The 57,671-nt window shown below is 43.0% G+C and carries 54 protein-coding genes, 1 pseudogene and 2 riboswitches (2 of these 57 only partly in view); of the genes and pseudogenes, 41 read left to right on the plus strand and 14 right to left on the minus strand.

Features of this window, described 5'->3' with window-relative positions:
• A protein-coding gene (locus SALPA_RS17610; protein ID WP_145096903.1) for a bifunctional heptose 7-phosphate kinase/heptose 1-phosphate adenyltransferase crosses the window boundary here: on the plus strand, positions 1 to 851 show its 3' portion. 154 nt of this gene lie to the left of the window's left edge; the window shows 851 of its 1,005 coding nt (coding positions 155-1,005); its start codon lies beyond the left edge, outside the window; the stop codon is at positions 849 to 851.
• 66 nt (positions 852 to 917) lie between these two features.
• On the plus strand, positions 918 to 1,394 hold the full coding sequence (rfaE2, locus tag SALPA_RS17615; protein ID WP_145096906.1) for a D-glycero-beta-D-manno-heptose 1-phosphate adenylyltransferase: 477 nt from the start codon (positions 918 to 920) through the stop codon (positions 1,392 to 1,394).
• A 234-nt stretch (positions 1,395 to 1,628) separates the two neighbouring features.
• Here rfaE2 and SALPA_RS17620 read toward each other — a convergent pair whose 3' ends face one another.
• Entirely contained in the window at positions 1,629 to 2,921 is a 1,293-nt protein-coding gene (locus tag SALPA_RS17620) for an aminotransferase class I/II-fold pyridoxal phosphate-dependent enzyme (RefSeq protein WP_145096909.1), read from the minus strand.
• A 300-nt stretch (positions 2,922 to 3,221) separates the two neighbouring features.
• Here SALPA_RS17620 and SALPA_RS17625 point away from each other — a divergent pair, with 300 nt between their 5' ends.
• The 3 genes from SALPA_RS17625 to SALPA_RS17635 are packed head-to-tail and all read left to right on the plus strand — an operon-like array spanning position 3,222 to position 5,071.
• Positions 3,222 to 3,410, plus strand: coding sequence for a hypothetical protein (locus SALPA_RS17625; RefSeq protein ID WP_145096912.1), 189 nt, complete (start codon positions 3,222 to 3,224; stop codon positions 3,408 to 3,410).
• Positions 3,411 to 3,438: 28 nt separating this feature from the next.
• Entirely contained in the window at positions 3,439 to 3,834 is a 396-nt protein-coding gene (locus SALPA_RS17630; protein WP_145096915.1) for a DUF4418 family protein, read from the plus strand.
• Positions 3,835 to 3,871: 37 nt separating this feature from the next.
• Entirely contained in the window at positions 3,872 to 5,071 is a 1,200-nt protein-coding gene (locus SALPA_RS17635) for an ABC transporter permease (RefSeq protein WP_145096918.1), read from the plus strand.
• Positions 5,072 to 5,140: 69 nt separating this feature from the next.
• Here SALPA_RS17635 and SALPA_RS17640 read toward each other — a convergent pair whose 3' ends face one another.
• Both SALPA_RS17640 and SALPA_RS17645 read right to left on the minus strand, forming a co-directional pair.
• Complete coding sequence (locus SALPA_RS17640) at positions 5,141 to 5,941, minus strand: alpha/beta hydrolase (RefSeq protein WP_186451116.1); 801 nt, start codon at positions 5,939 to 5,941, stop codon at positions 5,141 to 5,143.
• Between the two features lie 163 nt (positions 5,942 to 6,104).
• A complete protein-coding gene (locus SALPA_RS17645) occupies positions 6,105 to 8,090 on the minus strand; it encodes a TonB-dependent copper receptor (RefSeq protein WP_145096923.1) in 1,986 nt (661 codons plus the stop codon).
• A 429-nt stretch (positions 8,091 to 8,519) separates the two neighbouring features.
• Between SALPA_RS17645 and SALPA_RS17650 the strand changes: the two genes are divergently transcribed.
• Positions 8,520 to 9,377, plus strand: a complete 858-nt coding sequence (locus tag SALPA_RS17650; RefSeq protein WP_145096926.1) for a sensor histidine kinase — start codon at positions 8,520 to 8,522, stop codon at positions 9,375 to 9,377.
• Complete coding sequence (locus tag SALPA_RS17655; protein WP_145096929.1) at positions 9,367 to 10,005, plus strand: response regulator transcription factor; 639 nt, start codon at positions 9,367 to 9,369, stop codon at positions 10,003 to 10,005. The genes SALPA_RS17650 and SALPA_RS17655 overlap by 11 nt, the downstream gene beginning before the upstream one ends.
• Positions 10,006 to 10,225: 220 nt before the next feature.
• Here the strand turns inward: SALPA_RS17655 and SALPA_RS17660 are convergent, their stop codons facing one another.
• Positions 10,226 to 10,429, minus strand: coding sequence for a hypothetical protein (locus SALPA_RS17660; protein ID WP_145096932.1), 204 nt, complete (start codon positions 10,427 to 10,429; stop codon positions 10,226 to 10,228).
• Between the two features lie 20 nt (positions 10,430 to 10,449).
• Positions 10,450 to 11,652, minus strand: a complete 1,203-nt coding sequence (locus tag SALPA_RS17665; protein ID WP_255451248.1) for a MalY/PatB family protein — start codon at positions 11,650 to 11,652, stop codon at positions 10,450 to 10,452.
• A 419-nt stretch (positions 11,653 to 12,071) separates the two neighbouring features.
• On the opposite strand from SALPA_RS17665, the gene SALPA_RS17670 reads away from it, so the two are divergent.
• The 4 genes and pseudogenes from SALPA_RS17670 (at position 12,072) to SALPA_RS17680 (ending at position 13,568) form a co-directional block, all read left to right on the plus strand.
• A complete protein-coding gene (locus SALPA_RS17670) occupies positions 12,072 to 12,359 on the plus strand; it encodes a DUF2325 domain-containing protein (protein WP_145096937.1) in 288 nt (95 codons plus the stop codon).
• Between the two features lie 262 nt (positions 12,360 to 12,621).
• On the plus strand, positions 12,622 to 12,750 hold the full coding sequence (locus SALPA_RS31580; RefSeq protein WP_255451249.1) for a hypothetical protein: 129 nt from the start codon (positions 12,622 to 12,624) through the stop codon (positions 12,748 to 12,750).
• Positions 12,751 to 12,768: 18 nt separating this feature from the next.
• Positions 12,769 to 13,104 (plus strand): annotated as a pseudogene (locus SALPA_RS17675) (response regulator); the annotation flags it as partial.
• A 26-nt stretch (positions 13,105 to 13,130) separates the two neighbouring features.
• On the plus strand, positions 13,131 to 13,568 hold the full coding sequence (locus SALPA_RS17680; RefSeq protein WP_145096940.1) for a flavodoxin: 438 nt from the start codon (positions 13,131 to 13,133) through the stop codon (positions 13,566 to 13,568).
• 335 nt (positions 13,569 to 13,903) lie between these two features.
• Here SALPA_RS17680 and SALPA_RS17685 read toward each other — a convergent pair whose 3' ends face one another.
• Entirely contained in the window at positions 13,904 to 14,170 is a 267-nt protein-coding gene (locus SALPA_RS17685) for a hypothetical protein (RefSeq protein WP_222428032.1), read from the minus strand.
• A 234-nt stretch (positions 14,171 to 14,404) separates the two neighbouring features.
• Between SALPA_RS17685 and nifH the strand changes: the two genes are divergently transcribed.
• From nifH to SALPA_RS17720, 7 genes are all read left to right on the plus strand, one after another.
• The gene (nifH, locus tag SALPA_RS17690; protein WP_145096946.1) at positions 14,405 to 15,280 is read left to right on the plus strand and encodes a nitrogenase iron protein; all 876 of its coding nucleotides are present in this window, start codon (positions 14,405 to 14,407) and stop codon (positions 15,278 to 15,280) included.
• A 26-nt stretch (positions 15,281 to 15,306) separates the two neighbouring features.
• Positions 15,307 to 16,593: a nitrogenase cofactor biosynthesis protein NifB gene (nifB, locus tag SALPA_RS17695; protein WP_145096950.1), complete on the plus strand. Its 1,287-nt coding sequence runs from the start codon at positions 15,307 to 15,309 to the stop codon at positions 16,591 to 16,593.
• A gap of 350 nt (positions 16,594 to 16,943) precedes the next feature.
• Positions 16,944 to 18,326: an S-layer homology domain-containing protein gene (locus tag SALPA_RS17700; protein ID WP_145096953.1), complete on the plus strand. Its 1,383-nt coding sequence runs from the start codon at positions 16,944 to 16,946 to the stop codon at positions 18,324 to 18,326.
• 516 nt (positions 18,327 to 18,842) lie between these two features.
• Complete coding sequence (cysK, locus tag SALPA_RS17705; RefSeq protein WP_145096955.1) at positions 18,843 to 19,772, plus strand: cysteine synthase A; 930 nt, start codon at positions 18,843 to 18,845, stop codon at positions 19,770 to 19,772.
• A gap of 42 nt (positions 19,773 to 19,814) precedes the next feature.
• Positions 19,815 to 20,699, plus strand: a complete 885-nt coding sequence (locus tag SALPA_RS17710) for an ABC transporter ATP-binding protein (protein ID WP_145096957.1) — start codon at positions 19,815 to 19,817, stop codon at positions 20,697 to 20,699.
• Positions 20,700 to 20,969: 270 nt separating this feature from the next.
• Positions 20,970 to 21,323, plus strand: a complete 354-nt coding sequence (locus SALPA_RS17715) for a DUF2292 domain-containing protein (protein ID WP_145096960.1) — start codon at positions 20,970 to 20,972, stop codon at positions 21,321 to 21,323.
• Between the two features lie 30 nt (positions 21,324 to 21,353).
• The gene (locus SALPA_RS17720) at positions 21,354 to 21,959 is read left to right on the plus strand and encodes a TatD family nuclease-associated radical SAM protein (RefSeq protein WP_145096963.1); all 606 of its coding nucleotides are present in this window, start codon (positions 21,354 to 21,356) and stop codon (positions 21,957 to 21,959) included.
• Between the two features lie 50 nt (positions 21,960 to 22,009).
• Here SALPA_RS17720 and SALPA_RS17725 read toward each other — a convergent pair whose 3' ends face one another.
• Positions 22,010 to 23,152, minus strand: a complete 1,143-nt coding sequence (locus SALPA_RS17725; protein ID WP_145096966.1) for a PLP-dependent aspartate aminotransferase family protein — start codon at positions 23,150 to 23,152, stop codon at positions 22,010 to 22,012.
• A gap of 71 nt (positions 23,153 to 23,223) precedes the next feature.
• Positions 23,224 to 23,322, minus strand: a riboswitch (SAM riboswitch).
• A gap of 170 nt (positions 23,323 to 23,492) precedes the next feature.
• Here SALPA_RS17725 and hydE point away from each other — a divergent pair.
• The 8 genes from hydE (at position 23,493) to SALPA_RS17765 (ending at position 32,280) form a co-directional block, all read left to right on the plus strand.
• Positions 23,493 to 24,539, plus strand: coding sequence for a [FeFe] hydrogenase H-cluster radical SAM maturase HydE (gene hydE / locus SALPA_RS17730; protein WP_370516711.1), 1,047 nt, complete (start codon positions 23,493 to 23,495; stop codon positions 24,537 to 24,539).
• 23 nt (positions 24,540 to 24,562) lie between these two features.
• Positions 24,563 to 24,892 (plus strand): YezD family protein, encoded by a 330-nt coding sequence (locus SALPA_RS29115; RefSeq protein ID WP_186451117.1) that lies wholly within the window; start codon positions 24,563 to 24,565, stop codon positions 24,890 to 24,892.
• Between the two features lie 317 nt (positions 24,893 to 25,209).
• Positions 25,210 to 26,379: an ABC transporter substrate-binding protein gene (locus tag SALPA_RS17740; RefSeq protein WP_145096968.1), complete on the plus strand. Its 1,170-nt coding sequence runs from the start codon at positions 25,210 to 25,212 to the stop codon at positions 26,377 to 26,379.
• Positions 26,380 to 26,615: 236 nt separating this feature from the next.
• The gene (gene cysK / locus SALPA_RS17745; protein WP_145096971.1) at positions 26,616 to 27,551 is read left to right on the plus strand and encodes a cysteine synthase A; all 936 of its coding nucleotides are present in this window, start codon (positions 26,616 to 26,618) and stop codon (positions 27,549 to 27,551) included.
• A 228-nt stretch (positions 27,552 to 27,779) separates the two neighbouring features.
• Positions 27,780 to 28,580 (plus strand): acyl-CoA dehydratase activase, encoded by an 801-nt coding sequence (locus SALPA_RS17750; protein ID WP_222428033.1) that lies wholly within the window; start codon positions 27,780 to 27,782, stop codon positions 28,578 to 28,580.
• 27 nt (positions 28,581 to 28,607) lie between these two features.
• Entirely contained in the window at positions 28,608 to 29,717 is a 1,110-nt protein-coding gene (locus SALPA_RS17755) for a double-cubane-cluster-containing anaerobic reductase (RefSeq protein WP_222428034.1), read from the plus strand.
• 83 nt (positions 29,718 to 29,800) lie between these two features.
• A riboswitch (SAM riboswitch) is annotated at positions 29,801 to 29,911 on the plus strand.
• A gap of 89 nt (positions 29,912 to 30,000) precedes the next feature.
• Positions 30,001 to 31,230, plus strand: coding sequence for a homoserine O-acetyltransferase (locus tag SALPA_RS17760; protein ID WP_145096976.1), 1,230 nt, complete (start codon positions 30,001 to 30,003; stop codon positions 31,228 to 31,230).
• A 306-nt stretch (positions 31,231 to 31,536) separates the two neighbouring features.
• A complete protein-coding gene (locus SALPA_RS17765; RefSeq protein WP_145096979.1) occupies positions 31,537 to 32,280 on the plus strand; it encodes an ABC transporter permease in 744 nt (247 codons plus the stop codon).
• An 8-nt stretch (positions 32,281 to 32,288) separates the two neighbouring features.
• On the opposite strand, the gene SALPA_RS17770 is transcribed toward SALPA_RS17765, so the two are convergent.
• The 4 genes from SALPA_RS17770 to SALPA_RS17785 all read right to left on the minus strand — a co-directional run bounded on the left by SALPA_RS17770 (position 32,289) and on the right by SALPA_RS17785 (position 36,839).
• A complete protein-coding gene (locus SALPA_RS17770) occupies positions 32,289 to 33,293 on the minus strand; it encodes a methyl-accepting chemotaxis protein (protein WP_145096982.1) in 1,005 nt (334 codons plus the stop codon).
• Between the two features lie 170 nt (positions 33,294 to 33,463).
• On the minus strand, positions 33,464 to 34,714 hold the full coding sequence (locus SALPA_RS17775) for an OFA family MFS transporter (protein ID WP_145096985.1): 1,251 nt from the start codon (positions 34,712 to 34,714) through the stop codon (positions 33,464 to 33,466).
• Positions 34,715 to 34,922: 208 nt separating this feature from the next.
• Entirely contained in the window at positions 34,923 to 35,681 is a 759-nt protein-coding gene (locus SALPA_RS17780; protein ID WP_145096988.1) for an SDR family NAD(P)-dependent oxidoreductase, read from the minus strand.
• 285 nt (positions 35,682 to 35,966) lie between these two features.
• Positions 35,967 to 36,839 carry a MerR family transcriptional regulator gene (locus SALPA_RS17785; protein WP_145096992.1) on the minus strand — a complete coding sequence of 291 codons (873 nt, stop codon included), beginning with the start codon at positions 36,837 to 36,839 and terminating at the stop codon, positions 35,967 to 35,969.
• A 216-nt stretch (positions 36,840 to 37,055) separates the two neighbouring features.
• On the opposite strand from SALPA_RS17785, the gene SALPA_RS17790 reads away from it, so the two are divergent.
• The 3 genes from SALPA_RS17790 to SALPA_RS17800 are packed head-to-tail and all read left to right on the plus strand — an operon-like array spanning position 37,056 to position 40,383.
• Positions 37,056 to 37,595, plus strand: a complete 540-nt coding sequence (locus SALPA_RS17790; protein WP_145096995.1) for a DUF4337 domain-containing protein — start codon at positions 37,056 to 37,058, stop codon at positions 37,593 to 37,595.
• Between the two features lie 49 nt (positions 37,596 to 37,644).
• Complete coding sequence (locus SALPA_RS17795; RefSeq protein WP_186451118.1) at positions 37,645 to 38,739, plus strand: HD-GYP domain-containing protein; 1,095 nt, start codon at positions 37,645 to 37,647, stop codon at positions 38,737 to 38,739.
• A gap of 42 nt (positions 38,740 to 38,781) precedes the next feature.
• Positions 38,782 to 40,383: a sensor domain-containing diguanylate cyclase gene (locus SALPA_RS17800; protein ID WP_145097001.1), complete on the plus strand. Its 1,602-nt coding sequence runs from the start codon at positions 38,782 to 38,784 to the stop codon at positions 40,381 to 40,383.
• A 76-nt stretch (positions 40,384 to 40,459) separates the two neighbouring features.
• Here the strand turns inward: SALPA_RS17800 and pdxK are convergent, their stop codons facing one another.
• The gene (gene pdxK, locus SALPA_RS17805; RefSeq protein ID WP_145097004.1) at positions 40,460 to 41,269 is read right to left on the minus strand and encodes a pyridoxine/pyridoxal/pyridoxamine kinase; all 810 of its coding nucleotides are present in this window, start codon (positions 41,267 to 41,269) and stop codon (positions 40,460 to 40,462) included.
• Between the two features lie 127 nt (positions 41,270 to 41,396).
• On the opposite strand from pdxK, the gene SALPA_RS17810 reads away from it, so the two are divergent.
• Positions 41,397 to 42,800: a PLP-dependent aminotransferase family protein gene (locus SALPA_RS17810; protein WP_145097007.1), complete on the plus strand. Its 1,404-nt coding sequence runs from the start codon at positions 41,397 to 41,399 to the stop codon at positions 42,798 to 42,800.
• A 30-nt stretch (positions 42,801 to 42,830) separates the two neighbouring features.
• Positions 42,831 to 43,670 carry a Cof-type HAD-IIB family hydrolase gene (locus SALPA_RS17815; protein ID WP_145097010.1) on the plus strand — a complete coding sequence of 280 codons (840 nt, stop codon included), beginning with the start codon at positions 42,831 to 42,833 and terminating at the stop codon, positions 43,668 to 43,670.
• Between the two features lie 26 nt (positions 43,671 to 43,696).
• On the opposite strand, the gene SALPA_RS17820 is transcribed toward SALPA_RS17815, so the two are convergent.
• The gene (locus tag SALPA_RS17820) at positions 43,697 to 44,743 is read right to left on the minus strand and encodes an HD-GYP domain-containing protein (protein WP_186451119.1); all 1,047 of its coding nucleotides are present in this window, start codon (positions 44,741 to 44,743) and stop codon (positions 43,697 to 43,699) included.
• Between the two features lie 334 nt (positions 44,744 to 45,077).
• On the opposite strand from SALPA_RS17820, the gene SALPA_RS17825 reads away from it, so the two are divergent.
• From SALPA_RS17825 to SALPA_RS17845, 5 genes are all read left to right on the plus strand, one after another.
• On the plus strand, positions 45,078 to 48,290 hold the full coding sequence (locus SALPA_RS17825; protein WP_145097015.1) for an ATP-binding protein: 3,213 nt from the start codon (positions 45,078 to 45,080) through the stop codon (positions 48,288 to 48,290).
• A gap of 35 nt (positions 48,291 to 48,325) precedes the next feature.
• On the plus strand, positions 48,326 to 48,709 hold the full coding sequence (locus SALPA_RS17830) for a response regulator (protein WP_145097018.1): 384 nt from the start codon (positions 48,326 to 48,328) through the stop codon (positions 48,707 to 48,709).
• Positions 48,710 to 48,736: 27 nt separating this feature from the next.
• Entirely contained in the window at positions 48,737 to 49,588 is an 852-nt protein-coding gene (locus SALPA_RS17835; RefSeq protein ID WP_145097021.1) for a hypothetical protein, read from the plus strand.
• A 478-nt stretch (positions 49,589 to 50,066) separates the two neighbouring features.
• Positions 50,067 to 50,729 carry a hemolysin III family protein gene (locus SALPA_RS17840; RefSeq protein ID WP_145097024.1) on the plus strand — a complete coding sequence of 221 codons (663 nt, stop codon included), beginning with the start codon at positions 50,067 to 50,069 and terminating at the stop codon, positions 50,727 to 50,729.
• 101 nt (positions 50,730 to 50,830) lie between these two features.
• Entirely contained in the window at positions 50,831 to 51,490 is a 660-nt protein-coding gene (locus SALPA_RS17845) for a hypothetical protein (protein WP_145097027.1), read from the plus strand.
• 95 nt (positions 51,491 to 51,585) lie between these two features.
• Here the strand turns inward: SALPA_RS17845 and SALPA_RS30505 are convergent, their stop codons facing one another.
• Positions 51,586 to 51,990: a hypothetical protein gene (locus SALPA_RS30505; protein WP_222428035.1), complete on the minus strand. Its 405-nt coding sequence runs from the start codon at positions 51,988 to 51,990 to the stop codon at positions 51,586 to 51,588.
• Between the two features lie 95 nt (positions 51,991 to 52,085).
• Between SALPA_RS30505 and SALPA_RS17850 the strand changes: the two genes are divergently transcribed.
• The 5 genes from SALPA_RS17850 to SALPA_RS17870 form a co-directional block, all read left to right on the plus strand.
• Positions 52,086 to 53,369, plus strand: a complete 1,284-nt coding sequence (locus SALPA_RS17850) for an NAD(P)/FAD-dependent oxidoreductase (protein WP_222428036.1) — start codon at positions 52,086 to 52,088, stop codon at positions 53,367 to 53,369.
• Positions 53,370 to 53,525: 156 nt separating this feature from the next.
• A complete protein-coding gene (locus tag SALPA_RS17855; protein WP_145097041.1) occupies positions 53,526 to 54,182 on the plus strand; it encodes a carbonic anhydrase in 657 nt (218 codons plus the stop codon).
• Between the two features lie 138 nt (positions 54,183 to 54,320).
• On the plus strand, positions 54,321 to 54,812 hold the full coding sequence (locus SALPA_RS17860) for a spore coat protein (protein WP_145097043.1): 492 nt from the start codon (positions 54,321 to 54,323) through the stop codon (positions 54,810 to 54,812).
• Between the two features lie 234 nt (positions 54,813 to 55,046).
• Positions 55,047 to 56,144 (plus strand): hypothetical protein, encoded by a 1,098-nt coding sequence (locus tag SALPA_RS17865; RefSeq protein ID WP_145097045.1) that lies wholly within the window; start codon positions 55,047 to 55,049, stop codon positions 56,142 to 56,144.
• Positions 56,145 to 56,525: 381 nt separating this feature from the next.
• Positions 56,526 to 57,671 carry the 5' portion of an ABC transporter substrate binding protein gene (locus SALPA_RS17870; protein WP_145097046.1) on the plus strand. It continues 1,395 nt past the right edge of the window, so the window shows 1,146 of its 2,541 coding nt (coding positions 1-1,146); its start codon is at positions 56,526 to 56,528; its stop codon lies beyond the right edge, outside the window.

A 57,671-nucleotide genomic window follows, 5' to 3' on the forward strand; every position in this document is an offset into this window, starting at 1 on the left:
TTGTTCCGGGAGGAGCCGCCAATGCTGTGCATAATACGGCTGCCTTAGGCGGCTGTGTGTACGCCGTAGGCGTAGTTGGCGAAGATTATGCCGGACAACAATTAACGCAGCACTTACAAATGAAGCAAGTTAATACAAATGGAATAATTATTGACCCCTCACGCCCCACAATTACGAAAACCCGGGTTATGGCCGGTGGACAAGCCACTGTACGGCAACAGGTTGTGCGGATTGACCGGGAAAAAAAAGAACCGCTATCAGGAAGCGGGCTGCAGGCTGTGAAAAATTATATCTTATCCCATATTGAAAATATGGCTGGCGTAATCCTCAGCGACTACGGCAGTCAGACTGTACTGCCCGGCATTATACGCAGCGTTATTGACGGCTGCCAGAGGGCCGGAATTCCCTGTATAGTTGACTCGCGGTATAATATTAAGGCCTATACCGGTGTTACGGTAGTTAAACAAAACGAATCCGAGGCCGCCGCAGCGGTGGGGTACGAGATCGTTGATGAAAATACCCTGGTTACAGCCGGCTGGACTATTCTTGAGCGTCTAAATGCCCAAGCCGTGCTGATAACCTGTGGACCGGACGGCATGACGCTGTTCGAGGCTTCCGGGAAAGTTTCGCAGATTCCTGTGACCAATAAAAGCGCAGTCTACGACGTTACCGGCGCCGGCGATACGGTAGTGGCAGCTATGATCCTGGCCTTGGCTGCCGGCGCATCGTATTTGGAGGCGGCGCGATTGGCCAATTTCGCGGCAGGTATTGTCGTCAGAAAGCTCGGCACAGCCACTACTACACCAGACGAACTTGCGGCAGCGATCAGCAGGTATCAATATCAAGTGTAACACTCTGTGCGGCTGAAGCCGTGGGATTCTTAGATGATTAAATTGATTTTTTAGGATGTATATGATATGAAAACGGTGCAGCGTGATCAAATTAAAACGATTGCTGATACGCTTAAAGTGGCCGGCAAGGTTGTCGTATTTACCAACGGCTGTTTTGACCTGCTGCATAGCGGCCATGTCCGGTATTTAGCAGCGGCAAGAAGGCTGGGTGACTGCCTGATTATTGGTCTAAACAGTGATAAATCGATAAGAAGGCTAAAAGGAATGACCCGGCCGATAAACGGGCAAGAGGACAGGGCGGAAGTATTGTCCGCTTTGGCTGCAGTTGATTATGTGGTTATATTTGGTGACAATACTGCCACAGGATTGGTGGCGGCAATAAAGCCGGACATTTATGTCAAAGGGGGCGATTATCGTATTGAGGACATTCCTGAAGCCCAAGCAGTCTCAAGTTACGGCGGTAAAACAGTGTTAATTCCCCCTGTTCCCGGGCGGTCGTCGAGTAATATAATTAACAAAATAGTAAACATAATCCCCACCTAACATGTTAGGTGGGGATTATGTTTACTATTTTGTTCCCGTAACTCCCGTAACCCTTCGGCCTTTGCTGGAAAAAGCGTTTCGCAGGAGAAAAGCCGGGCGGTATTCCGTTAAAAAATCCGTATAAAAAACCCAAAACCCCCGGGTTTCCCGAGGGCTTCCGTGGGTTGGTGATGAGACCATGGCAGTATAAGTATCTCATTCATATACATTCAACGGAACGGAAAAATTAAACGATCAACGAAGGCCCCGCTTTTCTAATTCTTGTTCGGTACTAACCAACTGAATGCAAAGAGCCAGCAATTCCATAGCTTGTTTTAAATCGGCTAATGGCGGGAATGTGGGAGCAAGCCGGATGTTTTTATCTTCCGGGTCTTTCCCGTAAGGAAAGGTGGCGCCGGCAGGGGTAAGTATGACCCCGGCGGCAGCGGTTTTAGCTACTACCTTTCGGGCACACCCGGGCAGTGTGTCAAGACTTATGAAGTAACCACCCTGTGGTTTGCTCCAGGCAGCCAATCCTTTATCTCCCAACCCGGCCTCCAGAGTCTCCAGCACTAAATCAAACTTAGGCTTGAGAATGGCTGCATGGCGGCGCATATGAGCTTGAATTCCAGCCAGGTCTTTAAAAAAGCGGATGTGGCGCAGCTGGTTTATTTTATCAGGTCCGATGGTTTGGATGCTGATTTCTTTTTTTAGCCAGTTGATATTACTCTCACTGCCGGCTACCATGGCAATACCGGCACCGGGAAAGCTGACTTTGGAAGTGGAACCGAATATAAAAACCCTGTCAGGGTGCCCGGCTTTTTTACAGGCAGCAAGAATATTTACTAAGCAGGGCGGGGTAGCGGTCAGGTGGTGGATCGTATACGCGTTATCCCAAAAAATCCGAAAGTCGGGTGCTTTGGCAGGCATGGCTGCCAGTCGTTCCACCACAGCAGCAGAATACGTGATGCCGGAGGGATTGCTGTATTTGGGCACACACCAGATGCCTTTAATTGACGAATCGGCGGCTACCAATTGTTCTACCTGATCCATATCCGGACCGTCGTGCAAATAGTTTATGGGAATCATTTCAATGCCTAAATATTCGCAGACAGCGAAATGCCGGTCATAGCCGGGGCTGGGGCAGAGAAATTTTACTTGCGGCAGTTTCCCCCAGGGAGTGGTACTGTCCGGCAACCCGCGCAACATAGCCCGGGCAATCAGATCATGCATCAGTGTCAAACTGGAATTGCCCCCGATTATGATTTCGCCAGGGCTTACTTCCAGGACCTGGGCGAAAAGTTCTTTGGCTTCCGGGATGCCGTCCACTGCGCCGTAAGTTCGGCAGTCAATACCATTGACCGCTTTATAATCGTTTTCCTTGAGACAATCAAAAAGTCCGGCAGACAGGTCTAATTGTTCAGGACAGGGTACGCCGCGGGACATATTCAGTGTAAGCTTTTGTGCCTGGAATTTTTCATAACTGCTGACCAATGTAGAATAGTGCTCTCGCAGCAGCAGGTCATTCATTTCGTTCAACTTGCTCATTGTGCATCGCTCCTTTGTATTCATTATACAGAATTTTCTAGAGGATGGGAATACATTTGACAATTGCTTTTTCTAGCGATATAATTAATGCAATTAAGATAAAATATAAAAACATCATTGCTGACTGGTAAGAATCAGAGGCTATATTCCGTTATAGGGGATATGGCCTTTTTATTATACACTGGTTTCGGTGTAGATATTGTTAGTGTCAGGCTGATTGGAATAACCAAAGGCCAGGATTGCTTTATAGGCAATCCTGGCCTTTGGTTATTCTTACAAAAAGTTAAGGAGGGGAAAACTATGACAAGGTTTTTAGTGGCAGCGTTTTTGGTATTTGTATTGGGAATTGGCGCTTTATATGCCGGATTCAATCGGGTGCCATTTCGACAGGAGGGGGCTCATGAAATGCACAACTCGTCACAGTCGTCAGTTATTATCACTGGTGGCAACGTGTCTCCATTACCTATAATACCAAATGGTAAAGCCTAAGTTCAAAGTGAAAAAAGGAGTTGGGTTTATGACAAAATATAAGTTATTTTCCTGGAGCGCACTTCTTATTAGTATCGCGCTGCTGATTTTGCCCAGACTTATTCCTATCTGCAATGGGCTTATGAAAAATGGCAGTCCGATGAGCTGCCATTATACTTATCAGGCAGAATTTATTTTTGCATTGCTTGCGGTAATTCTCGCCAGTGCTTTGTTTGTATTGCGCACAGAGGAAGCTCGTTTATTAACCGGGTTTATACTCTTGCTTATAGGAATTATAGTAATTGTCCTGCCGCAGCCATGGGCGAGCGGTATTTGCCAGGCGGGCGGATGCATGAAGACAGCTTTTTTCAGCAATATCGGCGGCGGTTGGCTAGCTCTGTCCGGAGCAGGAATTGTATGGCTGACTGGAAGAAAAGCAGGCTAGTGAATGAAGGCTATGAATTGTTAGGAGAGACTCGATTATGATATTTCTTATCTGGAAAAGCCTGTTGCATCGCCGGCTGCAGAGTATTGCTATTATTGTTTCCATTGCCGTCGGAGCAGCTATTGTCTTTAGTATTGGGGCTATGTATAAGGGAGTTTCATCAGGTATGGAGCTTTCTAAACAGCGTATGGGAGCAGATATTGTTATTGTACCGTACGGGGTGACTCTTGAACCCAGTTTGCTCTTATTTGGCGGGGCAACTGCCAATTCGTATATGCCAAAATCGTATGTAGAGGGTGTGCGAAATGTTCCCGGAGTTCGTACGGTCACACCACAGTTTTATACTCACTCCCTGACTGCTGACTGTCATGATATCGGGACTCAAAACCGAATGATTGGTTATGATTCGACTAATGACTGGATTATCGCGCCCTGGCTGAAGAAGGTACACAAAACAGAGCTCACTGATGACGAGGTTATCTTAGGGGCGAAAGTACCTACTTGGACCCAGAATAAAATATCGATTTTAGGCAAGTGGTACAATATTGTTACTGTAGCCGAAGAAACCGGGACAACGCTGGATTATTCTTTGCTTGTCAGTATGAATGAGGCCAGACGGGTAGTTGCCAGGGATACTTCACTTAAACAGGTTTGGGCTAAACAGGGGCCGCCGTCTGAACTGATTTCAACCATTTTGGTGCAGGTTGATGAGGGCGCAGATATCAATACAGTGGTAACTGATATTCAAAATGTTGGCTTAATGAAGCCGATTGTAGCCGCAGAGGTTAAAAAACGTATTGCTGACCAGTTTACTGTGTTTGTATTCCTCATTGGTGGTGTTGGTTTATTGACAATATTGACATCCTTATTGCAGCTTTTTTCCCGGTTTTATACGTTGACGTGGGAACGGCAGGCGGAATGGGGCCTTTACCTGGCTTTTGGTGCTACCGGGCGGGACATTAGCGCAGTTATTGTTGGCGAAGCGGCGGCAGTATCCCTGACAGGATCAATAGCCGGTCTGCTGCTTGGCGGCGGCTTGTATAAAGGAAGCCTGCAACTACTGGAAGCGTATCAATCTTTTCCTTTTGTTCAGCCATCCTGGGAGGTTATTGCTGCTATGGCCCTAGGTATTACGGTGCTATTCACCGGGTTAGGCGCTGTAGCTGCCTGGCTGCCAGCTTATCGGGGAAGCCGAATTGATCCAAGTGTTATCATGACCAGAGGCGAATTTGACTGAAGGAGATATACAAAGGAGAGCTTCCCTAAGCTTAGTTTAGGAAAGCTCTCCTTTGATTTGCTTTTGCCGTTAATGTGCGTGGCATACAGCAATCCACTGCTTTTTTTGCTTTAGTAACCACTCAGTCACCAACGCTGTAAGTTCATCATGTTTGCCGGTAAAGACATGGTCTGCCTGGATACGGGCAATTTCTTTTTCGCCGTGGTAGCGGTCATATAAGCTTTCTGAACCTGACGCTGGTACAACGATGTCTTGCTGGCCATGGACAATGAATAGGGGGGAACGGTGAGACTCGATTTGTGTTAATGGCTCATAGCGATTTTCCAGCAAATCATTAACAAAGTTGGGACTAAGGCTAAACCCTTTGCCCAAAAAGTTGGCGATAGTTTGGCCTGCAATTGATTGCTGCCATAGCTCAGGTCCTAATATGATATTTTGAAAATTTTTGATAGGCTCTGTTACCGGAGCTAACGCTACCCGGCCAGCAATAGTGTCATCATCATGACTAAGAACAATTAGGCCGCCAAGGCTATGGCCTAGCAAGTACACTGGCAATCCTTCAAATTCCGGGAGGTTTTTCACCCACTGGATGACATTGTGCAAATCTTCCCGCCAGTTTTTTATGGTTGTGTCATTAGCAAAATCCCCTTCGCTTTCACCTGAACCGGTAAAGTCAAAACGTACTGCTATGAGACCAGCTGCTTCAAGGGCATTTGCCACATGGAGCATTAACTGATTGGAACCGACTTTTTCGCTGGTAAAACCATGGCAGCAGATGACAACCGGAGTTTGCGTTACAGTAAAACTATGGGCCTGAATCATGGCGGAAAGCTTGCGGCCTTGGCTGAGTATCCATTCATGTTGTTTCATGGTATATTTCGCTCCTTTAAAATAAGATAAGGCCCAAAAACAATTATCCATTGTTTTTTGGGCCTTTAGTTTATCTAATCAGCTTGAATATTAACTTGTAATTTATTATACCAGTTTTTTTAGCGGTTGTAAAGTTAATCTGTTCGAAAGAAAATGGGGATATCTAAAAGCTGTAACTGGTTTTCAGCCAGATAGTGCGTCCTGGTTCATTTATTCGTACGGTAACAGGCAAACCAAGATTAGCCATAGATGAGCTCACAGACTTGCTGATAAATTCGGCATAGGTTTTATCAAATATATTGTCTATACCAGCACTGATTAGCAGGTTTTTGATAGGTCGGTAGGATAAATTTGAAGATAAAATGCCAAAACCAGCAGAGGGACCAATATCAAACCCTATTTCATTGCCATTGTCTACAGCAACGCGCTTTTGTGCGGCAACACCTCGCCAGAGGAGTCCGGCACCAAACTTATCTTTGGTATAATTCAGGCTTAGGGTAGCTTCCAGTGGTGCTATCTGCGGCAAAGGACCGCCACTGGTATCATTTTTACCGCGTACATAGGCTAATGTGGCGATGGCATTCCAGTTGTCGGACAGCGAATAGGTGACCTGGCCTTCGCCGCCGTATAATGTTGCATTACTATTAGTACCCGATGTTTTATTGGTTGTTTTATTGGTTGTTAACAGAATAAAATCGTCAATTTTGGAATAGAACAGTGACAGGCTGGATTTTAATTTGCCTGATTGATAAACCAGGCCAGTATCAAATTGTGTGTTTTTTTCCGGTTTTAGTGAAAATGTTTTGTTTCTTTCCCACCAGTCGGCTGGTCGTTCGGCATGACCGATGCCAAAATAGGTCGTGAGGGGGGCAGTTGTTGAATCATGCTCGTAGCGTACGAAAGCACCATAGGTTTTATTACTGTCACTGGCAAGGCTACTGGGATTTTCATTTTTAACATCAAGCGAATCAATTCGTAACCCGCCTTTCAGCCGTGATTGTTTGTCAATACTATGGGTAATATCACCGAATATACCAATGTTTTCAAAGGTCATATCCGGTGTGCGGATCTTGGCTTTATAACTTTTTCCGCCGCTGCGGCTGGTATGTTCATTTTTCTGGTAATCAATGCCGACAATTGCAGTTGTGCTTGGGTTCAGCGTCAAATCGGCTGCCAATCGGGCGCCTGTTGTTGTGCGGTCAGGGTTGCTGGCCATGGCCATACCACTAGGCGTCCGGAATGAATAATTGTCCATGACATGATCGATGTAGTTGTGATAGGCATTAAAGGTAATACGGTTTAGGTGAGAGGAGAGATTATTTTTTTCAAATTTGAAACTATAATTGCTGCGGTCAAACTTTGAACCGTCCATTGCCCGGTCGGCATATGCGGCCTTAGCTTTGCTGGTATCTGCTGTAATTTCATAGAGTGTGTTGACATCCGGGGTATAACCGAATATTCCTGTCAGGCTGTTACGGGTGTAAAAGGAATGGACTTTATTACCGCTGCCATCTGAATAATCATCTGCATGAGAACGGGATCTGATGATTCGTACATAACCTTTAGTATCGCCGGAGGTTATATCCAGAAGTTCATCATTTCGGCCATTACTGCCTGTCAACAAGCTGCTGTAGACGCGTGCTCCAGGCTTTTCAAAACGGGGTGTAATCCGTTCAAATAGTACGGTTCCCGCAATATTGCCACCGCCATATAGTACGGTTTCCGGCCCTTTTAACACGGTAATCTTACTGTAGGATTCAGGGAAAATGTATGCAGTGGGGGGATCCATCCGTCCGCCGCAGCCTCCCTGCAGGTAAGTCCCGTCAAGTAAGATATTGAGACGTGTACCGCCCAGGCCTCGGAAGGTGGGGTCAGTACCTGATCCACCTTTACGTACGGCAAAAAATCCGGGAATGTTTTTTAGGTAACCACCGCCGTCATTGGCCGGAACCGGTTGACGGGGCAATTTGGGATCTGTTTCCACAGCCAGTGTATCTGTTTCGGCAGGAGCGGTGACTACAATTTCTTCAAAGGTAAAGGTTTTTTCCGTTTCCCTTTTTTCTTCGTCGGCGGCCAGGACAATTGCATTGTCTACGGGAGTGGATAATAAAAATAAAACAAGAAATATAAAAGTACTCATTTTGTTCATGTAAATAATCCTCCTGTTTGAAATTTTGGTAATAGACTCGCTAAAAAGTGGTATTGATAACCTCCTTGCGTCTGGTAGTTTTGCGGTTGAAAAAGTAAAAGGCCGGATTTGTCAATAGACAAATCCGGCCTTCAGTTAAACTAATCAACCAGAATTAGAAGTAGTATAAAGTTGATAACTTACAAAGTAATATAGTAAATTGTATATTCATAATATCACAAAGACAAGGGGGTGTGTCTACTGTCCAAAAGTACTATTATTTATCGCTGAAAGTACTATTGCTTGCTAAATCACAGATGGCAATGCAGTGGTTAGATAACAATATTTGTAGTATCAGAGTTGACAAATTTTGCATTTGCCAGTACATTCAAAATAACAATGCCACATAATGGGAACTAAAAGCAGTAGACAGTTTATTGGAGGGCTTTTATGGATATACGAAAAATGAAATGGATTTCGGCGTTGATAGCAGCCATATTTATTGGTGCCTTTGAATTCATAAGACATCAGTTTTTGCATGTGATTTCTATGGAGTGGGGCAATGTTTTGGTCGCCGTAGTAACCGGAGTACTGGTCTTTTTATACTTTCATGGTATTTCCGCTATGATAGAGAACCTCTATGGCAAGCTGCAAAAGGAAAAAGAAGAAACGGCAGTTTTGCAGGAACGCTATAGAATTGCCCGTGAAATTCATGACAGTGTGGCACAAGCATTATTTTTTATGAATATCAAAATGGTGGAGATTGAAACAGCTTTGCGTCAGCGACAGGAACCATGGGTTGCGATAGGGGAAGTAAAAGAGGCCATTAGAATGACAGATACCGATATACGGCAGCATATTTTTGTTTTGCAGAAGGTTCCGCAGGAAAAGATAAATTTGCCGGAGGTTGTCCGGCAATACATTGCCGATTTTCAGAAAGATAGCGGCATAAAGGTCGATTTGAGTGTAGCAGAGAATGTTGGTGACAGTCTAAGTTTACAGGTTAAAAATAAATTGTTTCGTATATTGCAGGAACTGCTGCAAAATATCCGCAAACATGCAGGCGCCAGACACGTGAATGTCAGTCTGCAAAGGGAAGATTGTCAGCTTTTCATGATAGTTGGCGATGATGGCCAAGGGTTGCCGATAGATATTATAAAGAAACAAGGTTTGTCTTTTGGCTTGAAACTTTTGGAGGATGATGTTAGGGACATTGGCGGTCGGTTGAAACTGGAGAGTTCCCCAGGTCAGGGGACGACAGCCACGATTCGTTTGGATGTGAAGGGGAAGAAGCTCTATGAGCATTAAAGTATTGGTTGTGGATGATCATCTGTTATCGCGCAAAGGGATTGTCAGTATTCTTTCAACTCACCCGATGTTTGACATTGCCGGCGAGGCGACAGACGGACAGGAAGCTTTGGAAAAGGCTCGGATGCTTATGCCTGATATCATTTTAATGGATATTAATATGCCGGGTATTGGCGGCTTGGAAGCCACAAGGCTGATTAAAGAGGAAATGCCGTATGTAAAAATTGTTATTCTAAGCGTGTCTGACGATGTGCAGGATTTTTTCGAAGCCATCAAAAAGGGTGCCCAAGGGTATCTTTTAAAGAACATGGAACCAGAATACTGGATTGATTATATTATCAGCATTGTACAAGGAGAAGCTCCTATCTCCCGGGCGCTGGCGACTAAAATATTACAGGAATTTTCTATTCCAAAGGCTAATATGTTAAGTAACAAGGTGTCAGAACGGGAACTGGAAGTGCTGCAATTGGTTAGCCAGGGGATGGGCAACAAGGAAATCGGAGAAAAATTGTGTATTAGTGAAAGTACAGTTAAAAACCATCTGCGGAACATTATGGACAAGCTTCATTTGCAGAATCGAATGCAGCTAATTGCATTTGCCTATAAGAATGGATTAATCTCTTTCTAGACAAGTGATGAAATAAAATTCTAAAAACAAGCAAGCATAACGTTCGCCTTTGCGAAGTTATGCTTGCTTGTTTTTCGTAACCAGTATGTTGCTTTCGAACAATTTATTTAGATTGATCTTAGTACGCGAGTCAAGACTCCCGCCTCTACAGGCGGCGTTAATTCAGGTGGAGTAGACTCTCCACCTGAATTCCCAATGTTTCAGCTATGCTGAAACGAGTTTACTCGTTTTCGTCCTTGCAGCAGCATTTCTTTTTTGGTGGTTTAGCTTGGTCAGTATCGGCATCAGTGTTAGCTGCATACGCAGCAATGGTGGGAGAAGGCGGACTGATTGCCGCTGCCGGGGCAGGTGACGCGGTAGTAACAGCACTGGTAAAAGTGAACATAGCAACTAGCAACCCCAGAAAAGTGATTTTTCTAGTCATAAAGCGGTAGCTTCCTTCCTTTATATAGACTGATTGACAGCTAGGGAAATTCGCTTAAGTCCTTCCGCTAACAGCGGGCGCGGGCAGCCAAAATTAAGGCGCATAAAACCAGTACCCTGATGACCAAAGGTTACGCCGTCATTAAGCCCTACCTTTGCCTTTTGCGCAAAGAACTGGACAAGCTCAGGTTGGGAAAGCTTTAAATTGCGGCAATCCAGCCAGGCTAAATAGGTACCTTGTGGTTTGTCAACGTTAATTGATGGGATATTGGCAGCAATATATTCTGTCAGATACTGGGCGTTGCCTTCAAGGTAGACTAACAACTCATCAAGCCACGGCGCCCCATGGCGGTAAGCAGCTTCCAGAGCGGTGATACCAAATACATTGCTTTTGCTGATGCCCAATTGCTGGACAGTTTGAGAAAATTGACTGCGTAATTTGCTATTCGGAATAATAGCAATCGAGGTATATAGGCCAGCGGTGTTAAATGTTTTGCTGGGGGCGGTAAGCGTGATTATTTTGTCGTCACTGTCAGTGTCTAAGGAAGCCAGCGGTATATACTGATGGCCGGTATACACTAAGTCGCCGTGAATTTCGTCTGTCAGCAGCAATACATTGTTTTCCAGGCAGATTTTTACCAGCTTGGTTAGCTCTGAGCGCGACCAAACCCGGCCAACTGGATTATGCGGGTTGCATAAAATTAGCATTTTGGCTTCACGGGCTTTTTCTGCCAAGTCATCAAAATCTATGGTATAATTGCCAGCTTCATAGACTAAGGGGTTTTCCAGCACAATGCGGCCCTGGTTTTGTACACTGGAAAAGAAGGGGGGATAAACCGGGGGTTGGATAATAACTTTATCGCCCGGCTTAGTAAAGGTCTGCACTGCCAAGGTTATAGCAGTTACCACTCCAGGAGTACTTACCATCCATTCCGGATTGGTTTTCCAGTTATGGCGTTTATCCAGCCAGTCAGTTACGGCATCATAGGCATAGGAATGGGGAGACGGGTAACCGAAAACGCCATGCTGAACCCGGGCGGCGAGCGCTTCGTTTACGGCCGGAGGCGAAGGGAAATCCATGTCAGCCACCCAGAAGGGCAGCACGTCCTTGGAACCAAAGAGGGCAGGAGCGTCATCCCATTTGGTACTGCCGCTGTTGTGACGCGCAATCACAGTGTCAAATTTGTCAATGTTGGAGTTAGTCATTATATCACCCTTATTCATAAAAAGTAAGTCAATCGCAAAATGCTGGTATACAAGATACAGAAAAAGGCTAAAGTACGTCTGGTAGAGACGGTACTTTAGCCTTCAGGAACTCTGATCAGCTAAATGAAAAGCTAACAATATATGATTACAGGTTAACATTCATAAAGAAACTTGTCAAGAAATTATATAAAATTCCTTCAATTAGTCTTTTGAAGTATGAAGATAATCTGCTTGACAAGCAAAGTAAATTATATTATTCTTTAAATGAGAATGATTCCTAATCTCGTTTAAGAAATTAATTCTCTTATATCAGAGAAGACTGCAGTTACATACAGAATAGGGACTCCGCATGTCTGTTTTGGGTATGGTGAAAAGTATATTATAAGTTCACGAGGCTGGTTTATAAAAATACACATAGTGAAAGGTTAGGTTATTATATGTCAATTGTAATAGTAGGGGGGGATTATCTAGGCGGTATTGAAAAAAATTTGTATTCCATAGGTGTTACTGAATTGGTACATATTTCTGGACGTAAGGCTTTGGATAGAAACAAAATGAACTTACCCAAGAATACTGCTTTTGTCTTGGTATTTACTGATTACGTAAATCATAGTGCCGCTAAAAATGCCAAACTTGTAGCTAAATCACAATCAATTCCGTTGGTTTTTGCCAAGAGATCATGGCGAGCTATTGAGGGAAAACTTAGAGAAAGCAAGTTTATATAATACTCCAAAAATGACTTGTACTAACATGCTGCTGCGGAATTTAAATATTGCATTTGCTCATTGGAATATATGGTTTTTGCTGTGGATGCTAGGAGATAATTTAGTGGATAACGGGCAGAGTGTTCAAAATACTTCATACGAATCTCATCTTGGCAAGTACAGGAAACTTGGAACAAAACTCGCGGTTATTAAATGATATGTAATATGGTCAGTGAGAGCAAAAATGTCCCTCTGAATTGTTATTTTGAGGAGGGAGAGAGTAATGCAAATGACCGTATTTATTATTGAAGATGCAAAATTTATGAGGGAAGTGCTGAAACAAACGTTAACTAGGTTCGGCTATCGCGTGGTGGGCGAGGCTTCAGACGGCAAAGAAGGTGTAACCCAATAGTTAAGAAAACAGCCAGACGTTGTTATGATGGATATTGGTATGCCTGGAATGGATGGATTAACGGCACTAAAAGAGATAAAAAAGATCGACAGTAATGCCAAAATAATAATGTGTAGTTCTGTCAATAAAGCAGTGGTGATAGTTGAAGCCATAAAAGCGGGAGCAAAAGATTTTGTAATAAAACCAGTAGAGCCGAAGCGATTGTTTTTAGCTATTAATAAAGTAACAGGTAACTACACTACCCATATTTTTAAAAAACTGATGTCCTTACGTAGAGCAGTGAAGCCAGATGGTTGCAAGTTATATATAGATAGAGGCAAGAAGTACAGGAGTCGGTTAAAATTAATTTGCTAAAATGAAACTATTAGGAGGATTAGTGCGTGAAGAAAATTACGGTTATTTATTGGAGTGGAACGGGAAATACGCAAAAGATGGCAGATGCTGTGGCGCAAGGTGTGGCTGAGACAGGCGTCGATGTAAAGGTCTTGCCAGTTGACAAAGCATCCAAAGATGATGTGCTAAACGCCGATGCGGTAGCTTTTGGTTGCCCGGCAATGGGAGATGAAGTTCTGGAAGAAACGGAAATGGAACCGTTTATAAAAGCCTTGGAGGGGGAGGATTTGTCGACAATACCTTTAGTATTGTTTGGCTCTTATGATTGGGGTGACGGTCAGTGGATGAGAGAATGGGTAGCGAGAATGAATGCGCAGGGCGCTAAACTTGTGGAAGAAGGGCTGATTACACAAAATACTCCAGACAAATCAATTCTTGTTAAGTGCAGAGAAATAGGGGTTAAACTCGCATCCGCTACTGTCTAAATGGGTATAATCTAGCTTCCCATCCAAGTAAATATTAAACTGCAAAATACAGTCTGTCCAAATTATGAGCGGCATCAAACATTGTCAAGTAAATGATTATGTAGAGAGCCTCATCATATGGCTGGCTGTTTTTTTGTCACCTTTTTTAGATAGTGGTGATAGCCTTCGATGACGGTTGTCGTGTAAATCATCCTGTGGATTTCATGGGGCGAATTCATCGCTATCATATTTTGCAAGCAATCGGCGCATGACGTTTTCTGAAAAGAGGCCGTTCTCTAAATCCCTTTCTGTGTCCCATACATTCCATCCTAGTTCTGAGAGTAGTTCTGCATCGTTCACAGCGAAAGGAATTTTAGCTTTAGCTTGGCTGTAATTGCTAAGGTCAGAAGGATTTCAAATGGGATTTTTTTATTGTCAGAACGTTTATCTTCCAGACAATCCTCCAAAGGTGCTAGAAGGTTTTTCTGCTTCATGGTCAAAACGATGGTATCAATCAAATTCGGTAAGCTTAAATCAGCAGCATCGATATGTCCGCTTTTTATAGCATTCAGTACACGTTCTTTATCTTTTTGGCAAAGTTGCATCATATCAGGATCACTCAATTGCTATAATGAGCTTTGTTTTTCAAAAGACTGAAGTTGAAGATAAAATCTATAATTAAAAAATTTCAGAAGTACCTTGCATTTTTGGCAAGTCGAGATTATAATAAAGCTCAAGTTAATTTTTTAAAAATAAATAAGACTGATTGGTGGATAAACCGAAGGTCAGAATAACAGTTCTGTGGAGCTGTCATTCTGACCTTTCTTTGTTTTCTAACAATCTGGGAGGAGTAGCACATGAGTAAAAAAATTAAACAAATTGCTATTTATGGTAAAGGAGGGATTGGTAAATCAACCACAACTTCTAACATTAGTGCAGCATTATCAAAATTAGGATATAAGGTAATGCAGTTTGGTTGTGATCCGAAAGCTGATTCTACCAATACACTGCGCGACGGTTCATACATTCCGACAGTACTTGATACGTTGCGTGAAAAAAATAAGGTACAACCAGAAGATGTTATTTATCAGGGTTTTAATGGTGTGTACTGCGTGGAAGCAGGCGGGCCGGCTCCAGGTGTTGGTTGCGCCGGACGGGGAATTATTACAGCCGTACAGCTTTTAAAACAATTAAAAGTATATGAAGAACTGGATCTGGACGTTATTATTTATGATGTTTTGGGCGACGTGGTGTGCGGGGGTTTTGCCGTACCAATTCGCGAGGGCATTGCGGAGCATGTATTTACCGTATCGTCGGCTGACTTTATGGCCATTTATGCGGCGAATAATCTATTCAAAGGTATTAAGAAATACTCCAACTCGGGTGGAGCGCTGTTGGGTGGTTTAATTGCCAATTCGATCAATGCTCCCTATGCAAAAGAGATTGTCGATGATTTTGTGCAACGGACGCAAACGCGGGTGATAGAGTATGTTCCACGCTCAGTAACAGTGACTCAGGCCGAGCTTCAGGGAAAAACAACCATAGAGGCTGCGCCTAATTCAGAGCAGGCTAAAATCTATAGCCGGTTGGCCACGAAAGTAATAGAAACGACGGAATCTAAAGTTCCAGCGCCGCTGGAAACGGCTGAATTACGCGAGTGGGCATCCACATGGGCTGATCAACTGCTGGCTATTGAAACGGGTGAGGTTCGAAGTGTTGCGGCTGGTATCTAAAGGATTTTGAGAACGAGGTGAATAGTATGGGCTGCGTATGCTCTGGCACATTAAGTGCTGATACTCTGGAAAAAACCAATAAGCATCCCTGCTACTCTGCGGATGCTCATCATAAATATGCCCGGATGCATTTGCCGGTAGCTCCCCGGTGCAATGTCCAATGTAATTATTGTAACCGGAAGTTTGACTGCGTAAATGAAAGTCGTCCGGGTGTCACTAGCGAGGTCTTGACACCTGCTCTTGCCAGAGATAAATTTTCCTGGGTGAAAGGCGAAATTGAAAACCTTAGTGTAGTTGGCATTGCCGGACCAGGTGATGCGCTGGCTGACTGGCCGTCTACTAAGCAGACGATTGAAAATATCAAAGCCATTGATCAAACAATTACTTTTTGCTTATCGACTAATGGATTATTGCTGCCAAAATATGCTTCTGAAATTGTGGCCTTAGGCATTAGGCATGTCACTGTGACTGTTAACACCTTAGAGCCGGCTATCGGTGCCAAAATTTATAAGTTTGTGTCTTATCAGGGTAAACACTATGTAGGCTCTCAGGCTGCCGAGTTGTTGTTAGCCAATCAATTGGCAGGTATTGAGTACTTAGTGCAGCATGGGGTATTAGTTAAAATCAATATCGTTATGATTAAGGGAATTAATGACAGGGATATACCGGCGGTAGTCAAAAAGGTAAAGGCGTTAGGGGTATTTGTAACCAATATTATGCCGCTGATTCCTGCGCCTGGCAGCGCCTTCGAACATTTGCCCCAGACCAGCATGAAAGAACTTAATGCGCTAAGGAATGTTTGTCAACTGGATATTCATCAGATGCGGCACTGCCAGCAGTGCCGGGCTGATGCCATCGGGCTGCTGCACGAAGATCGTTCTCAGGAATTCCGGATGTGCAACCATGCGCCTGATAGTAAAACTGAAGCATCTGAGCCTAAGAAGGTATATCAGATTGCCGTGACATCAAAATATGGGAAAATGGTTGACCAGCATTTTGGTCATGCGACTCAATTGCTTATTTTTCAAGGCGATGGGCAGGACTTTCAGCTCCGTGAGACCAGGAACGTAGGTCAGTATTGTGCTGGTATGGCAGAATGTGATGTAGAGGATATGGCTTCTGGGCGAGAACAGATCATTGAGGCATTGCAGGATTGTAATGCGGTGCTAACCATGCGTATTGGTTATCATGCTAAAGAACAGTTAGGGAAAAAGGGTATCTTTATCTCGGAATATTGCGATACAGTAGAAAATGGCCTTCGTTATACCGCAAGTCAAATTGCGGAGTTGGCAAGCAGGCAAGTCAGTGGGTAAAACCAAAGGCATGAAGTTCGCGATTAAACGGTAGGAGGATTGTAGACATAAATCAAAATTTGAAGCTATGAACATCTGGCTGGCTGAAAGCTGGAGGCTGTTTTCCATATGTAACGTGGAAGACAGCCTTTTACTATATATAAAAATAAATAGAAGGAAGCCGCCCTCCCCGACCAAGAGTTGAGCGACTTCCTACCCGGCACACCTCATGGGAGAGGTCTACCTTGCTATAAGTATAGCATTGGTTAACCTCTTCATGCAAGGTGCGGCATGAAGGAGGTTTTTTTTATGCTTATCAAAGTAAGCTAAGTACTTTGATCCGAATTTACTTATAGGAGGAGGAAGAAATTTTGAAAAAGTCAATTTTAATGTTATTCTCGGTTCTATTGATAATGAGTAGTGTTGGTACGGCCTTGGCAGCAGCCGATTTTTCTGATGTACCTGCCAGGCACTGGGCCTATGACGCTGTTAAACAACTACAACAGGATGGTTTATTTGATGGATACGGTGACTCTACATTTGGTGGTGATAAGCCTTTGACACGATATGAGTTTGCCGTAGTGACCGCACGCGGGCTGCAAAATTATACTAAGGCCAGTGCTCAGCAGAAAGTGCTGCTTGATAAGCTTTCAGTAGAATTTGCCGCTGAACTCAACAATATTGGTGTCCGCTTAAATAAGTTAGAGAAAAACCAACCCAATCTTAAATTTAGCGGAATTGCTGAAGTGCGTTATACCTCCCAAGACAACAATGGTACTGTTGCTTCTAGTGTAGGCGGTGCCTACCGGCTCAGGCTAAATGGCGTGGCTAAAGTTGATAATACTACTAGTCTTGGTTTGCGCGTGACCTCAGGGGTTACGAAAGCAGGTACCAAATATAAATATGCTGGTGCAACTTTTACCGGTTTTGGATCGACTTCAGCGGCTGATGATAACAAAAATACCGTTACGCTGGATAGGGTCTTTCTGACTAGTACTATTGGTGCTTTCAAGACTACCATTGGTGCTCAAGAACTGAAACTGGGTACTACGGCTTTCATCGTAGATAATGGCTATACCAGTTTTGATGGTGCAAAGTTTGAAACTAAATTCGGCGACATTAATCTTGTCGGCAATTGGGGCAGGCAGCAAAAGAATGGAGCTGCAGCGGCAGGCTATAAAATCGGCACAAACGGTACCATCGTTGCTACTGCTGCCATTCCTGCTGCAACCATTGACATCGCCTCTTTAGAGGCTTTTGCAACGAATGGCAAACTTACTTACGGAGCTGGCTATGCTGCCCTCAAAGACCGGGGTGACATACATACTACTCTGGCAGAATATCTTTATGGTAGTGCTAACTATGTATTTGAACCTAATTTTTCCCTTGGCGGCGAGTATGTCCAGAACCAGCAATCAGATACAGATAAAAATGCCTGGACTGCTATAGCTACTATTGGTGATCAAGCCATTGTAAAAGGTGGTCAGAAAAACCTGGTTATAAAATATTATAGTGTTGGTAAAAACTCTATTAGCAGACTGACTTCTTATAATCTGCAAAACAAGGCTAAGAGTGGCACGGAAGCATTCTCAGACGTAAGAAATTTAAAAGGCCTGAATATTACCTATAACTATGGTTTTAGTCCAAATCTGTCAGCCTATGTGGCCTATCAAAAACTGACTGATAAAGAGGCTGCTGCTGCCGATGACCGGGGATATCATTTTTACCGCGTTGCGGTCGTTTCCAAATTTTAAGGCACTAAACCAGTTTAGCTGTTAATTTAAAAATATATGAGAATTTAAATAAAAGTATATTGACAAATGTTCACCAGGAAGTATAATTATAACTACTAGATATTCTAAGAATGAATAGCTGATCAGAGAGACTGAAGGCTAGGGTATTATCCGTGAGGATATGCCTTGGCCTTTTTATTTTTCTTTGAAGGTTGGGTGGCAATGAAGTTGTTGCTATTGTCGAATTGGTGTTAAAAGTGAACTTGTTTCAGCATAGCTGAAACATCGGCGGGTTCAGATAGGGTTTACCCCACCTGAACAAACGCCGTCTGCAGAGGCGGGAGTCTTAACTCGCCGCAAAAGATAAAGAGTTGGCTGATCAGTCGAGCATACTGAAGGCAAAGATTATCCTAATCAGGAATGTATCTTTGCCTTTTTACTTACGCAAATTCATGATATTTTTCTGGCAAGGTAAGCGTTCGTTTGCTGAGTACTGCTTAATTTTAGTTAATGACAAAATATAGGGGGATGATTGCTATGTCTAAAATTGCCAACAGTATCACTGCACTAATCGGTGGTACACCATTACTCCGTCTGAATAAAGTAACCGAGGGGACTCAGGCCGAGGTAGTGGTTAAACTAGAGTCATTTAACCCCGGCGGCAGTATTAAAGACCGCATCGGTTTTAGTATGCTCAAAGATGCCGAAGAAAAGGGACTTATCAATAAAGATACGGTAATTATTGAGCCTACTAGCGGTAATACAGGTATTGCCCTGGCTTTTATTGCTGCAGCCAAAGGGTATCGTCTGATTCTGACTATGCCGGAAACCATGAGTGTGGAGCGGCGCAGCCTGCTAAAGGCGTATGGTGCGGAATTGGTTTTGACCCCTGGTGCAGCAGGCATGAAAGGGGCGGTATTAAAGGCAGAGGAGTTGGCTGCTGTAACACCAAATTCATTTATTCCCCAGCAGTTTAACAATCCGGCGAATCCTGAGATTCACCGGGCAATTACCGCCGAAGAAATCTGGCAGGATACAGATGGTAAGGTGGATGTTATTGTTGGTGGTGTCGGTACAGGCGGTACAATTACCGGTGTTGGCGAAGTACTTAAAAAACGTAATCCCAACGTCAAGGTGGTGGCAGTGGAGCCTTTTGATTCCCCTGTTCTTTCCGGTGGTCAGTCTGGCCCTCATAAAATTCAGGGAATTGGGGCTGGTTTTGTTCCTGCTGTGCTGAATTTGGATATTGTTGACGAAATCTTTAAAGTGAAAAATGAGGAAGCAATTACTACTGCGCAACGGTTAGCTAAAGAAGAAGGAATATTGGTCGGAATTTCTTCCGGTGCGGCAGCCTTTGCCGCCTTGCAGCTTGCCAAACGCCAGGGAAATAAGGGAAAGGTGGTAGTGGCAATTTTGCCAGACACAGGCGAGCGATATCTTAGTACGGTTCTTTTTGCGGAAAAGTAATCAGAAATTTTTTCTGGATTAACTATAAAAGGGGGAAACCTTATGTCTACGAGTCAAGGGGCGGCCGCAGTGGTTGCGGGGACTGATGACAAAATCATTGCCCGCAATATCCGGCGTGTATACCAAATTAAGCGAAGCCCAAATGAAGAGGCTACAGAATTCGAAGCAATTAAACAATTAGATCTTACTGTTAAGCAAGGAGAGTTTCTGGCTATTGTTGGACCAAGCGGCTGCGGTAAGTCAACCTTTCTGGATATGATTGCCGGGTTAGCCAAACCTAGTTCAGGAGAAATATTTATGGACGGTAAATTGATTACCGGTCCGGCCCTCGACAGGGGAATTGTAATGCAGGGCTATGCGCTGTTTCCCTGGCGGACAGTGAGAAAAAATGTTGAGTTTGGGCTTGAAATCAAAAAAGTACCGCAAAAAGAGCGCCAGGAAATCAGTCAGCAATATCTTGAATTAGTGGGACTGAAAAACTTTGAAGATCGATATCCCCATGAATTGTCTGGCGGGATGAAACAACGTGTGGCCATTGCCAGGGCATTGGCCTATGATCCGGAGGTTTTGCTCATGGATGAACCCTTTGCGGCAGTTGATGCTCAGACCAGAGAAGTTTTGCAGGAAGAATTGCTGCGCATTTGGGAGAAAACCAGGAAGACGATTGTTTTTGTTACTCATGGTATTGATGAAGCCGTATTTTTGGCAGATCGGGTAGCGGTAATGACTGCCAATCCTGGAACCATTAAGGAAATTGTCGATATTAATCTCCCCAGGCCGCGTGATGGTATTCGTTCGTCAGCTGATTTTGGCTGGGTTCGTCACAAAATATGGGAATTGCTGCAGAATGAACATTTTACAGCAAATAAGACACAAGCGGCTCAACAAAATGTGGCTGATTCCATATCTTCGTCAGCAGCTTTGTAATTGTACTGCAAGTTTATCTTACTAGTGCGGCATTAGCTGATCAGATATACTGAAGGCTAAGAGACTTACTTATATTATTTAGAAAGAATACCCCCTTTCTGATAATAAATAAGAACGACTACGGCCACTGTCATCGTCCTAAAGGACTTTGGCACAAGCCAAGTCTTATCTTATAAGTAGGCTCTTAGCCTTTTTTGTATTTGTTTTTATTTTGCATTGCATCTTGTTAGCTGATGATGTGTATATATAATTTATTCGGAGGTGTAATGTATGGAAAAGGTAAATCCCAAAAGAATTTTGCTACCTCAAGTTATTGAACTGCTGCGGCATTCGCTGCATACTATCCAGTATGGTTATTTGATCTTGACAGTGCAAGACGGGTGTGTAATAAAAATGGAGAGAACAGAAAAATTCATATTTTCATCTAAAAACAAATCAGGCTATATCACACGCGACGTTCCGGTAGAACAACACGCTTTTCAACCTAAAATTCTTGCCCAGCTTCAAGGGCTGATGTATGGCCAATTGATTATCCGGATTGAAGACGGTAAGATAGAACAGATTGAGAAAACGGAAAAACGGCGGATTAATGAATATGAAGGAGTATATGGGGACGGGATATGATTTCCTGCGGCTAAAAGGGGAAGGGTATTAATGACGATTACTTACGAGCTTGAAAATGCACTTTATCTTAATATAACGAACCGTTGTACCAACAATTGTTCGTTTTGCGTAAGAAACAGTCAGGAGGGACTGTCGCAGGGCGTTAACTTATGGCTAAAAAGAGAGCCTACCGTTGAGGAAGTTGTGACAGATATTCAAAAATGGGATATTGATAGATACCAGGAGTTTGTTTTTTGTGGATATGGGGAGCCGATGATACGTACCTATGACATCATTGAGATATGTACGCGGCTCAAAACGGCGTATAGTCTGCCAATTCGCATAAATACAAATGGACACGCCAATTTGATCTGCGGCAGGGATATTACGCCGCAACTAACAGGAGTAGTGGATGCTGTCTCTATAAGTATGAATGCTAAAAACAGCAAAGAATATCAGCAACTATGTCGATCACAATATGGTGAAAGAGCCTATGCTGCTATGTTGGATTTTGCCACTAAATGTAAAAAACATATTCCCAGAGTAAGGTTATCAATTGTTGATGTTATGGCTAAAGATGATATTCAGGCTTGCCGGAAAATCGCCGGAGAAATTGGTGTTGATTTAAAAGTCAGGCATTTTGTTAATCATAATTAAATAAAATGAGTCAGAGCGCAGTCTCTGACTCATTTTTGTTTTACTGTTTACTATTCCAGCGCCTGCGCCAAATCGGCAATGATGTCTTCCACATCTTCAATGCCGACCGACAAGCGCAGCAAACAGTCGCTAATGCCCAGACGTTCTCGAGTGTCAGCTGGGATGTCGGCATGGGTCTGCACTGCCGGGAAGGTAATTAACGATTCAACACCGCCTAAACTCTCGGCAAATTGGAGAACCTTAACCTTGCGCAATACTTGTGCAGGCAGGTGGGGATGGGCTACAACAAAGGATAACATGCCGCCATAACCAGCCGCTTGGGACTCTTGGATTTCCCGGCCAGGGTGGTCTGCCAGGCCGGGGTAATAGACCTTGGTGACGTTGGGGTGAGCGGTAAGCCATTTGGCAATAGCCAAGGCGTTTTCTTCTTGTTGGCGTAATCGAAGTGCAAGTGTTTTTAGGCCGCGTAGGAGCAGCCAGCTATCCTGTGGCCCAAGGATAGCCCCGGTGGCGTTTTGGATAAAGCCGATTTTCTCGCAGAGGGCAGGATCACGGGCCACTGCCAGGCCACAAATCACATCGTTGTGGCCAGATAAGTATTTGCTGCCACTGTGGATGACAATATCAGCGCCGAGCGTCAGGGGGCGCTGAAGGTAGGGCGATAAAAAGGTATTATCAACAATAACATGAATAGGCTGAGCGTTATTGGCACAGGCGATAGACGTTACCGCCCTGATATCGGCAATTTTCATCAGCGGGTTGGTTGGTGTCTCAAGCAAGATGGCTTTGGTTGATGGCTGAAGCGCTTGGCGTACTTGGTGAGTATCGCTAGTGTCTACAAAGGTGACAGATAAGCCCAATTGGGTAAATAATTGCTCCAGAATGCGGTATGTTCCGCCATAACAATCTTCAGTAATGATCAGATGATCGCCAGGGCGGTAAAGCATGAGTATAGCCGTAATGGCTGCCATGCCTGAGGCAAAGGCAAAACTGGCATGGCCTTCTTCAAGAGCAGCTATGGCTTCCTCCACGGCTTTGCGAGTGGGATTTTGGCTGCGGGAATAGTCATAGCCGGTGCTGCAGCCAAGTTCAGGGTGACGGAAAGTGGCTGTCTGATAAACCGGGGTGCTGATGGCACCGGTAGTTTTATCGGTGACCAGTCCTGACTGGGCAATTTTAGTAGAAATTTTCATAAACGTTCATCTCCTGCATTGATAATGAAAAAACGACTCTTCCGGAAGAAGAGTCGCCTAGATACGCAAATAACTCATCTTCCGGATTGCTCCGCTGGATTTAGCACCTTGCATAACATGCCGGTTGCCGGGTGTCATAGGGCCAGTCCCTCGACCACTCTTGATAAGTTTAGTATTCTATTGTGATTTTATGATTTTTATTTTTACACAGTTGAAGAGGGTTTGTCAATAGTATTTTTAAAAGCATTTATATATGTTTTATATTGACGCTAGTAAAAAAACCATATATGATGATTTAAAGAAATAATCTGGGTTATCTATTAGGGAGGAGGCAGTGTCTGTGACTGAGCGCAGCAACATTCAGGCATTAATCGATAAAGCGGAAACAACTCATACCCTTACAAAAGATGAATTGGTCACTCTGTTGCAAGATCGTCAATATGAAGCAGAGGTGTTTGCCGCCGCCGACCGGGTTCGACAAAAGTATGTGGGCGATGAAGTTCATTTGCGTGGTCTTATTGAATTTTCCAACAGATGCAAGCAAAATTGCTTGTATTGTGGTTTACGGCGTGATAACAGTAAGGTCAGTCGTTATCGCCTGGATGTGGATACCATTATTGATTTTGCTGTTAAAGCCAAGTCATACGGTTACCGTACCGTGGTGTTACAGTCAGGTGAAGATGAATGGTTTGATGTCGATAAAATGGTGGATATAATTAAAAAAATCAAAGAACTTGGTTTGGCCATTACGATTAGTGTTGGCGAAAAATCGCGAGAAGTTTATCAGGCCTATCGCAATGCGGGCGCTGACCGGTATCTTCTTAGGATCGAGACGACAGACAAAGAATTATATGAAAAACTAGATCCTGGTATGAGCTGGGATAACCGGATGAGATGCCTGTACGATTTAAAAGAACTGGGTTTTGAGCTTGGTTCAGGCTGTCTTGTAGGTATACCTGGGCAGACTGTAGAATCACTGGCCGATGATATTCTCTTTTTTAAGGAAATTGACGCCGACATGATTGGGGTAGGGCCATTTATTCCCAATCCTGATACACCCTTAGCTGACGAAGCGGGTGGTACGTTTGAATTAAGTACCAAGGTTATGGCGTTGATTCGTCTCTTGCTGCCTGACATTAACATTCCGGCGACAACGGCGATGGAATCCTTAAATCCGCAGGGGCGGGTGCTGGCGCTGCAGCGGGGGGCTAATGTAGTTATGCCTAACGTCACAGAAGGAGAATATCGCCAATTGTATCTTCTTTATCCGGGGAAAATCTGTATTAACGACACGCCGGCCCATTGCCGTTCGTGTATTACCGGTAAAATTACGGGTATTGGCCGGAAAGTTTCGGAGACTCACGGTTACCGGGTTAAACGAGCCTAACAGGTATAGAGGGGATTGTAGGAATGAGTAAAAGTATTACAGAGGAAGTGCTTGTTCTGATTGAACAAGCTGTGAAGGCTATAAGCTTTGGTTCGGTTACTTTGGTACTTCAGGATTCGCGAATTATTCAAATGGAAAAACTAGAGAAAATCCGGCTTGGTGAGCCTCTGGTTAAGGGGGCAAACAAGATAACTGCTGCAAGTAGTCTTAGGACACGGATTTTGCAGTCAGTCAGCGGCATGGAGTATGGGAAGGTGGCTATCCAAATTCAAGCCGGGCAGATTATGCAGATCGAGAGAACAGAGAAATACCGGGTTGGCAAGTTGACTGGCCTCAATGGTGACGGAATTTAAATTTAATTGATAACGGCGATGAACCCGGATAACGGATTATATCGTCGTTTTACATTTGGCTGTCGAAGGCTATTTTTTTACAGAGATATTTTGCCTTGAGATGATGTGTTTTGTCCAGCTTTTGTACGTAAAATAAGGACTCACGTACTTGTAAAAGAGACGCATAATAGTGTGTTGACAATAAACATGTAAAGGTGTATATTCTACTAAAGAATGCAAAAAGTACATTCCTCAACACAGTACACTCCGGACGAACATCTCAGTATTTTAGAGGCAGGATAATGGGTATGAGGAAAAAGAGGGGGACGGGAGAAAATATGCGAAAAAAATTAATAGCAGTGGCGATGAGTACGTTACTTATGGCTGGAGCATTAGCTGGCTGCGGCGGCGGTACTAAACAAGAAGCAACAAACGAAATCAAGATTGGCGGTAACTTTGAATTAACCGGTGGTGTGGCCAACTACGGCAAGCAAGCCGTTAATGGCATTCAGCTGGCTATCAAACAAGCCAATGCGTCTGGCGGTGTTTTAGGCAAACAAATAAAGTTAGTGCTGGCTGATAATAAGTCAGAATCAGCTGAGGCAACTAACGCTATCACTAAGCTTATTACCCAGGATAAGGTTGTAGCTATGTTTGGACCTGCAACCAGTTCGAATACGATAGCTACTGTGCAGGTATCGCAAGATCATAAAATTCCATTAATTACCCCAACTGGGACTAGCGAAAAGATTACTGTCGATAATGGCAAAACTCGTCCTTATGCTTTCCGGTCTTGCTTTATCGATCCTTTACAAGGTACGATTATGGCTAATTTTGCCAGCAACACGCTGAAGGTGAAAACGGCAGTCATTTATATTGACAGCAGTTCGGACTATTCTAAAGGGCTCTCTCAATCCTTTGAGACGGTGTTTACGCAAAATGGCGGGACAGTGATAGGTAAAGAAGCTTTCTTACAAAAAGACCAAGACTTCAAGGCCACTCTTACCAAGATTAAAGCCATGAATCCTGATGTCGTCTTTTTGCCGGCATATTATGAAGAAGTAGGCAAAATCGTCAAACAGGCACGTGAAATGGGGATGAATATGCCGTTTCTTGGAGCCGATGGCTGGGATGATGCCAAGGTAGTAGAAATTGCCGGAGCGGCTCCGCTTAATAATACGTTCTTCTGCAGCCACTTTTCTTCCCAAGATACGGATCCTAATGTTGTGAAATTCATTGAAGCCTACAAGCAAGAATACAACCAAGAACCTGGCGTTTTTTCCGCCCTTGGCTATGATGCTGGTTTATTCTTAATTGACGCAATCAAACGGGCGAACAGCACTGATCCTGAAAAAATCCGCGAAGCATTAGAGCAAACTAAGAATCTGCAACTAAGCACAGGCCTGATGACGATTGATGCCAATCATAATCCAATCAAGAGCGCTGTTGTGCTTGAAATGAAAGATGGCAAACAAACGTTTAAGGAAAAAGTTACCCCAAATCTATAACTGAGTTTTAGATCAAGTTGGTCCCGTGATAATTGTTTAAAATTGGGTTGACAAATAATTGTATTCGTGTTACTATATAAACACGATATAAATATTTTTTGCTGACCGGAAAACCGGAGGCAATCGACGGCTGAGTTAGCTTCGATTGCCTCCTTTTAGTTTTACGGCTTACGCGATATTTATTTGCAGGAAACAAGGGTAAAATAGTAGTAATCAAATCAGAGAGGGTGGATATTATGGCTAAAATTTATGGAAGTTTGACAGAACTTATTGGTAATACACCGTTGTTGGAACTGAAAAATTATGGTGCAAAAAGGGAAATAGCTGCCAAAGTAATTGCCAAATTAGAATACTTTAATCCGCTTGGCAGTGTTAAGGATCGCATTGGTTATGCCATGATTAAGGATGCTGAAGATAAGGGAATCATTAATAAAGATACGGTTATTGTTGAACCTACCAGTGGCAACACCGGGGTTGGCCTGGCCTTTGTTGCTGCCGCCCGTGGATATAAGCTGATTCTTACTATGCCGGAAACCATGAGTATTGAGCGGCGCAAACTGCTCAAAGCGCTAGGTGCACAGCTTGACCTTACGCCAGGTGCCAAAGGCATGAAAGGTGCAATTGAGCGAGCGGAAGAACTTGTGAAAACTACTCCCAATGCCTGGATTCCGCAACAGTTCAAAAATCCGGCAAACCCTGAAATACATCGGAAAACAACAGCAGAGGAAATTTGGCAGGATACTGATGGCAAAGTTGATATCGTTGTAGGCGGTGTAGGCACTGGCGGTACTATTACCGGTATTGCGGAAGCTCTTAAACAACGAAATCCCGGTGTAAAAGCTGTTGCTGTTGAGCCGGCTGATTCTCCCGTATTGTCAGGCGGCAATCCTGGCCCGCATAAGATTCAAGGTATTGGCGCTGGCTTTGTACCTGAGGTATTCAATACGAAGGTGATTGATGAAATCATCACAGTCCAGACTGATGAAGCTTACCAAGCAGCCCGGGAGGTTGCTACCAGCGAAGGCTTGCTTGTTGGCATATCCAGCGGCGCAGCGCTGCATGCGGCGGCTGAGCTGGCAAAACGTCCGGAGAACAAAGGTAAATATATTGTCGTGATCCTGCCAGATACTGGGGAACGTTATCTGTCTACCCCTCTGTTTGGTGAAGAGTAATCCCCCAAAATAGTAATATAAAATAAAAGCATTCCAACGCGATTATCGTGTCTGGAATGCTTTTATTTTATCCAGGGACTAAGTTCGCCTAAGCTTCAGATAGGGTTAAAACCTCACTCGATGCTTAGTTGAATTTTATGTGACAGTATAGGCAGGAATAACAAGTCTGCCAGCGAATAAATACATAGAATATTTATATTGTTATGCTAAAAATAGTCTATTACAATTATGGATGACAGGTGGTTTATGAAGCAAATAGTAGTTGCAGGTATTGATGCGGGCTCTTCAGCAATCAAGTTGAGCTTATATGATGGTGTGCAGATGAAAAATGTAAGTTGTCCTTCCGGCTGGAATCCCAAGGAACAAGCGGCCAGCCTGCTTGCTGCGGCGCTTGCTAAGCAGGAAGTTATCACGCCGGCCTACCTTGTGGGAACAGGTTATGGGCGTTTCAACCTACCGTTTGTAACCAAAGCCATGACAGAAATAACCTGTCATGCCCGTGGGGCATCCTATCTGCTGCCTGAGGCCAAAACGGTGCTTGATATTGGCGGACAAGATGCCAAGGCGATTCGGATAGATGAGCAAGGTAAAGTTCAGGATTTTGTTATGAATGACAAATGTGCTGCCGGGACAGGGCGGTTTCTCCAGGTTATGGCTAACGCATTGGGGCTTGATGTGGCTGAAATTGGCAATATTGAAGCTGGGGCTGATGGTCAGCAATGTACAATCAATTCAATGTGTACCGTATTTGCTGAGTCTGAGGTTATTGGGCTGGTCAACCGGGGCATTACTCGTGAGGCCATCATTGGCGCTTTGTACACTTCAATCGCTAATCGGGTAGCGGCTATGGCGGCGGGAATCCAGCCAACACCGCCGGTAGCCTTTACTGGTGGTGTTGCGCAGAATCAGGCACTTAGGCGTGAGCTTGCAGCTAGGCTGGGGCTGCCGGTTATTACTCATGACCAGGCGATATTTGCTGGGTCTATTGGTGCAGCCCTGTATGCCTGGGATGCACTTCAAGTAAGTTAGAACAAGTGATAAATGGGGGTAAATTATATGGCAGATGCATTTGCTATGCTCAAAAACATTAAAGAAACAGGGAAAAAGGTGGTAGGCTTTTATTGTGTCTATGCGCCGCAAGAGCTTGTATTGGCTGCTGATGCGCTGGGCTTTGCTTTGTGTGCCACTAAAGAGGAAGCGATTCCTGATGGGGAAAAAACTCTGCCGCGAAACTTTTGTCCGCTCATCAAATCTTCATATGGTTTTGCCGTAACCGATAAGTGTCCATACTTTCTCTATTCGGACATTATTATTGGCGAAACAACCTGTGATGGCAAAAAGAAGATGTTTGAGCTCATGAAAGAATTCAAACCAGTACATGTCATGAAGTTGCCACAGACCTATCTTGACGACAATGATAAGGCCTATTGGTTAAATGAAGTGAAAATATTGAAGGACCTGTTGGAAAAAGAACTGGGCACTACGATTACCGAGGAAAAGCTCAGGGAAGCCATAAAGGTGCTCAATGAAGAGCGGCGTTTGATGCAGGAATTGTCCGAATGTATGAAAAATGACCCAGTGCCGATGACTGGGCAAGACTTCTTAAAACTTATGTGGGGCCGGAATTTCGTTACCGACCGGACAGAATTTGCCCAACAAATAAAAGAAATTATCAAGGATATGCAAGAAAGTATTGCCAAAGGCGAAGCCGCCATGCCTCAGGGTGCTAAACGGATTTTGGTTACCGGTGTGCCAACAGGTATCGGCTCGGAAAAAGTTATAAAAATTATCGAGGATTGTGGTGCAGCTGTTGTCTACATTGAGAATTGCTCAGGCATGAAGCAGTTTGTCACCCTTGTCGATGAAACCAAGCCGCCACTGGAGGCTATTGCTGACAAATATCTGTCAACTCCTTGTTCTTGTATGAGTCCGAACCCCATTCGCCTTGAGAATCTGGCTAAACTGATTAAGGACTATCGAATTGATGGTGTGGTTGACATCACCTGGCAGGGTTGTCATACCTATAATGTAGAAAGCCGCGTAGTTAAGGAGTTCTTAAAGAAAAATGGTGATACTCCATTCCTGCAGATCGAGACCGATTACTCGCAGGGTGATGTGGAGCAGATTAAAACCAGAGTACAAGCTTTTCTGGAAATGATGGCTTGAATTGTAATTTGTGAGTAAGATAGACTTGACAAATGTATCCTGGTTGAGTATCATGTATACATTACTAATAACTTAATATCTAGCTCTTATCCAGAGAGGTCGAGGGACTGGCCCGATGACACCCAGCAACCGGCACATTTGTGCAGTGGTGCTAATTCCAGCAGGAATCAGAGATTATTCCTGGGAGATGAGAGGGGATTAGATGTATAGCAAATGCCCCCTCTTTATTTGAGGGGGCATTTATATTGGGGTATTTAGATAATTGCGGAGGGAGGCTATAATAATGGTTATTACCTTTTTTCCGGGTTTTAAATGGCGACCACAGCTTAAGCTGGTCCAGATAGCTAGTGTGGAAAATCCGTTAGTATTAACGTGTGGTTCCTGTTTAACTGATGTCACTGTGGCGTATGAAACCTATGGTAAACTATCAGGTGCCGGTGATAATGCGATTTTAGTTGCTCACGCATTGACTGGCGATACCCATGCGGCTACCCATGATCAACATGACGAGCAGGGGTGGTGGGAACCCTTAATTGGTTCTGGGCGGCCACTGGATACGGACCGGTTTTTTGTTATTTGTGCCAACGTGCTGGGCGGTTGCCAGGGAACAACTGGTCCGGCTTCGCTTGATCCAGCTACCGGTAAGCCTTATGGAATGAATTTCCCGGAGATTACCATTAACGACATAGTACGGGTACAGAAACGTTTAGTAGATATACTTGGTATTCGACAGCTGGCAATGGTAGTTGGTGGTTCTATGGGCGGGATGCAGGCGCTGGAGTGGGCGGTACATTATCCAGGTTTTATCAAGGCCGCTGTTGTAATTGCTGCTCCAGGTTATTCAGCACCACAAGCCATTGCATATAACCGCGTAGGCCGTCAGGCTATTATGCTTGATCCTGACTGGAAAAATGGGGATTACTATGGCGGGGCAGGCCCGGAAAAGGGCTTGGCGGCTGCCCGGGCACTAGGGATGATTACCTATCAAAGTGAAATGTCTATGGCATATAAATTTGGCCGTCGTACACGCAGGGGTCAGTTTGAGGTGGAAAATTACTTAGACTATCAGGGGGCACGCATTGTCAAAAGGTTTGATGCCAACTCCTATCTTTATCTGCTGCGGGCGCTCGACCTTTTCGATGTAAGTGCTGGTTATGAGTCCTATGAAGCGGCTTTATCCCGTATTAATGCTCAGGTGTTGGTAGTGGGCGTGAGTTCAGATATTTTATATCCGCCGCACCAACAGCAAGAATTGGTCGAAACTATGCGCCGCGTAGGTGTGCGAACCGATTATACTGTTATTGACAGCCCACACGGGCATGATGGATTTTTGATCGATTTTCACTTACTGCGACCGATATTAGTTAAGTTTATTAATAAAGCTTTGCCAGTTCCAAGTGCTTTGCCACTTAGGCAGTGGACTAGGTTTCGGGCCTCCAATTTGGCCTATTTGGGTGCCAGGTTAGTCACGGAGATTCAGTATAAGCCCGCCGTAACCGATATTTCGCAGTAAGACCCCTTGTTTTATAGCCATAAGTAATCATGTGTATGCCTTATGTGTATTATACTGCCATGCCATACTTTGCATATAATGAAGGAAGAGTGGTAGCTTGTGGAAGGAGTTCTGGGATAAAGCTGTGCTGCCTTGCGTTGTGAGTGCAACATTGTAAATTATTCTTGACAGAATCATAGTGAGCCAGCCATAGTATAAGGTATATAGTCCTAAAAGGACTATATACCTTATACTATGTTGGCAGGGCGGGATTTTATAAATATTACTAACTTGGATTAAAGCTGAACAAAGAAAGGGTTGGAGAAGTTGCGATTTGATGACATATGTACAGTATTTTGGCGGGATTGGGTGGTATTAAACCGGCGCTTGGCCAAATTTGTTTTATCCCGGATGATTAGTCCAGTGTTATATTTGGTGGCGTTTGGCTGGGGTTTGGGACGTAACCTGCCAATGAATGGCGGTAGTTATCTGGATTTTATTTTACCAGGTATCATGGCGCTAAATGCGATGAATATAAGCTTTACTTCAGTAGGGTCACCACTTAATATGAGTCGTTTGTACCACAAGACACTGGAGGAGTATCTGATTGCACCGATCAGCCCAGGCTCATTCGTGGCCGGTAAGGTATTAGCCGGGGCGCTTCGGGGACTTATTTCCTGTGCAGTAATTTTTATATTAGCCTATATATTTGGCGCTAAGCTTGCAGTTACTGCCGGTTTTATCCTGACGCTGGCATTGACTTGTCTGTTGTTTGCAGCCATGGGGCTGGTGGCCGCGATGCTCATAAATTCGCATGAAGATATGGCTAGTTTCAATACCTATGTGCTTTTGCCGATGTCATTTCTATGTGCAACATTTTTTTCGCCAGAGCGATTGCCGCTTGCGTTCAGGTGGTTTATTGACCTATTGCCGTTAACTCATGCTACTTATGCCCTGAGAGCCATTGGCGGGGGTCTGGAGATGCCCTGGCTATCGGTTGGTGTTTTGGCTATCTACACACTGCTATTGCTTGCTATTGGCGTATGGACGATGATGCGGGTGCGGGATTAGCGAGGCAATTAGATTATCTCGCTAACGATGGCCGACCAGTTTTTTCCTTTATAGGCATTGTAACCGCGGGTGCGGGCATAACCATAAATCTTGGTATTGCCGCGAGCGTCTTCTTCCAGTGTGTACCCGTAGGTTTCGCCGTTCATAGCACATTGAGCCGCTTTGAGACTGCTGAGGTTATCGGTTAAAATGCCTTTGCGGCTGGGGCAGGCAATGACATAGCCATCCTTATTAATAATAGCGATAGTTCCTTTCTTGCCAATGCGGGCTGAATCAAGAATATCATAAATATATTCCCAGTTAAAGCGGGAAGAAAAATAGCCCACAATTTCATTGGCATCATTCCGGATAGGGCAAGAGTAGGCAACAGTATGACGATTTTCGATAGCGGAAAAATACAGATCGGTTACAGTTATGGTATTGGCTGCTTTCACTTCCTGAAACCAACTTTTATCAGCCATGCTTTTTCCAATAAGTTCACGGTGTACACCGGCAGCTACAATGATACCGGCGGTATCAAACACATAGAGATCAAAATAGACTTCATAGATATCAACAAGTGTTTTTAACAGGTTGTTAGCCTCTTCAACACGATTAGTTGCGGTGGAGCATAAGGCATTTTTTACTTGGGTAAAACCTGCCCAAGCCTGGGCATCGCAATTGCGCTCAAATAGGTTGCGGTCAATTTTGTCGATCGTATCATAGGCCACATCCGCTGTGCGTGCGGCCATAACTTCATTGGCCTTTGATTGAATATTTTCGATAATTGCGGTGCTTTCTTTAGTTGTCGAGAAACTGCGGGTGGCCAATTTTTTGATTTCTTCTGCCACTACGCTGAAGCCTCGGCCAGCCTCTCCGGCTCTTGCCGCTTCAATAGCTGAGTTTAGCGAAAGCAGGTTAGTTTGTTGAGCGATCTGCTGGATGGTATGTATTACTTTGCTCATGTCATTATTGGCATGCTTAAGCTCAGCTAGCAGGATGGATGCATCAATAATAGTAGTAGTGCTAGACATAGATAATCCCTCCTAAAAAATAAGCAAAGAGGCATTCTGAATACAGAAGGCCTCTTTGCCATTATATTTTTATATTATAATGGTAATATAGTACGCGAGTCAAGTTGCTTGCATAAAATTGTTTCAGTGATGAAGACAGTTTTGGTCAAACCTTCTCGTAATCTTTTGGATTACCCCTTTATTACAAGCGCTGCACTTTCCTGTCTTTTCTGGGTGAGCATGATAATTCCAACCAGAATAGCGCCCAAGACCGCTAATCCCGCTGCAGAGATATATGCCATAGCAAAGGAACCGGTAGTATCGAAAAAGTAGGAAGAAAGTCTTGGGCCGACAAAACAGCCACCGGAATAACCTAGAAACATGATACCATAGTTGACGCCAAGGTTTTTAGTACCAAAATATTTGCCGGTAATAGGCGGAAAGGCAACCAGCAGCCCGCCAAAGGCAAAGCCCAGGATAATAACGCAAGTGATGAATAGCGGCATACTTTTTGCGCTGCCAATTAGTATCAGAGCAACGCAGGTCATTGCCAAGCTGAGAAGTAGGGACTTAAAGCCACCGATTTTATCATAAATTGCACCGAAGAACAGGCGTCCAATAAAGTTTGTCATGGTACTGATACTGACGGCCAGTGCGCCGACGGTGGCAGCAACGCTAATTTGGGTTTGAGCAATAACAGCAGTGGAGTTGACCATCATGGCTCCCGCGGTACTGGCGCAAATAAAGACAGCGAGTAACATATAAAACAATGGGGTTGACAGCATATCTTTCCACTCATAGTCTTTATTATCATCTTTATTGGGGGTAGTGTTAGCTGTAGACGATACAGGATTCCAACCTTTAGGTTTGTAGTTTGCCGGAGCAGAGTCCATCATCCAGCCAACAGCGATAATAGTAATAAAGAACAAGGAGCCAAGTAGTTCAAATGTTCCGGTAACGCCGGCTTTCTCCAGTGCGATCGAGGCAAGCGGAGCGAGGATAAATGGACCAATTGAAGCACTTGCTAACAGCATTCCTGAGATTTTACCGCGTTTATCAGGAAACCAGCGGAGTGTAGCAGCGATAACCGGGTTATACATTATCCCGCCGCCGCCGCCAGCGATAACGCCATATACGAAGTATAGCTGGGTAAGACTTTCACACATGCCGGTGAAAAACCAGCCGCCGCCGAAGAGAAAGGCTCCGAGATACATACTCTTTTTTGCACCATACAGGTCAACTGCTCTGCCGGAAAAGATGCCACATATTGCAAAACAAAAAGTATAAATAGAATAGGCCAAAGAAAGATCTGTCATCGACCAGCCGCGAAGTGCCACCATTGGTTTTGCGAGTACACTGAAGATAGCTACAGCTCCAAGCATAAACAAAATGAGCCATCCCGAAGCGAAAACGCGCCAACGGTTAGTAGTATGTTCGTTCATAAAAAATAAGCCTCCTTTTAAATAAAATTCATTTATAGCTGATGACTAATTTGCTCTAAACCTCCCGCTTCTGCTTGTCCACTCTAAAGCGCACAAGCAGAGCGGGAGGTAGGAGCAATCTAAGTTCATGGATAAGTTTGCTTAAACTTCAGATGGGGTAAAATCCTCCCTCAAGCTTAATCGAATTTATTAGTGTGCAAACCGTTGCCTAACCTTTAGCGAAGCGTCCACCATCACAAGAAACGACGGTTCCGTGAATCCAGGAAGAGTCATCACTGGCAAGGAAGAGAGTTAATTTAGCGATATCGTCAGGATTGCCCAGTTGTTTTACCGGAATTAGTGACACTCTCTTGGAGTAACCGTCAGGGTCATTTTCCAAGCTCTGTTTGATTAATGGAGTTGCAACTGAACCAGGTGCAATTGCGTTTACGCGAATACCCTGTTCTGCATATTCAAGACATAATTGTTTGGTGTAACCGACGACAGCATGTTTTGAAGCAACATAGGCCGTGCCCCCCGGGCCGGCAGTAATGCCGGCAATGGAAGCGACATTGATGATCGTACCCTTGCCTGCTGCCAACATTCCAGGTAAGACAGCATTGGTGAGTAGGAAAACGCCGTTTACATTGATATCAAACATTTTTTGCCAGTCTTCTTCGGAAGTTTCAAGCGACGTTCTATAGTTATCAAAAATACCGGCTGTATTGCAAAGAATATCAATTTTTCCGAATGCAGCCAACCCGGCTGCAACTAATTCATTAACTTGAGAACTATCATTAACAGCGCACTTACAGCCTAGAGCTTCTCCGCCCTGTTGTTTGATCTCCTCAACTACTGAATCGAGACCAGTTTGATTGATATCAGCTGCAATTATTTGTGCGCCTTCTTTGGCCAACATAAGAGCTTGCGCTTTACCAATGCCAGAAGATGCACCTGTAATTAAAACTGTTTTTCCTGCTAATTTCATGCAATAATACCTCCTAATAAATATTTTTTTTCCGTATTCCCGGTCAAACACAGTTTAAACTATTAAGGAGGTTAAGAGTCAATAGAAGTAATAAAATTATTTGATTTTTTAATTAATATAGATGAGCAGTTTATAGGCACAAAGGCTATCCAAATTACAGTGTTAAAACTAGTGGGTGGTTTTTGCGCTCAAAAAAAGAGCCCGTAGCACTAGTAAAGTGGTACGGACTCTTTTGAGCAACGATGAGTATGGCAATAGTCAATTAATTTGGATGGGTTTCAGAAACTACAGGGAAGCCTGCGGTGGCTGGCTATCAATTGGCAGCCATAGCTGATGCCAATTATAGTATTTATTTTCTATTTTGCACATCATAACAATCTTGCTGATAATATCACCGTGTAGTTTCATGCCCTGGGAATGCATATAATCAATGGCAGGCGCAAGATGCCGGGGTGAGAGGACGATGCCTGAATGCGACTGAAATGCTGTATACAGGCAAAGACGTGACGGAAAGAAGACCACATCCTCAGATGGTTTGATATCAAGAAAATTGGCATATTCCTCGTCCACTGCCAGTCCAAATGAAAACTTAGTGCCTCCCTGCTCAAGCTCACTCTTGGGGAAAAGAGCACCAGGGAATACGAAGGGAATTTTTTCGATCCACGACTGTGTTAGTGCCCGCTTATGGGGACTAGAGTACAGTTTATAGCCGTCCTGAGTTTCAAGGCGATACATAGGCGGGCGATACTCAAGACGGAATTTTCCTAAATTGTTTTTAGTATCTGTAATAATGGTTTGAACTTGACGAATACGTTTGAGCAGATTCATATGCCAAATGATTGCTTTTTCGATATCTGCCTCTTTTTCCGAGAGGATGGATGCAATATCATCAATTTTACAGTGATTAATCAAGTTGGCTGCTTCAGCCAATGAATAGCCATACTGACGGTAGATTCTGGACTGGATGAGCACATGGATATCCCAAACGCCATAATACCGATAACCTGAGCGTTCATCTCTGGTGGACGTAATAATACCCTGATCCTCGTAATAGCGTATGGCTTCCGGTGTGATACTTAAAAGCTTTGCAACGTCCCCAATTTTATATTTAATAGGGATAACACCTCCCGTTTGTAGTGGTATAGTTCTATTTATAATAAACTATAAAGCCGCTTGAGAGTCAACCAGTCATATGATGGTATATTGTTTATGAATAGCAAGGAATTTCCCTGTACAATAGTATTATAGCAGATATATATAATGCAAATCTTTAGGCCAAAACTCTGCATAGTTTCAATTCTTTGCAGGGTTTTGGCATTATTAGTGGGAATATATTTCTTGAACTCATATTTATTAAGCAGGAGGTAATACTACATGGAAAATAGCCAGCAAGGAAGTAAGTCATGGAAAGACAATATAGGTACATTTATTGCTATTACAACTGTAGTTTTGGCAGTGTGCGCAACCTTAGCTGCATTTAAAGCAGCTGGATATGGTAATAAAATGGTGCTAATGCAAAGCCAGGCATCAGACCAATGGGCGTATTATCAAGCGAAAAGTATTAAAGAGACAACCTATCAGGTTCAACGTGATGCAATGGCAGTGGCCGCCCAGGAAGCTGGTAAAATCGAGCTGTATAAAAGCAAGCTGGACGAATACGACAAAGAAATTGCCCGTTATAAACAAGAAAAAAAGGAAATTACAGATGAGGCTAAGCGTTTAGAGAAAGACCGTGATATGGCGCAACAATTTAATGGGAAATTTGGACAAGCCTTGATTTTTTTACAGATCGGCATTTTATTATCTTCGTTAGCATCGATAAATAAGGTATATCTCTATTGGTATATGGGGCTTTTTGCAGGCGGTGTTGGTATCATAATGTTTTTATATACCTTTGCAAGTTCTGTTGTATAGGGAATAAGGCAATACGTATATACGCCTTAGAGGCGGGGGGATGTCTTTCATGTTAAGCAGAAGATTTCGTATTCAGGATGTCGAGCCAGGGATGATGCTTGCAAAACCTGCTGCTACCATTGAAGGTAGGGTTGTTTTGACAGAAGGCACTGTTTTAACAGAGAAACTGATTGCCCGCTTACAGAATTGGCGTATCTATGCTGTAGATATTGCAGAAGAACAAGGAACGTTAGCGCCAAAGACAATACCGGAAATGCTGTCGTTATTTAAGAAACCTGGGCTATCAAAGCTTAAGAAAAAATTTTCTGCTGAGTATGAAGATAGTGTTAAAGAAGTGGAAGCGGCTTTTGAACAAATTCGCTATATGAAAGTAGTTCCCCTGATTAAAATGAGAGAGCTTGCCGACAGATCCCTGCGGGAATTTTCACTTGTCCCTGGTGGCATTAATTTACTATATATGTTGGCAGGGATGGGAGACCACCTAGCCTTGCACTCGTTGAATGTCGCGGTTATTGCTGGGATTTTGGGCCGCTGGCTGGGATTTTCTGCTAAAAACCTACAGGATGTAATATTGTCTGCTCTTTTGCATGATGTGGGAAAAACCAAGCTTTCACCAGAGCTTCTCAACAAAAAAGAAGAGGATTTAACGTCAGCTGAAGTGGAAATGATAAGGCAACATCCGGTCGAGGGGTATCAACTGTTAAAGCGGAGTGCGTATCGTCTGCCTTTTAGTGTTCTTGCCGGAGTGCTGCAACATCACGAATGGGAAGACGGAACAGGGTATCCTTTACAGCTTGTCAGCAATAAGATCCATCTTTTTGCTCAGGTAATTCGCGCTGCTGACATGTATGCGACCATGACAAGTAATGATCAAGAAAATCGAATGACGCCCTTTTTGGCGGTGGAAACTATGGTTAGGCAAGCATTTGAAAAATTGGACCCGGCGATTAGCGGTATATTTTTTGCTAATATTAGAGAGCAATTTATTGGGAATATTGTTCGTCTTAGTGACGGGCGGGAAGCGGTAGTTGTTTATCTGAGTAAGCTTGTTTCAGAGCGCCCTGTCGTTCATACACAGGACGGAGAATTTATTGATTTAGAGCAGGTGCGAAATCTGTATATTACTGAGGTAGTCAATGTGTAATGACTAGGTGGCTGCGTAAGATCTGAGAGGATAAACAAGACGATGAAGATACAGGATATTGGCGGTTTGCTTTTTAAGGATCGTTCAGAAGTACGGCTAACAGGTATTCGGCGCTTGTGGAAGCGGCAGGCTGGCAGACAAAGAAAGCAGTTGCATATGTTAGAACAGGCGTATGCAAACTTCGAGAGTACTATCGCGCAGATCAATAACATGATAAAGGACAAGGGGAAACTGACAGACCTTCTAGATCAGCTTATAAATGAAGCCGGGATGACCTTTGGTTCGGAACATGTTTTTTTGAGTTTGCTTGAGGGACGGCCGCAGGTATTTTGGGTTGTGGCCTATAAGGGCAGTTGTGAACCGCGTGAAACTACGCTGGATCAGAAGCTGATGGGGTCAAGTTATGCAGCGGGTCAAATGGTTTACATTACTAGCAGGGAGAACCTGGAGGAGCATTTGCCGCGAACTCTGTTAGGTATGCCGATTATGATTGACGGAAAGCTGGCCGGGGTTTTTGAGGTATTTTTTGAAAGTGGTAAAGTTCTGACTAAAGAGCAGCTCAAGCTGGCAGAAATATATGCGGCTCAAGCTGGGATTGCTGTAAAAATGGCCAGACTAAATGATACGTTAACAAGAAAATCTGAGGAGATTGCGCTGTTGCATGAAGTAGGGCAGGTTGTGGCGAAGCAGCCTTCACCAAGTATTTTGCTCGAGCAGGTAGGAAAAACCCTGAGTGCTTTTTTTAAGGCCGATGCCTGCGCCGCTTTTGTTGTTCAGCGCCATTCCACACCACCGGTGGTGCGGGCGGCGCATATTCAGAATCTGTTACCAGCGGATGTAGCGAGACTGGAATTTTTGCTTACTAATGGAAAAGAGTCTGAGCTGTGGCAAGATACTAACCGAGTGTTAGTTACCCTGCCTTTGGCAGTTGATAAGACAGCTCAGGTAATGCCTTTGTTCTTTCGGCAGATTCTTCAGGGCGCCATTGTATTCTGTTGGGACTATGTGCGAGAGACTAGTAGTGATTTACCAATAGAAGCTACGTTAGCGACGATTGCCAATCAGACAGCGATGGGGCTGGAACGGGAACATTTATATGGCAGCATCAAAAAATTTGGCTTAACCGATACACTGACGGAAATTGCCAACCGGCGGTACTTCGATTTTGTTTTAAAAAAAGAGCTGAGCCGGGTGCGGCGATATGGCCAGCCACTTAGCTTAGTTATGGTGGATATCGACTTCTTCAAAATGATTAATGATCGCTGGGGGCATCAAACCGGGGATATAATCTTAAAGGAAATGGGCAGTTTGCTAAAAAAACAATTTCGTGCTACCGATTTGCCTGCCCGTTATGGGGGCGAGGAATTTGCCGTAATTTTGCCGGAAACAGATGCTGCAACTGCGTATGCATTGGCAGAAATGATACGCGTGCAAACTGAGAAACAGGTATTTGCACCAAGTACTGATAAGATCTCTGTAACCATTAGTGTTGGGGTAGCTACCGTAGAGTTTAGTGAGTACTTAGATAAACTTACAGAAGCTGACTTAATTTTCGCAGCCGACCAAGCATTATATCGTGCCAAAAGTTTTGGCCGTAACCGGGTAGAGGTTAGCGAGTGGAGAAATGAGGAACTGGCAGATTAAGTGTTACAGGTGAAAATGCCCTGAACGCAGGCCGGACTAGACGGGCAAAGCGGTCAGGGCATTCTTTATTTAGTCATTACTTGTTCAGGCGGTGAGCAGCATGGTAAGTAGGGCCGACAAAGGAATTCAAAGGAAAGGAAGCCTTGATGGCGGCAGTAATGAATTCTTTAGCCTGTTTAACGGCAGCAGGCACAGACAGGCCCTTAGCGAGCCCGGCCGTGATGGCAGATCCGTAGGTGCAGCCTGCGCCATGGGTGTACGTCGTATTGATTTTCGGCGACTGTAAGACGGTAAATTCCTTGCCATCATACAGTACGTCCACAGCGTCGGCGGTATCCAGTTTAGCCCCGCCTTTTATTAATACATTTTTGGGGCCTAGTTTGTAGATTTCAGCTGCGGCGGCTTTCATATCCTCCAATGACCGAATAGAACCAATACCGCTTAACTGGGTGGCTTCAAAAACATTGGGAGTAATGATCGTAGCACGGGGAGCCAGTATTTCGCGAATACCAACTGTTGTTTCCGGGTGTAGTACTTCATCGGTTCCTTTGCAGGCCATAACGGGATCAATTACAACATTCTTAACTGCATATTGATCAAGCTTCTTGGCGACCAGTGAGATTACTTCGGTAGTTGCCAGCATACCAGTTTTCAATGCATCCACACCAATTCCGCCAAGTACGGTCTCCATTTGTGCTTCAAGTACCTCAAGTGGCAGTGGGTATATGTCATGGGACCAGTTATTATGCGGGTTTTGCGTTACGATGACAGTAATGGCTGTCATGCCATATACGCCTAGTTCCTGAAAGGTTTTTAAATCTGCCTGAAGTCCGGCGCCGCCACTAGTATCCGAACCGGCTACTGCCAGTGCTTTGAATATTGTCATAAATAAATCCCCCTTAATTTCCCATAGGTATCTCTTTACCAAAAATATAATTGTATTATAAAATAAAAATGGACCTTTTAAAATATACAGAATCGACAATGTGAATAGGTACAGTTAGGAGGGTGTTATGGAGTTAATCCAACTGGATGCTACTAGCGGAAACCCATTATATATGCAGCTTTATACCTACATTAAGCAGGCTATTGAACAAAACCAGTTAAGTGAAGGCGATAAGCTGCCATCCATCCGGGGGCTTGCAGCAAGTCTCTCTATCAGTAAAATAACTGTTGAAAAGGCCTATCAGCAATTAATGAGTGAGGGCTACATCTTAAATAGCAACAGATCTAGATATCTTGTAAATAAATTTGAAGTGATGACTATTAAACGCAGTGTTGTGCCCAGGCAAATTTGTGATACAAAGCAGCAATCGGAGAAGAACCAAAAAATTCTTTATGATTTTGCTAGCGGTGAGATGGATATTGGCGGTTTTGATTTTTCGCTTTGGAAACGCTATATCAACAAAGTATTGTTGGACAAGGAACGTCTTGTCGGTTATGGACATGTTCAGGGCGAGGCAGAATTACGTGTGGAAATTGCAAAATATATCCGTGATTCAAGAGGCGTCAACGCCCGGCAAGAGCAAATCATTATTGGTCCTGGGATACAGAGCCTGCTAAATACGCTGTGCAGCTTATTAAAATCTGAAGCCAATAGTATTGCCTTTGAAGATCCGGGATTCAAAAATGGCAGACGCATTTTTGCCAATTATGCCTTTACAATCAGGGCCATCCCAATGAAAAAAGATGGTATTGATATCAACCAGCTACTTCACAGCGGGGCAAAGCTTGCCTATGTAAGTCCATCGCATCAATTTCCAACCGGATATATCATGCCTGCGGGCAAAAGAGTGCAACTCTTAAATTGGGCAGAGCGTGTTAATGGCATTATTATTGAAGATGACTATGACAGTGAGTTTCGCTATTTTGGCCGCCCAATTCCGGCGCTGAAAGGGCTTGATAATGGGGAAGCGGTAGTTTATTTAGGGTCTTTATCCAAGGTAATACCACCGTCCATCCGGATTAGCTATATGGTATTGCCGGAAAAACTGCTGGTGGGATTTCAGCAAAACGCTGCTTTATACAATCAGGCTACGTCGACGCTTGAGCAGCTTGCACTGGCCCAATTTATGGCAGATGGCTGTTTGGAACGCCAGATACGCCGTCTGCGTAAATTGTATTATGGGAAAAAGGGTATGCTTGTTGATGCAGTCAAAGGTATTTTAGGCAACCATGTGGAAATTGAGGGAGCTGAATCAGGACTTTATATAATTCTTACTATAAAATCCAAACTGGAAGCTAAGCAACTAGTGACACAGGCGCTAGGCAAAGGCTGCCGTGTAGCCTCTGTCCAAGACTATTATTTGCAGAATACACCGGAAAACACCTCTCGTATTCTCCTATATTTCTCGAAAATTCCTGCCAATGAAATCGAAGCGGCAGTTAGGCGGCTTCGGGATGCGTGGTTTGGATGATGGTTATATATTTACAGAAAGGATGCTAGCATGGCGTATAAACTAGTCTGTATTGATGTTGATGGGACGCTATTGAATAGTAAGCATAAAATTACTAATAGAACTAAGGCGATACTAGGGCAGGCACATCAGCAGGGTATTCATATTGTGATAAGTACCGGGCGGATGTATACAGATGCCCAATATTTTTCTACTCTTATTGGTGTAAAGTCCCCAGTGATTGCATCCAACGGAGCTTTCATAAAAGAAAAAGATAACGACCAGGTTATTTTCAAGGATGTTCTTGGCCTGGAATTGTCGCTGCAACTACTGTCAGTATTTCAAAAACATCGCGTGAAGCCTTATTTTTGTACTCCTGATAAGTTTTATTATGGAAATGTGCTATTTAAGCTTTTTTATATTGCTACGAAACTGCTAGGGAAAAGAAACAATTCCATTGATATGGAATATATTTTTTCCTGGCAGCGGTGGCATGAGGTAGTGCATAAAGAACAGAGTAATATGGTAAAATGTGAGATTATCTACCGGGATATTGCTTTGGTTGATGAACTGCGGCAGGAATTACAGAATATTGAACAGTTAGCAATCGTTAATTCGTCCAAACACAATATTGAAATTAACCGCAAAGGGGTATCAAAGGGCAAAGCAGTAGCCATGTTGGCGGCGCATTATAATCTGAAGCGGGAAGAGATAATTACCATCGGTGATAGTGAAAATGATGTATCTATGATTGAATATGCCGGCTTGGGTATTGCGATGGAAAATGCGCTGGAGAGCGTAAAACAAAAAGCCGATTATATAACAGATTCTAATGATAATGAAGGCGTAGCGAACGCTATAAAGCGATTTGTTTTAGAAGATGGATTTTAGTTAATAAGTATATTTTGGCGAAGGAATCAGAGAATCTCTTTTATAAAAATGGTTAACTCTTTTCCGAGGTCAACTTCTTTAGCTTGGAGATACGGTTTATTAAATTTATTAAAGAATACTCGCACAACGGGGCGCGGACCTTTGTTTTTGCGAACATTAGATACCACACCTACTTCATTAGTAGAAAGCCGAACCAATGATCCCAAGGGATAGACGGCAAGATTATCACACAGGGCATTTACAATATTGGAATCAAAGAAAACGTCGCCAGTTCCATAGATAAACTCTATTGCCTGATAGTTTTGGTAGTTTTCTTGGCGAATGAGTCCATCATAACTTCCACAGACACTAACAATACTAGCTCCGATCGGAATATTCTCCCCGCGTAATTGATTGGGATATCCTGTGCCGTTCCAGTTCTCATGATGATGATGAATTATTTCACATATTTCTTCACGAAAATTTCTTTCTTTGGCAAGATAGTAGCCATAAGCGGGATGTTCTTTCCAGAGAGCTTCTTGTTGTTGATTTCGTTGGTTCATTCCTAGTAGGTGAGGCATTTCAAAACATCCGCAATCGTGGAGTAACGCAGCTGTCCCAATGACTTCCATATTCGCTTTGCCAAAGCCCATAATACCAGCGACTAACAAAGAAAGAGCACATGTACTAATTGCATGATGATAAAGCAGCTTACTGTTTATTATTCGCATTTCCATACTGATTTTTACTATTTCTGGTTGTTTCACAATGTGCAGTGCAACTTCTTTTGCCTTTTTGGCAATCTCAACCATTTTATCTGAAGTGTTAGCATCAGGCGTTCCTGGTGCATAAGTAGAAATCCTTTTCAGCAATATCTTCTTGAGTTCTTCAGCAATTGTTTCTTGGGGATTAATCATAAGAGTATAAGGTTCCGCAATCCATACATCAAAAATACTTCTTGCTTCAAGCGTAGCAATCATTGCATCAGAAAGGATTGTCCCTTCTTTTAACAGCATGGTATTGGATTCCGGACATCTAACTGTTTCTGCGAGAACCATTCCTGATTCAAGTGCTTTTACCTTTTTTTTTATCAAAATGCCAACATCCTTTCTGATTCTATTTAGAGCGCTTTCAGATTTGAGACAACTATAACTATAATCATACACCATAACATTTCAGGTTATGGTGTATTTTTCTAGAATTAACAAGATATTTACAATTGGATAGTTTACGACCAGTCAATTGTAAACTACTACAAAATAGTTATACCTTTAATAAAGGTATAACTATAATAATTGCCGCTACTATGTAAAATTAATAGAAAAATTACATTAACTTTACAACTAACCTGCTATTACTCTCTAAAATAGAGTAAGTACTACAAATTTAACCTACTATGGTAGGGATTGTGTGCAGGTGTTGTGTTGAATGAAATATTTATTTGAACCCGCAGTTCAATTGATGAATCGCTTGAAGTACGCCTATAAATTTAGTGTGATTGGAGTACTAATTGTATTGCAGGCAACTGCCCTAATCTACATGTTGGTATCAGAGCTCAATAAGAATATAGATTTTGCCCTGAGAGAACGAGTGGGTGTGAAATATGTCCAAGCGTTGATGCATGTATTTGATGAGGGGCTGGCGTATCGTAATATCCATTATGCGTATTTGAATGGTGACGGCTTGCTTGAGGGAGAAGTGCTGGCGCAACAGGCTAAAGTGGACGCAGCCTTAGCGGCGGTAGCTAAAATCGATAGCGACACCGCCGATCAAATGGATAGTACATGGAAATTGCAAATGCTGCAACAAAACTGGCTTACTCGTAAGCAGGATGCGCTACTGGTTGAAAGCGGACATGCGCGGGTAGCCTTTGACTTGAATAGTCGGTGGCTCAATGAAGTAACTGATTTGATGCAACATACAGGATATGCGTCGAATTTAGCGATGGATTCTGATTTCGATTCTTCCTACCTTGTGGATTCCGTGCTGCGTAGATTGCCCAGCTTGGAGGATACAGTAGGGGCGGCTCAGGGGTTAGCGATTGAGTTAGCCGATCCGGATCTTTCACCTGAAAGAAGAAATCATTTACTGCAAGTTGCGGGGCTGATGCGTTCCAATTTGCAGCAAGTCGATCATAATGCCAAGCTAGTCTTTCGCCATAATGAGGCTATCAATGGAAAACTAGGCTCATTATCTATTGCTCTTACCGATAGTGTGCCAATTTTTGCCTGGAATTTAGAGCAGAAAACAATAGGTCAGCAGGGGCTGCCTATTCCCCAACAACTATTGATGGCTACAGGCAATCAGTCCATCCAAAATGCAAGGGCTTTTCATAAGGAAGCTTTGCAGGTCATTGACGAGCTGCTTGTTTTGCGCATTGATAAATATTTGCAGTATAGAAATACTGTGATGCTATTTACGGGTGGTATTCTACTCATTGTTTGTTATCTGTTTTTAGGTTTTGATATGTCCGTGCGTAAAGGGGTCTATCAATTAGATCATGTAATGGTATGTGCTGGCAAAGGGGAATTAGATGTGCGGGGGAAGATATATTCTCGTGATGAGATGGGAGCTTTGACTGCCGCCATTAATAGCAATCTGGATGCGTTGCAGAAAATGTATGAAGAAGTGCAGCGCTCCCATGCCCAATTGGAAGTATGGAATCAAGAACTGGAGCAAAAAGTAGCGGAGCGGACGGTGGCGCTGCGTAACTTATTGGATTATGCAGGCCAAGGTTTTCTTTCTTTTGGCGAGGATCTCAAAGTGAGTAAGGAATATAGTGCAGAATGTAGAGCGATATTTGGGCGGAATATTGCTGGTGAATTAATTTCGACTTTACTATATCCGGAAGACCGTGATCAGCAGGTTTTTTTGGAAGCTGTATTTGGAAAAATAGTGAAAGAAAAAAATGAACTGTTGCGACAAACATATTCTTCCCTGCTGCCTGAAGAAATCATAGTAGGTGACAGCTATATTGGGATAGCATATAAAATGATTGAAAATGCCGGTGAATTATGCCAAGGCAACAAGATTATGCTCATTCTTACTGACCGGACGCTGCAGAAGGCCATGGAAGAGCGTGTGCATACGGAACGAGATATTTTGGCTATGATTGTACATGTAGTCACTCATTCCTCTGACTTTTTTGCCACAGTAAATCAGTATATTAGTTTTTGTCAGGAAGGCATGCCCGGGTTATTGCAGGAGAAAAAATCAGCTGGTGAGATATTAGCCGCGCTATTTCGTACGGTGCATACTTTCAAGGGTACATTTGGACAACTGCATATGAGAAATGTTATGGATAAATTGCACCATATGGAAGGCAGGCTCGATACCATTCGCGCCCATGAAATAGCCGATTTGGATGGGCCGCAGTTAGCAGAGAGGCTGAGTGGCTTTACGCCCGACAATATGCTTGCTTGGCTCAACGATGATTTGGAAGTATTGAAAGAAAAGCTGGGCGAGAACTTCTTTCAGCGGGAAAACGTGTTGGTCATTGATAATGCGCGCTTGTTGGAAATTGAAGAAAAAATCCAGAGTATGCTGTCAACCGGAGAACGCAGCTTATTGCTTTCTGATCTGCGACGGTTGCGTTATAAACCAATCAAGGACTTACTGGCGTCCTATCCACAATATGTATGCGGCCTGGCCGAGAGGAATGAAAAAGCCGTTCATCTCTTTGAAATTGAGGGGGGCGAGACGCTGGTTGACCCATTGCAGTATTATGATTTTATAAAATCCCTAGGTCATGTTTTCCGAAATTCCATCGTCCATGGGTTGGAAACTTTCGAGGAGAGACTGGAAGCTGGCAAGGACGAAATCGGCACTATTACTTGTTCGGTCAAAGAAGCCGAGACTGGTTTAACGCTGGTCATTTCTGATGATGGACAGGGGATGAATCCGATGCGTATCCGCGATATTGCGGTACAAAAGGAGATTTGTACTTTAGCAGCGGCGGAGTCTATGCAAGAGACAGACTGGATACAATTTATTTTTGCTGATGGTTTCTCTGGGGCCAAAGAGGTTGATGAGTTGGCGGGACGCGGGGTTGGACTCTCGGCTGTACGAGCCGAATTAGAAAAACTTCGCGGCTCAGTGTATGTGTCTAGCACCTGGGGGAAGGGTACACAATTTCACTTTTTCTTACCTTTTACTGAAATAGAGGAAAACGAACCCTGCACCATTCGGCAGTTAGCAAAACCACTGCTTAATGCGGCTGAGGATTGTCTGCAGAATAAGGCTGGTTTACCAGTAAAGCAGATTACTTATGCAGAAGGTGGCGGCGGTAAACTAAACTTGCGTAAGGTTTCTACCTTTCTCGGTGTGAAGGGCTTTCCGTCCGGGAAAATAGTTTTCAGTGCTGATCAACGGGTGGTACAATATTTGCTGGATAAAGAGTTTGCCCTAGTGGATATGGATGAGCCTCTTGATAGAAGGATGGAAAACGTCTTAGCACTGTATGCACAGGAAATTTTTCAACAGGCTGTGAAAACTCAGTCCAAGTGGCTTGGTATGATCACAGTCGAAACGCTGCTTAGCATTTTGGCTGAAAATGCTTCAGCCAAGTATTCTCAGGCCGAAACGCTGACCTGGGTACTGGATACGGAACTGGGAAAAATTACCTTGAGTTTGATATATTAGCAAATAAATAGTAAAAAAAGGAAGGGAAGAGTAAAATGGCACGAATTATGATTGTGGATGATGCCTTAATGATGAGGACAACATTAAGGCGGATACTTGAAAAAGCAGGACATGAGGTAGTTGGCGAAGTCATGAATGGAGAACAGGCTATTAGTAATTACTCTCAATGTAAGCCTGACATCGTAACAATGGATCTTACTATGCCGGGAATCGGCGGGATGGAAACTATTAAGCGTATTATGACTGATCATCCCAGTGCCAATATTATTGTTGTAAGTGCATTAGGGCAAAAGCATGTAGTTTTTGAGGCTTTGCAAAATGGGGCTCAAAACTACATCATAAAGCCCATCCAGGAAGAGAAAGTGCTGTCTGTGATTAAGTTAGTTTTAGAGCAAAAAGGTTTGGCGACAGCAAACTAATCGTCACTAGAGAAGGGATGGAAATGAATGTCTAATCAATATTTTTGGCAGTATTTGTTGCACAAAGGACTGCTTACCCATGTACAGTTGTGTGAGGTACTGAAGCAAGAACAGCCTGTTAAAGTAAAACTAGGTATTCTTGCTATGAATGCGGGGTTGATGAATGCAGCGCAAGTAGGAGAGATTCATAATTTACAGCGAGTGAAGGATCAAAAATTTGGGGTTCTGGCTGTCAGCCAAGGCTATCTTACCAATGAACAAGTGGAAGAGCTTTTGACTTCGCAAGGAGAAGATCATCTTTCGCTAATGCAGTCCATAGCAGATAAGGGCTACATGACATTTGCTGGCGTTGAAAAAGCCTTAGGGGATTTTCGCGAGGAATACAGCCTTACAGAAGATAACGACGAAGAAAGTAGAGTTATTAGGGATCTGGTAGATTTTTCTGCAGTTGGTGACAGAGCAGATGTTTTATACCTTTATGTAGGTTTGACTTTGCGGAATATTGTCAGATTTCTAAATGACACGCCGTATATTTTAACCCAGGCTGCTGAAAAATCTGCTACATACTTTGTTTCGCAACAGATTTTTGGTGATATAGCATTGGGGACAGGGTTACGAGTGGAGCAGCCAGTACTGTTGGAGTTGGCTGGCCGCTTTTATGGGGAATCATTTACTGCAGTAAATGAACTGGCATTAGACAGTGCAGGGGAATTTTTGAATGTACATAATGGCGTTTTCTGCAGTTCTTTATCTGATATGGGTCTGGTGGTTGATTTGAAGGCTCAATCGGTACAACTAGGCGATAGTTTTGACGGACAAAGCTTTCGTGTAAACATAGGTACTTCTTTCGGACAGATTGAGCTGATATTGTCAATATGAATGTCAAATTAAACAATTATTTATTGGGAAAAAGTACGCTACATTTAAAAGTAGAACCGAAAGAGATTCTAAAAGACTGCGGAAGAAACGAGAACCAGCCTTAGCATAAATAAGGCTAGTTCTCGTTTTGTCAATAGTAACCTCTTTCATTTTTTTCTTTAACTCTTAGATTCAAGCAGTAATTCCGTCCATTTTCTAATAAGCCAAACAAGATGGATTGCGATATAATCAGTTCTTTTGGTACATAATAACTATACTGAATAGTATAAAGAAAAAAACGCTTGCGTAAGAGCAGCAGGGTCTTGCCTTTAGCCAAAAAAATAGGTAAATCGGCCAAATGGATTTGTAGTACATTTTTAAGAATTGAGTGGTCTGAGTGAAGCTGTATGACTGGCTTTTTACTGGAATTAGCGGTATTATAGATATAGGTACTATCTGCAACTATTGCCAATATGCCAATAGTAAAGGGGATGATTGTATGATAAAATCTGCAGCTACTCCGGGTGTTAATTTAGAAGAAATATTGAATGCCGTTACCCATGGTGTGGGAAGTTTGCTGGCGCTTATTGGACTTGGTGCTCTTATGGCGGCAGCGTATATCGACGGCAGCGTTTGGCATGTGGTAAGCTTTAGCATTTATGGTATTTCTTTGGTGCTGTTATATGTTGCATCAACGCTATATCATAGTTTTACTAATGAAAAACTCAAGTGCATTTTCAAATTCCTGGATCACTCGGCTATTTATGTACTTATTGCCGGCAACTATACACCGTTCACATTGATTCCCCTGCATGGCACAATGGGATGGACAATTTTCAGTGTAATCTGGGGATTAGCCATAGCGGGAATTATTTTTCAAGTTTTTTTTGTCAAACGGTTCAAGATCTTTGCAACTTTATGCTATCTTTTTATGGGCTGGCTCGCGGTTGTAATGATAAAACCTTTATTGGCTACAGTGCCGCTGGAAGGTATATACTGGTTAATAGGCGGGGGACTTTTTTATACTGTGGGTGCGATATTTTATTTAGCCCAAAAGATTCCCTACAATCATGCGATTTGGCATTTATTTGTTCTTGCAGGCAGCATTGCCCACTTTGTTGCGGTGTTGAAATACATTTTACCTATTCCGGTGATGGGTTAACAGTTTCTAGCAGTCTTTAATTTGAATAGTCCTGTATTACATTTTTGACAAAAATGACGATATATAGTATAAGGATATTCGGATAAAGGGAGGGCGTTTTTATGGCTATTAACCCTGTTTCAACAGCAGCGCAAGGTGGGATAACTAAAGAAGCAAATGTTGCCAGTGTGGCTACAGATGTGCCTGCTGCTGCCACTAATACAGAACAAACAATAGTAGCAAGTGAAGCCGCAGTGTATGAAAAGTCAGACCAAACAGCTGCCAATACTAAAGCTACCTCTACCTATACTAAGGATACAGTTACCCTGAGTGAGATTACCAAGCAAGTGGAAGCGAAATTGGCTACTCTGCGAGCAACAGTAGAAAGCCTTTTTTCTACGCAGAGTGTAAAAAAAGGTGAAGCACAGGGATTAAGTTATGATCAAATTATGGAAAAATATGATGGAAAGCTGAAAGAGTTTTATCAAAACCTGGAAGTTGATGAAGATACTCGCTTAACTGCACAGCAAGAGGTTTCTGAAGACGGTTTTTGGGGTGTTAAGCAGACGTCGGAACGGGCCATAAAATTTGCAAAAGCCCTTTCGGGTGGCGACCCTTCCAAGCTTGAATTAATTAAGGGCGCCATTGAAGAAGGCTATAAAGCAGCCGAAAAAGCCTGGGGCGGTGAATTGCCGGAAATTTGCCGGCAAACGCAAGCAGCAACCCTGAAAGGCCTTGACGACTGGGCTGCCGAAACAAAGCAATCTGAGCAAACAGCCTAAACCGAACTCTAAGTGGATACAAAATAACAAAGAGAGTCATAATTCGTTGTGCGACGAATTATGACTCTCTTTTTAGTTAGTGTCTTTGGTCACAGCTAGTCTGCCCTTTCTTCCTGCAGTTTTTTCAAGGTTTTTAAGTAGGCTCCATCCTGGGGAGTGGTCCTGGGGACAATCGGGTTGGTGCGGCTTTTATTTAGCTTTTTTCCACGCATAATCACACCTCCTGGTTTAGTATTGTGTTGGAGTGAGATTGCTAATGCATTTATTTTTTTGGTACTATATTTATGAACTTTTAATAAATAGTATAAGAAGCCTAAAATAATCAATGACGAAAACATAAGGGGTGAAGAGAATGGCAGAGCATTCTTTCGCAACGGGGATTTTGTTAGGATTATTGACAGGGTGTGTAGTGGCAGGTTATATATTTTTACATTTTTTTGAGAAAAAGAACTCATAAGAGCCGACAAGGCTCTTTTTTCATCCGGATGAAAGGTTATCATTTAGCAACGCAAAGCAAGCTTGCCAAATGGTATAGGATTTGGCAGGAGTTTTGTATGGTATATGGGAAATAGTATAAAGGAGAAAATAGGGTCAGATGACTTGTAAACAAGAATTACTTAGAAATATTGAGGTAGCAATTATGGTTAAAGAAAAAAAACATGTAATCGTTGTGGGCGGCGGTGCCGCCGGGATGCTGGCGGCTATTTCAGCAAGCAGGCAGGGTGCTGCTGTGACAATTCTGGAGCGAAATCCCCGCATCGGAAAGAAACTATTGACTACTGGAAATGGCCGGTGTAATTTTACTAACATTTATGCCGATAGTACCTATTATCAAGGGACCAACCCCAATTTTTCCTGCAGTCCATTAGCTAAATTTAGCATTCCCGAGACAATTTCTTTTTTTGAAGAATTAGGGATAGCCCACAAAGTTGAGGATGCCGGCAAGGTGTTCCCGATGTCTGATCAGGCTTCAAGTGTCTTAGATGTATTGCGATATGAACTCAATGAAATAGGTGTTACCGTTATCTGTGACGCCTATGTGAAAGCAATAAGGCAGTCAAAGAATATATTTACAGTTGAACTGGAAAATGGCTCAACCTTTCAAACAGACAGAGTTGTCCTCGCTGCCGGGGGAAAGGCTATGCCCGCTACCGGTTCAGATGGTAATGGCTTTGTATTGGCACAGAAGCTGGGGCACACGATCATGGATGTCTTTCCGGGTCTTGTTCAACTAAAACTCGAAGGACCTTTTTTTAAACAAATTGATGGGGTTAAATTTGTCGGGACTGCTGAAATTTTACATAAGGGCAAGTCAGTAGCCAAAGAGCTAGGAGATATTTTATTTGGCAATTATGGGGTTTCGGGTCCGCCTATTTTACAAATTAGCCGAAGCGCCGCACAACTGCTACAGGAGAAAAAAGAGGTTCAATTAAAGCTTACTATTATGGACATGATGTCTAAAGAAAACCTCAGAGCACTTGTGACAAAACGTTTTGCCAAGAGGTCCGGCAAGACGGTTGAGTTTAGTCTGGTCGGTCTGATAAATAAAAGACTCATCCCCGTTTTATTGAAAGAAGCAGGCATTAGGGATATAAAGCAGCCTGCTGCTAATCTGTCTATCCAAGAGCAGGAAAAAATTATTGCGATCTTGACTGATTGGAGATTCAAGATAACCGGAACAAAAAGCTGGCCTAGTGCACAAGTAACAGCAGGTGGTGTTGCTACCAACGAAATCAACCCGTCCACCATGGAATCAAGCCTGGTAAGCGGTCTATTTTTTGCCGGTGAAATGATTGATATCGATGGGCAGTGCGGGGGATTCAATCTTCAATGGGCATGGTCCTCAGGATTTGTTGCCGGACAGAGTGCGGCTTTTTGAGAATGGTAAACAAAACTGGTATTTTCTCCATGGGAACAGGCAGGATTTTTGTATTTTTATGGGAATATAAAATGGTGTTGGCTAGTTCATAGGGTAACTTCAATGCCAATTCATGGAGGTGAATTGGCGGGTAAAAAAAGGAGATGGCACATTCGGATGAAAAAAATTACCTGTTTTCCCTTGTTGATTATGTTTTTGCTTCTGACTCTTGCTGTTCCCGTTTTAGCATCGCCGGCAGTAACTTCAGTGACTGCCGATACGGCCCAGAAAATGCTCATAGACGGTAATAACCGCTTTATCCTGGAGAACTATTCCAAACAGCCAATTGGCAAAGTAAGGCGGGCGGAGTTAACAAAAGGTCAGGTACCCTTTGCTGTAATTGTTAGCTGTTCTGATTCGCGTGTACCGCCAGAACTTATTTTTGATCAAGGTCTTGGTGATATATTTGTCATTCGTGTAGCTGGCAATGTTCTCGGACCTATTGAACTAGGCAGTGTAGAATACGCAGTAGAGCATCTGGGTGCTAAACTCGTAGTTGTCCTTGGTCATGAGCAATGCGGTGCTGTAAAAGCTACTATTGATGGCGGTGATGTACCACCTAACATCCAGGCAATTGCAGCTAAAATTCAACCTGCCGTGACTGCGGCCAGGGATTCACACGCTAAAAATATTTACGAAGCCACTTCCCAAGCGAATATTATCAATATGGTAGCCGTTTTAAAAGCCGATACCATCCTTACTCACATTCACGGAGTAGAAATCATAGGTGCTAAGTATAAGCTTGCTTCTGGCGAGGTGGAATTTCTCCAATAGTCGCAAATTCTGAGCCACAGTTCTTAAAGTAAGAAGATAACAGATGGACTTATAGCCAATTAGTTCAAATTTTTTATTTTAGTTGAATGTTATTATGAACTGCCGGGAATGCTATGGGAAACTAGAGGAGGCAGATATATGACATTACAACTGAGTCCAAAAGAAAAACAGTTACTACAAGATCAACAGGCCCATGAGAAAGTTTGTATTCAAAAGTATCAGAATAATGCGCAGCAGGCCAGCGATCCCCAGTTAAAACAATTATTTCAATCCTACGCCCAGCAGGAACAGCAGCATTTGAATACACTAACCTCAATTTTAAACGGCCAGGTGCCGAGTATGAGTCAGGGACAACAGAGCCAGCAGGCACAGCAATCCCAACTAACTCAGCAAAGTAGCACTCAGGCAACGTCGGCAGCAGCTTCATCATCAGCCAGTCAAGCTGACGCAATGCTTTGTAGCGACATGTTAATGACGGAAAAATTTGTTTCAGGTGCTTATGACTCGGCCATTTTTGAATCCTCGGATTCCAGCGTACGGCAAGCTTTAAACCATATTCAAAAGGAAGAGCAAGAGCACGGCGAGGGAATTTACAATTATATGAGCAGCAACGGTATGTATAGCAGTTAAATAAGCTGACGTAGTATTCAACCAATTAACAATCATATAGTGATACAAAATCCTACCGAATTTATATGAATTTGGTAGGATTTTTGTAATTTTACAGGATTTTTATAGATTTTTATATTTTAAACAATTAGTAAATATTATATGTATATAATTATACTATTCATTGAATATGGATAGCGCCATATCAATTGCTGCGTTTGACGGGATTTAGTTAATAAAGGGAGAATAAAATTTGTGCAATCTGTAATTCAATATATTACTGCAGAAGTGTTACATGTAAAGAAACTATTGAATAATCTCATGGAGTACTCGGATATTATTCGCTGGAACTACTCAAAGATAATAATGTCGGGGGCAGGTGACTATGAATGGGCCGAATTGAATGATAATGGACGAAAGATACAAGAGCAGTTGCTTAATGATTATAAATGCTTTATAAATTTGTTTCGATTTTTGTCAACAGGTTTGCCGGACAGGCAACAAAATGTTTTGGATACATCTGTTCAAAAAGTCTTTAACATCATTGAACAGAACGGCTTTCTTTTTAAGATGAACAAAGAAGAGGAATTTAATAGTGCAATGAAGGCTATTGATCTACAATTACGTTTAATAGCTGCATCATATGAAGTAACAGATGAATACTGTTTACTAATTCCCGATAGTAGTGCTTTGGTTGCTAATCCGGAGATCGAAAAGTGGAATTTCGAGGAGATAGACAGATTTAAAATAGTATTATTGCCAATAGTAGCAAATGAACTCAATAAAGTCACTACAAAGAATGAGCAAATGCAAAACAAGATTAAAAGCAAAATTTTAGATTATGCGAAACTTGGCAATATTTTTGAGGGAGTAAAAATTAATAAGCAAAATATCATTAAATTTGCCGGTAATTTGCAAAAAACAGAGTATCCACTTGCATGGCTCGACATAAATAATAATTATGATCAGGTAATTGTATCATATTTTGAAATGGTAAGGGCAAATCCGCACACACAAGTAATCCTTATAACAGGTAATCCAATTTTACAGGCAAAGGCACTCTTAGCAAATGTAGTCCATATTGAACCACCGGCTCCTACACCGGCTCTTATAATTGATAGAAAACCAGATGTTGAACCACTCAATACTATGCCAGCAAATAGTAAACCAGCAACAAAGGTTATACCCAAAAATAGTGAATTAGATAATAAGCCAGTAAAGGTTACGGTACCGCCTATAATAAACCCGACAGGTATTAGACCAACGCCTAAGCCCAAAGCGCCTAAACCAAAGCCGCCTAAACCAAGAATTAAATCAAAACCTATTTTAGATATTATTAAACCCAAAGGGTAATAGCAGTGGTAAGTACTCGGAAAATCCGGCGGAGAGTGAAACCGGTTTGATTGAGTGAATAAAATTGGTCCTGGCACTGAAAAAGGAGCTACAATTCTTTCAAAGAGTTGTAGCTCCTTTTTCATTTAGAACACATCGCCTGTATCAGGATTGGATATATTGTCCTCATTTGACACAATATTGTATATTTTTTTGAAATCACCCCATGATTTTGCAGGAAATTGGCTTCTGTTATGTTGAAATAAAGGACGGATATCCCTAAGAAGAGCCCCACTTCTTAGGTGGGGGAAGTACGTCACTTCTATTGATTTTAATATATATATTCTTTGTCTATCCAATTATTGGTATTGCAAGTTTATATAGTGAAGGGGAGGTACAAACTTGAGGATAAATATGAAGTTTACATTAGCAGTATGCTTATGTCTTGCTGTGTTTTGTAGTTTGTTTTTTTTAAAGCTTCCCGTAAAAGCAGAAAGGATCAAGAAAAACATTTTAATTATTAATTCATACCATAAAGGGTATAGTTGGACAGATGGGGAGAATGAGGGACTTCGAGAGGCTTTTAGTAATGAAGATCATGTGACATTGTTTGTGGAATATATGGACTGGAAGCGTTATGCTGATCAAAATAATTTAAACCGTCTGTATGATTATTATAAATCTAAATATGCCAATGAAAAAATTGATATAATCATCACAACAGATGACGCGGCATTAAGCTTTGCGTTAACGCACAGAAAAGAAATTTTTTCTGATGCACCTGTCGTGTTTTGTGGTGTGGTCAAAGAATCAGCAGACAAATTAGTAACAGGTGTTAGCAATGTGACGGGGGTTTATGAAGCAACCGACCCAAAAGGTACTATTAGAGCGGCTCAAAGGATCGTACCTGGCATGAAGGATGTATATATCATCCACGATAAAATGGAAACAGGAATCGCTTTTGGCAAATTAGTGCACGAGGCGTGCTCTTCTCTGGATAGCAATATTATACAACATGACTTAAGTGAATATTCATTCGATACTATCTGTAGAATAGTATCTGGCTTAGATACACAACGCAGTATAGTAATTTTAGATGCATATAATGTGGATGCAGCAGGCCGCCGGCTTACTATGGGAGATTATACAAATCTTATTGAAGGTAGCTCAGCGCCTGTTTTTACTACTGCCGAATTATTAATGGGAAAAGGATGTATTGGTGGCAGTTTGCTCAGTCCAAAGTTACATGGTTCAGTGGCGGGTGGGGTAGTAAAAAGAATTTTGAACGGTGAAAATATTAATTTGATACCTATTATTGATGAAAAGTCTGTTTATTTTTCTTTGGATAATAATGTATTGAAAAGGTTTGCTATACCTCTTGACCGTCTACCGCCAGACAGTAAAATTATCAATAAACCATTTTCATTTTACGAAGCATATAAATCTCGGATTTACCTGCTTCTTGCAGTATTCACGACGCTTCTGGTGCTAATTGGGTATCTTGTTATGAATATAAAATTAAGACGGAAAGTGGAAGCAACACTGAGA

The sequence above is a fragment of the Sporomusa sp. KB1 genome (assembly GCF_007830295.1).
In the GTDB taxonomy this organism is placed as follows: domain Bacteria; phylum Bacillota; class Negativicutes; order Sporomusales; family Sporomusaceae; genus Sporomusa.

Excerpts from the sequence above, each read along its gene's own strand:
- SALPA_RS17620 (WP_145096909.1), bottom strand. The coding sequence starts at position 2,921 with ATGAGCAAGTTGAACGAAATGAATGACCTGCTGCTGCGAGAGCACTAT.
- SALPA_RS17775 (WP_145096985.1), bottom strand. The coding sequence starts at position 34,714 with ATGAACGAACATACTACTAACCGTTGGCGCGTTTTCGCTTCGGGATGG.
- SALPA_RS17665 (WP_255451248.1), bottom strand. The coding sequence starts at position 11,652 with ATGAATAAGGGTGATATAATGACTAACTCCAACATTGACAAATTTGAC.
- nifH (WP_145096946.1), top strand. The coding sequence starts at position 14,405 with ATGAGTAAAAAAATTAAACAAATTGCTATTTATGGTAAAGGAGGGATT.
- SALPA_RS17720 (WP_145096963.1), top strand. The coding sequence starts at position 21,354 with ATGACGATTACTTACGAGCTTGAAAATGCACTTTATCTTAATATAACG.
- SALPA_RS17845 (WP_145097027.1), top strand. The coding sequence starts at position 50,831 with ATGGCTATTAACCCTGTTTCAACAGCAGCGCAAGGTGGGATAACTAAA.
- SALPA_RS30505 (WP_222428035.1), bottom strand. The coding sequence starts at position 51,990 with ATGATAACCTTTCATCCGGATGAAAAAAGAGCCTTGTCGGCTCTTATG.
- SALPA_RS17810 (WP_145097007.1), top strand. The coding sequence starts at position 41,397 with ATGGAGTTAATCCAACTGGATGCTACTAGCGGAAACCCATTATATATG.
- pdxK (WP_145097004.1), bottom strand. The coding sequence starts at position 41,269 with ATGACAATATTCAAAGCACTGGCAGTAGCCGGTTCGGATACTAGTGGC.
- SALPA_RS17815 (WP_145097010.1), top strand. The coding sequence starts at position 42,831 with ATGGCGTATAAACTAGTCTGTATTGATGTTGATGGGACGCTATTGAAT.
- SALPA_RS17725 (WP_145096966.1), bottom strand. The coding sequence starts at position 23,152 with ATGAAAATTTCTACTAAAATTGCCCAGTCAGGACTGGTCACCGATAAA.
- rfaE2 (WP_145096906.1), top strand. The coding sequence starts at position 918 with ATGAAAACGGTGCAGCGTGATCAAATTAAAACGATTGCTGATACGCTT.
- SALPA_RS17640 (WP_186451116.1), bottom strand. The coding sequence starts at position 5,941 with ATGAAACAACATGAATGGATACTCAGCCAAGGCCGCAAGCTTTCCGCC.
- SALPA_RS17860 (WP_145097043.1), top strand. The coding sequence starts at position 54,321 with ATGACATTACAACTGAGTCCAAAAGAAAAACAGTTACTACAAGATCAA.
- SALPA_RS17795 (WP_186451118.1), top strand. The coding sequence starts at position 37,645 with ATGTTAAGCAGAAGATTTCGTATTCAGGATGTCGAGCCAGGGATGATG.
- SALPA_RS17715 (WP_145096960.1), top strand. The coding sequence starts at position 20,970 with ATGGAAAAGGTAAATCCCAAAAGAATTTTGCTACCTCAAGTTATTGAA.
- SALPA_RS17655 (WP_145096929.1), top strand. The coding sequence starts at position 9,367 with ATGAGCATTAAAGTATTGGTTGTGGATGATCATCTGTTATCGCGCAAA.
- SALPA_RS17770 (WP_145096982.1), bottom strand. The coding sequence starts at position 33,293 with ATGTCTAGCACTACTACTATTATTGATGCATCCATCCTGCTAGCTGAG.
- SALPA_RS17840 (WP_145097024.1), top strand. The coding sequence starts at position 50,067 with ATGATAAAATCTGCAGCTACTCCGGGTGTTAATTTAGAAGAAATATTG.
- SALPA_RS17835 (WP_145097021.1), top strand. The coding sequence starts at position 48,737 with ATGTCTAATCAATATTTTTGGCAGTATTTGTTGCACAAAGGACTGCTT.
- SALPA_RS17650 (WP_145096926.1), top strand. The coding sequence starts at position 8,520 with ATGGATATACGAAAAATGAAATGGATTTCGGCGTTGATAGCAGCCATA.
- cysK (WP_145096955.1), top strand. The coding sequence starts at position 18,843 with ATGTCTAAAATTGCCAACAGTATCACTGCACTAATCGGTGGTACACCA.
- SALPA_RS17625 (WP_145096912.1), top strand. The coding sequence starts at position 3,222 with ATGACAAGGTTTTTAGTGGCAGCGTTTTTGGTATTTGTATTGGGAATT.
- SALPA_RS17670 (WP_145096937.1), top strand. The coding sequence starts at position 12,072 with ATGTCAATTGTAATAGTAGGGGGGGATTATCTAGGCGGTATTGAAAAA.
- SALPA_RS17825 (WP_145097015.1), top strand. The coding sequence starts at position 45,078 with ATGAAATATTTATTTGAACCCGCAGTTCAATTGATGAATCGCTTGAAG.
- SALPA_RS29115 (WP_186451117.1), top strand. The coding sequence starts at position 24,563 with ATGAGTAAAAGTATTACAGAGGAAGTGCTTGTTCTGATTGAACAAGCT.
- SALPA_RS17780 (WP_145096988.1), bottom strand. The coding sequence starts at position 35,681 with ATGAAATTAGCAGGAAAAACAGTTTTAATTACAGGTGCATCTTCTGGC.
- SALPA_RS17760 (WP_145096976.1), top strand. The coding sequence starts at position 30,001 with ATGGTTATTACCTTTTTTCCGGGTTTTAAATGGCGACCACAGCTTAAG.
- SALPA_RS17800 (WP_145097001.1), top strand. The coding sequence starts at position 38,782 with ATGAAGATACAGGATATTGGCGGTTTGCTTTTTAAGGATCGTTCAGAA.
- SALPA_RS17660 (WP_145096932.1), bottom strand. The coding sequence starts at position 10,429 with ATGACTAGAAAAATCACTTTTCTGGGGTTGCTAGTTGCTATGTTCACT.
- SALPA_RS31580 (WP_255451249.1), top strand. The coding sequence starts at position 12,622 with ATGCAAATGACCGTATTTATTATTGAAGATGCAAAATTTATGAGGGAA.
- SALPA_RS17790 (WP_145096995.1), top strand. The coding sequence starts at position 37,056 with ATGGAAAATAGCCAGCAAGGAAGTAAGTCATGGAAAGACAATATAGGT.
- SALPA_RS17850 (WP_222428036.1), top strand. The coding sequence starts at position 52,086 with ATGACTTGTAAACAAGAATTACTTAGAAATATTGAGGTAGCAATTATG.
- nifB (WP_145096950.1), top strand. The coding sequence starts at position 15,307 with ATGGGCTGCGTATGCTCTGGCACATTAAGTGCTGATACTCTGGAAAAA.
- SALPA_RS17710 (WP_145096957.1), top strand. The coding sequence starts at position 19,815 with ATGTCTACGAGTCAAGGGGCGGCCGCAGTGGTTGCGGGGACTGATGAC.
- SALPA_RS17830 (WP_145097018.1), top strand. The coding sequence starts at position 48,326 with ATGGCACGAATTATGATTGTGGATGATGCCTTAATGATGAGGACAACA.
- SALPA_RS17855 (WP_145097041.1), top strand. The coding sequence starts at position 53,526 with ATGAAAAAAATTACCTGTTTTCCCTTGTTGATTATGTTTTTGCTTCTG.
- SALPA_RS17750 (WP_222428033.1), top strand. The coding sequence starts at position 27,780 with ATGGATGACAGGTGGTTTATGAAGCAAATAGTAGTTGCAGGTATTGAT.
- SALPA_RS17740 (WP_145096968.1), top strand. The coding sequence starts at position 25,210 with ATGCGAAAAAAATTAATAGCAGTGGCGATGAGTACGTTACTTATGGCT.
- SALPA_RS17630 (WP_145096915.1), top strand. The coding sequence starts at position 3,439 with ATGACAAAATATAAGTTATTTTCCTGGAGCGCACTTCTTATTAGTATC.
- cysK (WP_145096971.1), top strand. The coding sequence starts at position 26,616 with ATGGCTAAAATTTATGGAAGTTTGACAGAACTTATTGGTAATACACCG.
- SALPA_RS17755 (WP_222428034.1), top strand. The coding sequence starts at position 28,608 with ATGGCAGATGCATTTGCTATGCTCAAAAACATTAAAGAAACAGGGAAA.
- SALPA_RS17645 (WP_145096923.1), bottom strand. The coding sequence starts at position 8,090 with ATGAACAAAATGAGTACTTTTATATTTCTTGTTTTATTTTTATTATCC.
- SALPA_RS17635 (WP_145096918.1), top strand. The coding sequence starts at position 3,872 with ATGATATTTCTTATCTGGAAAAGCCTGTTGCATCGCCGGCTGCAGAGT.